The following is a 53,103-nucleotide window of genomic DNA, read 5'->3' as shown; positions in this document are numbered from 1 at the left end:
ATCCGGCGGTTCGCGTAGCTGACGTACCACATGGTGATGCCGAAGGTGGTGACGAACTGCAGCAGGCCCAGGATCAGGCCAATGTTGATGTTTCCCCAGACCGGGGTGGACATGAAGCCGTGGGCGTAGTCAGCCAGCAGGACGTACGCGAAGTACCAGAGCAGGAAAACTACGGCCATCGGGAAAATGAAACTGCGCTGCCGCTTGCGCAGCTCCTGCAGTTCGGGAGATTTTTGAACCTCCGTGAAGTCAACCGGCGCCGCATGGGCGCCCGATTGCTGGGGTTGCTTTCTTGCCATCGCTCCTCCTTGAGTTGGGCACGTCAGCACGGCAAGCCGCCCAAGGGGCAGCACGGTTCCGGACAGCACGCACATAAAACTGTGATCGCCACCACTTTCCTATGGCTGGCACGTCCGCACCAGTTTCACCGCGGCCGCCTCGCCGAGCGGTCATTTCCCTGCGGTGAACGGTGCAGCGAATCGTGCGGCTAGGGTAGGGGCATGTTCAGCCCTGCCGTCGACATCGCCGTGGTCTGCGCCGTCGCACTCCTGACCGTGGCCGTGATCGCCGCGCTGGGGTACCGGCTCAGCCGCTCCCAGCGGGACCTCGGGTCGGACACGGAGCGGGCCGCCTACGCCGCACTGCACACCGCCACCCTCGCCTCCCGTCATCTGCGTACCGGGCTCACCGCCTCCGGCGCCGGCAAGGCCGCCCGTCACCTGCGCGCGTTGCTTGGCTGCGACACACTGATCCTTGCCGACGCGGCTGCCGTCCTGGCCTGGGAAGGCACGATGCCGGACACCCCCGAGTCACGCGCCCGGCTGCTGGCGGCCTCCGGTACGGTGCTGGAGAACGGCCGGACCCGGGTGTTCCGCGGCGCCTCGCTGCGCGCCCTCGGGTTCGACGACGACGGCGGCGGCCGGCAGCTGCTGGTGTGCCCCCTGCAGGTGAACCGCAAAACCGTTGGTGCGCTCGCTGTCTTTGCACCTTCCGTCAGCGCAGGACTGGTCCGGGCCGCCAACGATGTGGCCGGCTGGGTGGCCGCCCAAATGGAGCTGGCTGAGCTGGACACCTCCCGGACCCTGCTGATGGAAGCCGAGGTCCGTGCCCTGCGCGCCCAGATCAGCCCGCACTTCATCTATAACTCGCTCAACGCCATTGCCTCCTACATCACCACGGATCCGGTACGGGCACGCGAGCTGGTGGTGGAGTTCGCCGACTTCACCCGGTATTCCTTCCGGCGCAGCGGAAATTTCACCACCGTGGCAGAGGAGCTTGAGTCGATTGACCGCTACCTGCTCCTGGAGCGCGCCCGGTTTGGCGAGCGGCTGAAGATCAGCCTGCAGATCGGGCCGGAGATTCTGGGAACCGTGATCCCGTTCCTGTCACTCCAGCCGCTGGTGGAAAACTCCGTGCGGCACGGGCTGGAAGCGGCCGACGGCGAGGGGCACATTACAATCACGGCCTCCGACGCGGGTTCCTCCGCGGTGATCACCGTCGAGGACAACGGTGTGGGAATGGATCCCGAGTACCTACGCGCTGTTCTGGCCGGGCACGCGGACGGCGACCATGTGGGGCTGCGCAACGTGGATGTGAGGCTGCGCCAGGTCTACGGCGAGGACCACGGCCTGGTCATCGATACCGCCCCGGGCGCCGGAACCCTGATTACCATGCGTATTCCCAAGTCGCAGCCCGATCACCGGACCTGAGTCTTGTAACCTGATTCACATGTCCGCTCCCGTAAAGCCCAGCACACGGCAGATCTGCGTGGTGGTGGCCGACGACGAGCTGCCCGCCGTCAACGAGCTGGCGTTCCTGCTCGGCAGGGATTCCCGCGTGGGCGAAATCCACCGGGCCTCCAGCGGCGCCCAGGCGCTGAATCTGGTGGAACACCATGCGGTGGACGCGGTGTTCCTGGACATCCACATGCCGGCGCTGTCCGGATTGGACATTGCCCGGGTGCTGGGCGCCAAGGTCCGCCCTCCAGCCCTGGTGTTTGTGACCGCGGACGAGGAACAGGCTCTGGCGGCCTTCGACCTCGCGGCCGTGGACTACCTGCTCAAACCGGTCCGCCCCGAGCGCCTCGCCGAATCCGTGCGCCGGATCTGTGATCTGGTGGCCGAAGCGGCGGCCGGGGACAGCGACGTCGTCACCGTGGTCCAGGGCGGCACCACCCGCATCATCCGGCGCGAGGACATCCGGTATGTCCAGGCCCAGGGTGACTACGCCCGGCTGCATACTGATGCTGCCTCCTATCTGATCAGGGTTCCGCTGGCTGAGCTCGAAGACCAGTGGGCGGAGGCCGGTTTTGTGCGCATCCACCGTTCCTACCTTGTGTCCCGCGCACACATCCGGCAGGTGCGGGTGGCCGGCGGGCGGGCAAGTATCAGCGTTGGGTCGGCGGAGTTACCGGTCAGCCGGCGCCACCTGCCCGGAGTGCGCAGCACGCTCGCGGCCAGCCGGGTGCGGCCCCGCTCATGACTCGGGAGCCCGCTGCAGGTAGGCCTGCTTCAACGGCTCCGAACGGGCAGCCGCCGCGTGTTCGGGTTACCGCTCCGCGCACCGCGGCCGTGCCGGCGGACTCCTACACAGTGTCCCGGGAACTGGATGAGCAGACCGAAGTGGGTGAGCTGTTCATCGGCTCGCTGATCCGTTCCCAGCTACGGCTGGCCCTGGTGGTTGCCGGGGGCTTCATGTTGATCCTGCTGGGTGTTCCGGTGCTCCTGGCGTTTCTGCCCGTGATTGCCGACCTGACATTGTTTACGGTTCCGATGCCCTGGTTCCTGCTGGGTGCCGGCGTTTATCCCCTGGTCATTGTCTGCGGCGCACTCTATGTACGCAGCGCGGCCCGCAATGAAGAGCGGTTCCTGGACCTGGTCGATGATGTCTAGACCCGCCGGGATACGGACGTGAACCCGGCAGCCGGTTACGTTGCGCTGGCTGCGGTTACCGCGGTCACGCTACTCATCGGTGTGTACGGGCTGCGCATTTCGCGGACCACCGGAGATTTCTACGTGGCGTCCCGGACCGTGCGGCCATGGTGGAACGCCTCGGCCATCGGCGGAGAGTACCTCTCCGCCGCGAGTTTCCTCGGAGTGGCCGGACTGATCCTGGTCTCCGGGGTGGATGCCCTGTGGTTTCCGATCGGCTACACGGCCGGCTACCTGATGCTCCTGCTGTTCGTCGCGGCTCCGCTGCGCCGGTCCGGGGCCTACACCATTCCCGATTTTGCCCAGGCCCGGTTGGAGTCGCTGCCCGCACGCCGGATCACCAGCCTGCTGGTCATCGCCGTCGGCTGGCTGTATATCGTGCCGCAGCTGCACGGCGCCGCACTGACCATCCGGATCACCACCGGACTGCCCGGCTGGGTCGGTTCAGTGGCCGTGGTGGTGGTGGTCTGCCTGAGCGTGATGACGGGCGGGATGCGCTCCATCACCTTTGTGCAGGCGTTCCAATACTGGCTCAAGCTGGCGGCTATTGCGGTGCCTGTGCTCTTTGTCCTCTTCCGGCTCTCCAGCGATGGCCTGCCCTGGACCGACGGTGGCTCAGCCTTTGCGGCCGCCCTGGATCCCCAGGCGCATGCTTCCCTGTACCGGAACATTTCGCTGAGCATTGCGCTGCTCTGCGGCACCCTGGGCCTGCCGCATGTGCTGGTGCGCTTCTACACCAATCCTGATGGAACCTCCGCCCGGCGGACCACCCTGATTGTGCTGGGCCTGCTCTCGCTGTTCTATGTTTTCCCCATTATTTACGGGGTGCTGGGCCGCGTTTACACCCCGGAGCTGGCCGCCGGAGGGGCAGACTCAACGGTGCTGCTGCTACCGGGGCGGGTGTTCGACGGCGCCGTGGGAGATCTGCTGTCGGCGCTTGTGGCGGCCGGAGCCTTTGCTGCTTTTCTGTCCACCACCAGCGGCCTGGTGGTGTCCCTGGCGGGAGTCCTCAGCCAGGAGCTCTTCCGCGGCAGTGTGGGCGGGTTCCGGCTGGCAGCCGTTCTGGCCGCCGTCGTGCCCCTGGGGCTGGCGCTGCTCACCAGTTCGCAGGCCCTGGCGGGCAGCGTGGGCATGGTGTTTGCCTTCACGGCCTCAACCCTCTGCCCGCTGCTGGTCCTGGGAATCTGGTGGCGCGGGCTCACCTCGCCCGGCGCTGTGGCCGGGATGGTGACGGGCGCGGTGCTCTGCGGAGGTGCCATGGTGGCCGGCGGCGTGCTGGCCACAGCGGGCCGGGGAGCGCCGGTCTGGCTGGAACAGCCGGCGGCATGGACGGTGCCGGCGGCGTTTGCCGTGACCATGGTGGTCTCGCGGCTGCGGCCCGGAGCGGCTCCCGCGGGCGCCGCCAAGATCCTGGCCCGGCTGCACACGCCCGAACGGCGGCGCTAGACAGGATATCCGGATAGGCCCAGTTAACCCGAACCTGTGGAACGGCTAACTAATCGATCGAAGCCATCAGTTCCACAACCCGGTCCAGGAACGCGTCAACCTGCGTTTCCTCGTATCCCTGCGGGCCCTTAGCCTCACGGAAGACCGCACGGCGCACCACATCCACGCTCAGCGGCTTGTCATTCTCAAAGTATCCGAGCAGCTCATTGCAGAGCGCGTCAACATCTTCGACGTTGTAGCTGGGCACGTTCCGCTTGCTGGGACGGCGGAACCGCTCCCCGGGTTTGCGGTGGAGCCTGCCCCGAAGAACCGCCGATGTGCGGCCGATCTGCAGCAGCCAGGCTTCTTCACCCTTGTCCTGAATCAGCTGATCTCTTTCACGCTGTGCAAAAACGTCTTCGAGCCGGTCCAGCGCTGCATCCACGGCCTGCGGCTCATACCCGGCCTTGGCCGGATCAAATGCCATGGAGCGGACGCTGCGGCTGGTAATGGCCTTCGCTTCCGGGCTGTCGCCGTTGTAATAGCTCCGGGCCTTCGCCAGGAATTCGTCAACCTGACGGGTGTTGTACCCGTATTCCCGACGCCCCACACGCTCGAAAGGGGCGCTGGCCTGCCGCGCTTCGTCCATGTCTTAACTGTTCCTCTGTGGTCATGCCGCTTGCCGAGACTGTTGGAAAACCTGTAACTATCCTACGTTGCCGCTCCTGCGAGGCCGGCAAGGCAGAACTGCGGCCCGCCGCCGGAGCACCGGCCCGTGTGCGTGACTGCCGCTACGCCCCGGGCACCAGGAGTACCGAGAGCATGAAAACCACGGGTGAGGCAAAGACTATCGAGTCCAGCCGATCCATAATTCCTCCGTGCCCGGGCAGCAGGTTGGACATGTCCTTGACGCCAAGTTCGCGCTTGATCATGGACTCCGAGAAGTCTCCGGCCGTGGCAGCGGCAACCGTCGCCACTGCCAGCACCAGGCCAAACCACCACGGCTGGTCCAGGAAGTACAGGGCCGCCACGATTCCGACCACCGTGGCGCCGGCCGCCGAGCCGGCGAAACCTTCCCAGGACTTCTTGGGGCTGATCTTGGGCGCCATGGGGTGCTTTCCAAAGATCGCCCCCACCAGGTACCCGAAGGTGTCATTGGAAACGACCAGCAGAAGCAGCACCGCTACGCGGAGCTGGCCGCCGGGCTCCCCCAACAGCAACATTGCAAAGCTCAGCAGGAACGGAACCCACAACACCACGAAGATGCCGGCGAGGATACTCCGCACTGCATCTTCAGCCGTATCGATGGTGCGCCAGAGCAGGATCGCAACAACCGTACCCACGAGGGCAAAGGCAAGCGCCTCGCTGCCGCCAAAATAGGCGGCAAAAGGCAACGCCACAGTTCCCACAAGCACCGGCACCATGGGCACCTTGATGTTGCGGACCTCAAGCGCCCGGCTGACTTCCCAGACGCCGACGGCGGCAAAAACCGTGGCGATGGCCACTACGGCAAAGGGGAAGAACAGCAGCCCGGACAACAGTGCGCCCACGAGCACCACGCCGACGGCGATGGCGGCCGGCAGGTTGCGCCCGGCTTTCGAAGGCTTGGCTGGCGCCTTGGGCGCCCTCCCCGCTCCGCGTTTGGGTGCCTTCGCCCGTTCGGGGGAACCGGTTCCATCGGTAGCGCTCATGTCCGTGGCCTTTGCTGCCGGATCAGTCTCAAGGGACGTACCGCCAGCCTTGTTCGGAGGCTGGTCGTTACTCATCAGACCTCGAGCAGCTCGGCTTCCTTGCGCTTGAGCAGCTCATCAATGGCCTCTGTGTGGGCCTTGGTCTGCGCGTCGAGGTCCTTCTCGGCACGGGCGCCGTCGTCCTCACCAATCTCGCCGTCCTTGACCAGGCGGTCCAGTGCATCCTTGGCCTTGCGGCGGATGTTGCGGACCGAGACCTTGGCATCTTCGCCCTTGGTCTTGACGATCTTGACGTATTCTTTGCGACGATCCTGGGTCAGCTCCGGCATGATGACCCGGATGACCTTGCCGTCGTTCGAGGGGTTGGCGCCAACCTCGGAATCGCTCAGCGCACGCTCAATGGCGCGAAGTGCGGAAACGTCGTACGGGGTGATCAGCAGGGTGCGGGCATCCGGCGTTCCAAAGGAGGCAAGCTGCTGCAGCTGCGTGGGAGAACCGTAGTAATCCACCAGGACCTTGGAGAACAATGCGGGGGTGGCGCGGCCGGTGCGGATCGTCGAGAAATCCTCCTTGGCTACTTCCACCGCCTTGTCCATTTTGTCGGTGGCCTCTTTCAAGGTTTCGTCGATCATGGTGTCTCCTAACATCCAAAAAAATGTCCACGCGGTGGTGGCTGGGCTCTCTTATTCATCCTAAGCCACAAGGCTCAGGGTTCCCTGCACCGAGCTCCCCTACCCCAAGCCGGTGGGCGAGCAGGATGCCCGTCCGGCCGGTCCGGAAGGGACACACACCGGACACGGCAGGCTAGTTCGAAACGACGGTGCCGATCTTCTCGCCGCGGATGGCGCGGGTGACGTTGCCCTCACCTTCCATGCCAAAGACCACCATGTTCAGGTCATTGTCCTTGCACATGGTCATGGCTGTCTGATCCATCACGCGGATATCCTGGCGCAGGGCGTCGTCATACGTCAGCGTTTCCAGGCGGGTGGCGCTGGGGTCCTTATTGGGATCTGCGGTGTAGACGCCGTCAACGCCGCTCTTGGCCATCAGGACCTCGTCCGCGTGCACCTCAAGCGCCCGCTGCGCGGCCACGGTGTCGGTGGAGAAGTACGGCAGGCCGGCGCCGGCTCCGAAGATCACCACGCGGCCCTTTTCCAGGTGCCGGATGGCGCGCCGCGGAATGTAGGCTTCAGCCACCTGTCCCATGGTGATGGCGCTCTGCACACGGGTCTCAACGCCGGCCTGCTCCAGGAAGTCCTGCAGCGCCAGGCAGTTCATGACGGTGCCGAGCATGCCCATGTAGTCCGCACGGGATCGGTCCATGCCGCTCTGCGAAAGCTCCGCGCCCCGGAAGAAGTTCCCCCCGCCCACCACAATGGCAACTTCCACTTCGCCTACCGTTGCCGCGATCTGCTTGGCGACGGCACGCACAGTGTCAGGATCTACGCCGAGCTTTCCGCCACCGAAAACTTCGCCGGAGAGCTTGAGCAGTACGCGGCGTCGCGTCGAATCGATGTCTTTCAGGACGTGGGCCATGGTGCCTCCCGGGCATAGGAAATGTTCTTGGTTCTTAGGTTAGAGAGCAGTTTTGGGCAAACAAAAGGGGCCGCCACCAAGGTGGCCGCCCCTTTTGTTCATGATGACGTGTCCGTCAGGTCCAGTGCCTTGTGGGCTAGGCGCCTACGCGGAAACGGGCGAAACCGGTCGGTGCGGTGCCGGCCTCTTCGAGAACCTTCGCCACGGTCTTCTTGGCGTCCTTCGCGAACGGCTGGTCCAGCAGAACGATTTCCTTGAAGAAACCGGTCAGACGGCCTTCGACGATCTTGGTCAGCGCGGCTTCGGGCTTGCCCTCGGCGCGAGCCGTCTCGTCAGCGATGCGGCGTTCGTTCTCCACGGTTTCGGCGGGAACTTCTTCACGCGTCAGGTACGTGGGAGCGTAAGCGGCAGTGTGCACGGCGATGTCGTGTGCAGCCGTCTTGGCCTCGTCGCTGTCGCCATCAACGGCGAACAGGACACCAACCTGCGCAGGCAGGTCCTTGGAGGTCTTGTGCAGGTAAGCATCAACGGTCTTGCCTTCGATGCGTGCAACACGGCGAACAACAATCTTCTCGCCCAGGATTGCGCCTTCTTCGACGACAACCTCGGAGAGCGGCTTGCCGTCTACGTTGTAGGCCAGCAGCGTCTCGGCGTCAGCAGCAGCGGACTCCACGGCAGCGGCCAGGACCTTGTCGGCCAGTTCGATGAACTTAGGCGACTTGGCAACGAAGTCGGTTTCGCAGTTGAGCTCAACCATGACGCCCACGGTGCCGTCGATGACCTTGGCAGCAACCAGGCCTTCAGCGGTGGAGCGGCCTTCGCGCTTGGTAGCGCCCTTCAGGCCCTTGATGCGAATGAGCTCCATGGCCTTGTCGGCATCGCCGTTGGCCTCGTCGAGAGCCTTCTTCACATCCATCATGCCGGCGCCTGTGCGCTCGCGCAGAGCCTTGATATCAGCAGCGGTGTAGTTCGCCATTTGGACTCCAGTCCTCCCGTTATAAGTTTTGGTCAGATTCCGCCAGAGCGGCTGGCCGGATAATTCCGGCCAGCCGCGCCAGCAGATACCCCGGATCACCGCCGGCTGGCAGTGGTGATCCAGGGAACTTCTATTTACTTCTCTGTTGCGTCCGCGGCGGGGGCTTCAGCAGCGGCTTCGGCCGGAGCCTCGGCAGCCGGAGCTGCTTCAGCGGCGGGAGCTGCTTCTTCAGCCGGAGCTGCATCAGCGGCGGGGGCAGCTGCGCCCTCGAGGAGCTCGCGCTCCCACTCTGCCAGCGGCTCAGCCGGAGCTTCCGTGTTACCGGACTTGTTGTGGCGGACGATGAGGCCCTCAGCAACGGCGTCGGCGATAACGCGGGTCAGCAGGTTGACGGAGCGGATGGCGTCGTCGTTACCCGGGATCGGGAAGTCAACGTCATCGGGATCGCAGTTGCTGTCCAGGATGGCAACAACGGGGATGTTCAGCTTCTTGGCCTCGTCAATGGCGAGGTGTTCCTTCTGGGTATCAACGATCCAGACCACGGACGGAGCCTTGGTCAGGTTGCGGATGCCGCCGAGGTTGGTCTGCAGCTTGGTGAGCTCGCGCTTGAGCAGCAGCAGTTCCTTCTTGGTGTGGCCGGAACCGGCAACATCGTCGAAGTCGATTTCTTCGAGTTCCTTCAGACGCTGGATGCGCTTGGCAACGGTCTGGAAGTTGGTGAGCATACCGCCGAGCCAGCGCTGGTTCACGTACGGCTGGCCAACACGGGTGGCCTGCTCGGCGATGGCTTCCTGAGCCTGCTTCTTGGTACCGACGAAGAGAACGGTTCCGCCGTGGGCAACGGTGGCCTTGACGAACTCGTAGGCACGGTCGATGTAGGACAGCGACTGCTGCAGGTCGATGATGTAGATGCCGTTGCGCTCGGTGAAGATGAATCGCTTCATCTTCGGGTTCCAGCGACGGGTCTGGTGTCCAAAGTGGACGCCGCTGTCGAGCAGCTGGCGCATTGTAACGACGGGCATGTCGTCACTCCTTCCGGCAGCAGTAGGCGTGCCGAAGCACGGAAACCCTGCTGCCAATTGACGGTTGATAGCTGTACGCCCGGGCGGGCGAAGCTCCTGGCGCCCATCAGCTGAATCAGCATGCCTTCCCTGCCGGCTTACCGGACCGATGGAAAGGCACCCGTGTTTTCCAGAAGGAAAGTCACGGATAATTGGGGCACGCGTAGTCAGTCTCCTGAGCCGAAAACCGCTTGCGTATCGGTGAAACGCGGGACGGCCTCCTCCCTGCAGGCAGGGAACATGGCACAGCAAACTGCTTCGTCAACTATACACCAGCCTGTGGGCACTTCCGTCCTCCCCCAGTGCATAAACCGGGCGGGTGCAGGCAAAGTTATCCACCAGTGCCGGTGAAGGCCCGACGACGGCGGCCGGCTACCGCACGATGGCTCCATGGACACTTCCCCGCTCCGGCACAGATTCCGCTGGACAGCCGCTGCCGGCAGACGGATCGCCCCTCCGCCGAGCAGGCTAGCCGCCCTGTTGCTGGTTGGACTGCTGGCCGGAGGCGGCCTTCCAGCTGCCGGAGAAGTTGGGGCCGGCCCGTTTTCCCCACAGCCCGCGGCTGCGTATGAGCCGGCATGGAGCTGGCCGCTCTCCCCCGAGCCAAAGGTTATGCGGCCTTTCAAAGCGCCGCCGAAGCGGTGGCTTGCCGGCCACCGGGGAGTGGATTTGTCTGCGCCTCCCGGAGCGCCTGTCCTCAGTCCCGCGGCCGGAACCGTGGTTTTTGCCGGATGGGTGGTAAACCGTCCGGTCATGACCGTGGATCTGGGCGGTGGCCTGCTCGCAAGCTTTGAACCGGTGGACGCGTCGAGAGGAACCGGGGACACGGTAGCCGAAGGGGAAGCGATCGGCACCGTTTCCGGCTCGCCATCGTCGGCCCACTGCCCGGCCTCCTGCCTGCATTGGGGAGTCCGGCTCAACGGCGAGTACGTTAATCCGCTGAACTTCGTGACGGACCGTCGGCCGTCCGTCCTCCTGCCCCTGCAGTTTTGAGACAGCGCCGCTTAAGGAACGCCGTTTTCTGGCAGTGCGGTTTTCAAGCAGTGCGGTTCTCAGGCAGTGCGGTTCTCAGGCAGTGCATTTATTGTGCGAGTGCAGTTTTGTGCAAGTGCTTAAAAGCAGTGCGGCCGGGCCCCGAAGGGACCGGCCGCGCTGCATGCCAGAAGGGTCCTAAACGAACGCCGCCACACCGGTGATCGCGCGGCCCGTGACCAGGGTGTTGATCTCGTACGTTCCTTCGTAGGAGTAGATGGCTTCGGCATCGGCGAAGATCTTGGCCATACCGTAGTCCGTGACAATGCCGTTGCCGCCGAGGATGCTGCGGCCCATGGCCACTGATTCGCGCATGCGGGCGGTGGTGAAGGCCTTCGCCAGCGCCGACTGTTCGTCCTTGGCCTGACCGAGGTCTTCCAGCTGTGCCAGACGCACCATCATCCCCAGAGAGCTGACGGTATTGCCCAGGATCTTGACGAGCTGTTCCTGCACCAGCTGGAAGGAGGCCAGCGGCTTGCCAAACTGATGGCGCTCCACGGCATACTTGCGGGCCACGTCGAAGGCGGCCATCTGCTGGCCCACTGCCTGCCAGGCAACAGCCAGCCGGGTGACCTTGAGGACCTTGTTGGTGTCCCGGAAGCTGTTGGCGCCCTTGAGGTGGAAGTCATCGCTGACCACTACGTTGTCCAGGACAATGTCAGCATTCTGGACCGTGCGCAGAGCAATCTTGTTTTCGATCTTCGTGGCGGTGTAGCCCTCGGTCTTGGTATCCACCAGGAAGCCCTTGACCTGATTGTCGGCCAGGTCCCGGGCATAGATGACTACCCAGTCGGAGAAGGTGGCGTTGCCAATCCAGCGCTTTTCGCCGTTGAGGATCCAGTTGTCACCGTCGCGGCGCGCGGTGGTACGGGTTCCGCCGGCCACATCGGATCCGCCCAGCGGCTCGGTCAGGCCGAAGGCGCCGATCTTTTTCATCGAATAGATGTCCGGCAGCCAGGCCGCCTTCTGCTCCTCCGACGCCAGTGCCTCGATGGAGCCGGTGAAGAGTCCGTCGTGCACACCCATGAAGGTGGCAAACGAAGTGTCGGCGCGGGTGAACTCAGCGTGGCAGAGGCCGGCGAAGAGATTGGAGTGACCCTGGCGGTAGACCGGGCTCATGACATCCAGTTCAGCAATCTTGGGGATCATGTGGTGCGGGAATTCCCCGGCGTTCCACCAGTCGGCCGCATGCGGGGTTACCTCGGCCTTCAGCCACGCCCGGACTTCATGGAGGCGGTCCCGCTCCTTGTCCGAGAGCAGGTCCTCAAATGCATAGAAGTCGCCGTCCGCGTAGGGGAGGTTGTCGACGTCGAGAGTTGCCATGGAGAATTATCCTTCGCTGCTGATCATCAGTGATCCGGGGCCGTGAAGCCGGTCCTCCCCATGTTACCCGCGAGTAACATGATGTACAACACGTTGGATCCGGCGGTCCGGACAGCAAAAAACCGCGGCACCAATTTCTTGTGCCGCGGCTTTCCTGCGCGTAGGGCTGGTGGGGCTTGAACCCACGACCCACGGATTATGCGCCTCGTTTCCACGCATAACCCCAGCAGTCCCCGCAAGGCCACAAGCGCGGACCGCTGGGCCACTGAAGACTCCACACAAAACCACGCGAGTTCACAGGCATCCACGGACTTTGTGAAGACTTTGTGATGACCAAATGAAGACTAGCCAAGCCGCTTCGGGAGCGGCGCGAACTGGTCCAGGACGTGCGTCGAATCCGGCGCCAGCTGGTTCCGCTCGATGTAATAGCGGCGCGTGATCGCATCCGAGGAGTGCCCCAGCTGCTTCGACGCCACCACGGAGCCCGACTCGCGCTCTAGCAGGGTTGCCACAGCCTTCCGGAAGGACGACGGCTTTACCCACTCAAACTCCTCCCCGCGGGCCGACCGCCACTGCCGGCGGAAATTGGCTGGGTCCACCACACCGCCGCGCTGCGAAGGGAAAACAAGCCCAGTCGGATTCTTGACGGGATCATCGGCCAGCTTGCGACCGGCCAGCATCGTCGCCGCAAACGTCGGCAAGGTCAGCACCCGGACACCATGCTCAGACTTCGGGAAGGGCTGCCGGTACAGCCCTGTGCTCGTTGTCCGGCGGACTGTACCCGTGACATATATCGTCGGAGGCATGGCGCGCAGGTCCACGTCCTCCCACCGGAGCGCCAATAACTCCCCCGGGCGCAGGCCCGTCGCGACAAAGAGGTCAACCTTGTCGGACAGGTCCTGAGACTTATGCCCGTCCGACTTCTGCCATTTGATGACATTCACGCGCAGTAGATTCACCTCGTCCAGGGTGAGCGCCCGGATCGTAGTTTCCGGCAGCTCCGGACGGGTTGATTCGCGCACAGGATTCGACGGAAGTGCGTCGTAACGCACCGCCAGGGAAAACATCAAGGACAGGACCACGCGGCAAGCCTTCGCCGCGTGCGGGCCGCCGCGCTGCACCGCCATCGGCCGGCCGTTACTGCGAACCATCTTCACCATCCGGGGGACGCTGACGTCAGTAATGAAGTCTTCAATCCTGCCCGTCGTGATCTCATGCAAGCGGATGTCTCCAAGGAGAGGAATGATGTGGGCATCCAGTGCCTGCCTGTACACATCCATGGTTCCGGGTGCGCGCTTCAACCGCTTCAACGTCGGGTACCACTTCTCTGCCAGATCCTCTACCCGGGAGGACGCATTGAGGGTGCGGTCGCCGCCGCCGTTGGCGGCTTTCAGCTTGTCATTGAGGGCCGATATTGCCAGCGTCTTCGTTCGCCCCTGGGCGGTGATGAGCTTGCGCTTCCCGTCCCGGCCCCGGGCCCAGGCCTGCGCACGCCAGACGGCCGGCGTCGTCTTGGTCTTCTCCTTGATCTCCTTCGCGGAGATATTCCCATGAGACCCAATCGCCAGCGTTGGACGCCCGGTGCGTGGCATGACTTGCTCCTAACAGGATTTGATGGTGCTCATTACTTCCATGAGTTGTTCGAATATTCGGTCATCCATTGAGCCGAGATATGTCTCGACGTCGGCCGGCATGACCTCCAGGATTGCTGCGATACCGATGTGGGTGTCCGCACCGAATGCTGCCTCGAGGAACGCAGGAGTGTCGATGAGTTGATGGGCTGCCCAGATCGAGGCCTGCTCCTCCATCCTGTGCGAGGTGCCGACATGCCTATAGAAGGCATGCCCGAGTTCGTGGGCGAATACGTGTTTGTACTGGATGGGCGCCAGCCCTGGGACGAGGGTGATGGAGTGGTCTCGCCAGTCATAGGCTCCCCACCACCCGGTGGGCACGGGACCCTCCCGGACGCTGACCCCCAAGTCAGCTGCAATTTTGTCTAGCTTCATGGGCATTAACGGTAGGTGACTCCGGTGACACTCGAGTAATAGTTCAGCTTGCGACGATTTCCGAGTGCTGGTTGAGTTCCTGCATCTCCTCGGACATCGCCAGTAGGAGCTCCTGAGAGGATGCAGGCAGGGTGCGGGCGCCGGGCAGTTCTAGGCTTGTGCGCTCCTCGCCCGCGACCTCGATACCCATGGACTCGGCGCAGGCGTGGAGCACTTCCTTGTTGGTGGAGTGCAGGGCCTTTGCCAGTCCTTTGATGGTGCTGGGGTCCGGGAAGTTGCGCATGGGCGTGGTGGCCAGTTGCTGCAGGCGCTTACTGGATAGTGCGCCGCCGGTGTCACGGGCGAGCCGGTCGTAGCTGCGGTCCCCCTTGCGGTTCAGCAGCAGGTTCTGGATTCCCTGGGCGGGGAAGGACTCGAGCATCTTTTTCCTATTCGTAAGGCAGTTCGTCAGGGCTGATATTCCGGTCGCCCTTGTGGGCGGCCAGGCCGAGCATGTCTTTCGTGAGGTCTTCGTGTGCTGCTGGTTCGGCCGCTGACGCCTCGGCGGCCAGCTGGGCAACTTCCCGGCCCAGGTCTCTGAGCAGGTTGACTACCTTCTCCGGCGCTTGTGAGATGCCATAAATGCGGAGCGTGTCTGGGTCATCATCCGTTACCGGGAGCCCGAGGGAGCGACCGGCGGCCATGATGATTTCCGTGATGCTGAATCCGGTTCCTCGCGCCAGAGCACGGAGAGTTTCCGGGTCCGGAAAATTCTTTAGCTCACCATTCTCGAACTGATGGAGACGCTTGGCGGTGGGCGTTCCCCCGCATGCCTTCGACAGTCGCTCATAGGAAACCTCGCCGCCGCGGCGGGCCAGGTTGATGAGGCGACTGAGCGTCAATTCGTTCTGCATATCCACAGCTTCCATGAAGTTCGGGGGTTTGGCGAGGAGTAAAAGTTAGGCAATGCCTAAGGGTAGTTAACCATCCAGCGCCGCTTGATGCCTAAGTAAATTGTTGAAGATTCTTCCCCGTCCTTACTGGGCCCTAAAAGGAACTTGTAATTGGGACTTGTCAGACTGCCTAACCTTAGGTACTGTTTCATTACCTAGTACTTGACGACACCGCCTAAGGAGTGGTTGAATTGACCATAAGGAAGCCCGCCCGCACCACCCGAAGGAGATGGCCCACAGGTATGCGAATGAAACTGGTAGCCAGAGACAGCCTGATCGAACGGATGGACCGAAAGGGATTCTCGAACCGCCGCTTGGCCAAGTATGCGGAGGTCTCGCCGGGCACCATCGACAACCTTGTTCTTGGCCGGACCCAGTCAGTGCAGAGTGGGCGGACTGCCGAGTTGATTTGCGAGGCACTCGACGTACCCCTGGATATTTATTTTGTGCCCGAAATATCCACCAGTGCTTCACGAAGTGTTACCCATAGGGAACCGATCGCCGCATGAAAACTATGGTCTCAGCCACACCCACCCAGGACTTGCGGAACCTGATCGAAGACTCTCGCTTCGGCCAGGCAAGCGCAGATGTCCTGCACAACGCACTACTCGAACTCGAGCGGACACTGAAACTCCCGCTCACCGAACCGGAAGAAGACTGACATGAGCACGATCCAAGCCTTCGACTATCAGGACCACCCGGTCCGCACCGTCACCGTCGATGGGGAACCCGGCTTCATCGCCAACGACCTCTGCGCCGTCCTTGACATCCGCAATCCCCGCGACACGCTCGCTGGACTTGATGATGACGAGAAGGGTGTCGCTAATACCGACACCCTTGGTGGCGCCCAGCAGATGGCCTACGTAACAGAGGCCGGCATGTACTCACTGGTCCTGCGGAGCCGGAAGCCGGAGGCGAAAGCCTTCAAGCGGTGGATCACTCACGACGTGCTCCCGCAGATCCGAAAGACCGGCGCATATGCGGTCAAGGAAATCTCTCGCCTCGAGCTGATTGACATGGCCCGCGAGGCGGAGGTGGCCCGAATCGCTGAGTACCAGGCGCGGAAGCTGGCCGAGTCGAAGGTGCAGGAGTTGGCCGGGCCGGCGACAGCGTGGGAGAAGCTCGCCAGTGCAAAGGGAGACCTCGACGTCCGAGACGCAGCCCAAGTCCTGTGCCGGGACCACAACATCCAGATCGGCCGGAACCGTCTGTTCGGATGGCTGAGGGCGAACCGTTGGGTCGACGCGAACAACCGGCCGTACCAGAACCGGGTTGACCAGGGCCTGCTGACGGAAAAGGTCGGCACGTTCGTCATTCAGCGCTCCGCCGGCGAGATGCTCGCTCCCCCGCAGCTCCGGATCACGGCCAAGGGTCTCCAGCGACTGCAAACCGAACTCTCACAGGCAGAGGCGGCTGCCTGATGGGAAAGCTCCTGACCACCGAGGAAGTCGCCCAGACGCTGGGCGTAGCACCCGGCACTGTCGAGAACTGGCGGTACAAGCAGGAAGGGCCGGCCTACGTGAAGCTCGGCAACAAACGCCACAGCCTGGTCCGTTACCGGGAATCAGATCTGGAGTCCTACATGGACTCCCTGCAGGCCGCAGCCTGACCCACCAAATAAAGAAGCCCCCGGGGTGCGACCCGAGGACTTCACAGCCATCAACCCTTTAGGAGTACTGATGACCACCACCCAGCATACCGAACCGCTCAACCGTGTTGAGGCTGACATTGTTGTCCGCCAGCTCACCGGGAAGTTCCACAACAAGCACGGCGTCGAGAACGGCGAGGTCGACCCCGAGAACAGCGTGTTCCGGGACTTCACCCGCAAACTCGCCTGGCAGATCGGTGGGAACGACACCCTCGACTTCCGCGACTACATCGTGGACGCACTCCACGCATTCGAAGGCCTCATGGACATCTATTGGGGAGACCAGCCGCACGACCGCCGGGACGCTTACGAGGGTTCTTTGAACGTGGCCGTGGATGGCGCACTCACCGCTGCCGGCCTCGAGTCCGCCCACATCAACCGCTACGGCGAGCAGTCCGAGGGCCTGCAGCTCCAGCCCAGCGGCCTCCACATCGACCGGAAGCGTTTCTCTGCTGCGGCTCACCAGATCAGCGCCGCAGCATGATCCCGGACAGCGTGATCCTCCTCGGCTTCGTCGCCAGCATCATGGGCGTCTGCCGACCCTGGCGGCGGGTATGACCGCCTGCACCTGCCGGATCGTCCACAGCCACGGCCCGGACGGCCCGCAAATCCAGACCATTCCTGACACCAATTGCACCCACCCAATCCACGAAGAATCGAGAAACAAATGAGCAAGATCATCAAGCTGGAAGCCAACAACTTCAAGCGTCTGCGCGCCGTTGAAATCAGCCCGGACGGCAACCTGGTCGTTATTGCCGGCCGCAATGGGCAGGGCAAGACCTCGGTCCTAGACGCCATCACCGCGGTGCTTGGTGGGAACAACACGAAGGCACTCCCCCGCCCAATCCGTGACGGCGAGGACGGAGCATTCATCGTGCTGGAAACGGAGGACCTGATCGCCACCCGCACGTTCTCCGGCGCGACGTCGAAACTGACTGTGAAGGGCAAGGACGGCGCGACCTTCTCCAAGGGGCAGGCCAAGCTGGACCAGCTGCTCGGCCGCCTGTCACTGGACCCGCTGGCCTTCACGCAGCTGTCTGAGAAGGAGCAGCTCAAGACCCTGCTCGACCTGGTCGAGCTACCGTTCGACCCGACCAAGCTCGAGGTGGAGCGTGCAAAGGTCTTCACGGAGCGCACCGATGTGAACCGCAGGGTCAAGGAGCTGCAGAGCCAGACCGCCGGATACACCATCCCCGAAGATGTGCCTGCCGAAGAGGTCAGCGTCTCCGCGCTGCTCACCCAGTACCGAGAAGCGCAGGCGACACTCACACAGGGCACCGAGGTCAACCGCGCCTACGACGCAGCATTCAACCAGGTGACGGCGCTGAAAGCCCAGCTTGCGGACGCAGAGAAGGTGTTGGCCGATGCACGCGACCGGTTCAACGCTTGGGCGGCCACTGAGGCTCCCGACCTCGAGGCAATCCAGTCGCAGATCGACAACGCCGAGAAGATCAACGCTGGCGTCCGGGCGGCGAAGGCTCACCGCGAACTGAGCGACCGGCTGTCCACACTGCAGGGTGACGCGGAGTTCCTGACTGCGCAGCTGGGCTCCATCGACAAGCGCAAGGCTGAGGGGCTGGCCACAGCCACGTTCCCGGTGGACGGCCTCGGCTTCGACACTGACGGCGTCACATACCAGGGTGTGCCGTTCAAGCAGGCGTCCGGCGCCGAGCAGCTGCGTGTCTCCCTCGCCATGGCCATCGCATTGAACCCCGGGCTGCGCGTCATCCGCATTGCTGACGGGTCCCTGCTGGACTCCACCAACCTGCAGCTCATCGAGGAAATGGCCGTCGACAACGACTACCAGGTGTGGATCGAGATGGTGGACGAGACCGGTGACTTCGGAATCACCATCGAAGACGGCGCGGTCGCGGCATGAGCCCGGACCCGTACCGGTGTGACTGCAAGGTCATAACCGAACAGGCAGAGAAGGACGGCGCGTTCTGCGGCGTACACAACAACACTGGCGGGTTCTTCTACACACCGGAGCCCAAAACAGATTGGTGGAACTGATCATGACAACTCAAATCTCCCGCCCCACCCCGCGCCCCGCGCCGGTTCCCGCCGGACTGGTCTTCACGCACAACGGCCACCGGTACAAGCTCTCCCAGAAGCCGGGCCCTATCGGCGCGGACAATAAGTTCCTGCCCGTCACCGGTGTCACCACCCTGATCGGCGGCGGCATCCCGAAGCCGGCACTCGTGCGCTGGGCACCCCGCGTCGTCGCCGAGTGGGTCACTGCTCCGGAGAACCGTGAGCAGCTGGACACCCTGCTGGCCGGAGATCCTGTCGCCGCCGTGCGCGAGCTCAAGGAACTGCCCACGAAGGCCCGCGACGAGGCCGGGGTCCGTGGCACCGCGGTCCACAATCTGGCCGAGACGCTGCACTCCACCGGTGAAGCTCCGGACGTCCCCGAGGAACTGCTCGGATTCGTGGAGGGCTACGTCAAGTTCCTGGACGACTGGCAGATCACGCCCGTCCTCGCGGAACGCCCGGTCGGAAACCGGAAGGACTGGTGGGCCGGAACGTTCGACCTGCTCTGCACCTCCCCGTTCCTCGCCGGCGGAAAGCTGATCCAGATCGACCTGAAGACGTCGAGGGGCGTCTACGGGGAGACCGCGCTGCAGACCGGCGCTTACTCCAAGGCCGAGTTCTACGTGGATGAGCACGGCAACGAGCAGCCCATGCCCGAAGTGCACGCCACCTACGTCGCTCACGTGACATCCGAAGGCACGCACCTCTACGAGCTGGGCGCCGACCGGGCCGCCATCGACCGGCATTACGCACTATTTCTCGCCGCGGCCTTCACGCACAAGACCACCAAGGAGCGGGACGCCATCATCAGCGAACCCCTCACCATCCCGCACACCGAAATGAGCGCAGCAGCATGACCGCCCCGTTCGAATTCGTCGATCACGAACACGAAAGGGGGCTCGCCCTCTACTACGAGGATGACCAGATCGCCGTGAATACGTGGATGCGGCGTGAAGGGATGACCACCTATCACGAGGTATTCCTCAACCAGGCAGCAGTCCAGCTGCTCATCGAAGCCCTGACCACCATGCAGGCCGACATCAGCACCCGATTCCAGAAAGCAATAGAGGCATGAGCGCCGACTACTACATCACCCTGAGTGGGTGCGACGACAAGACGGAAATCGTCCTGAACCTCGATGAGGCCCAGGCGGACGTCCTCCGTAAGTTCGCCTCTCGCATCAATGAACGCTCCGGATTCGAGTGCCAGCCCAAGATGAAGATCGCCGAGGCTACGCAGCGCCAGATCGAGGCAGACACCCAAGCCGTCGCAGCAGCAGCAAATGAAAAGGAAACCCAGTCATGACCGAAGTAGCAACACTCCCCCAGGCAGGCGGCCTCGCCGTCCCGTCCGCCGCCGGCGCCCCGGCTCTGAACCTGACTGCGACCACCGTGTCCCTGCTGGAATGGGCGCAGGAACTCGACGCCGCCCACCGTCTCGGAACCGCACTCTGCGGCACCGAGTTCGTCCCGGCGTCCTTCCGTGGAAAGCCGGACGCAGCTGCCGCCGCTATTCTGGCCGGCAAGTCCCTCGGACTGGACCCGATGAACTCCCTGTCCAACATTTTCGTGGTGCAGGGCCGCCCGGCCATGTACGCCCGGACCATGGTGGCGCTCGTACTTTCCGCCGGCCATGACATTCGGCGCACGTCCGCCACACCGGAAGCGGTCACTATCCTTGGCCGCCGCAAGGGACAGGCCGAGTGGCAGGAGTTCACCTGGACGATTGACCGCGCACGGCAGGCCGGATACCTCAGCAACAAGAAGTACAACACCGACCCCATCGCCATGCTCACGGCCAAGGCCCAGGCCGAGGCATGCCGGACCATCGCCCCGGATGTACTCACCGGTGTCGCCGCTTACTCGGTGGAGGACGTCGAGCTGGAGGACCTCGGCGAGACCCCCGCGACCCCGGCCGCCGCGCCAGCCATCGTGAAGCCGGCCCGCACGATCAAGCGGCGCGCCGCCGCCCCGGCACCCGAGGTTCCCGACGTCGTCGCGGATCCGCCGGCGCCCGAGGAGGAACCGGAGCCCGAAGCCGAACCTGTGGATGAGGAGACCGGAGAACTCGCGCCCGAGCGTGACTGGTTCGCCGAGATTGATCTAGCCGCCGGCGATGTGACCGCGCTGCGCGCTCTCTGGACGGCGGCATCCGCCGCACAAGAAGCACCCGACACCCTGGACGCCATCGCGGCCGCCGCAACCGCAGCAAAGGACCAGTAACCATGGCCGGCGAGACAACCATCACCGTAGTGGGAAACATGACCAACGATCCGGAGCTGCGCTTCACGCCGTCCGGCGCCGCAGTCGCTAACTTCACCATCGCATCCACCCCGCGCACCTTCGACCGGAACACGAACGAGTGGAAGGACGGGGAGACCCTGTTCCTGCGGGCTTCGGTCTGGCGGGAAGCGGCCGAGAATGTGGCCGAGTCCCTAACCAAGGGCACGCGTGTTGTCGCCCAGGGGCGCCTCATGTCCAGATCCTACGACACCAAGGAAGGCGAGAAGCGCACCGTCGCGGAGCTGGAAGTCGATGAGATCGGCCCGAGCCTGCGCTACGCGTCTGCGAAGGTCACGCGCACCCAGCGCGGATCCTCACCGGCAGGTGCCAGTAGCGGAGGGTTCGGCGGAGGCGGCTCCTCCAGCGCATGGGGAGCACCCGCCGGCGGCCAGCAGAACCCGAACGATCCCCCTTTCTAAACAACCAACCCCCGTCAGGTTGCCGTTCATCCCTCGTGGTGGGCGGCAACCTGCCAAGTCTCAGGAGATAAACCATGTCAGTTCCCACGCTCGCCCTTCGTCCGCCCGTCGCCATGCCGCCCAAGCGCCAGCGGCCCGCTGTCGAGAACCAGTGCACCAGCTGCAGCTACGCGCTCACCGAAACCGGGGAATGCAGGGGGTGCTCCGAATGAGCTACGTCCGCGGCGCGTCGAAGGTGCAACCCTTCCGCGTGCTCCGCTCCTTTGAGGTCCAGATCATCGAGGCACGGAACCACCTGATCGGCTTACAGAAGCAGATCGCCGAGTCCAAGGCCGAGGCATCGCACGTCCGGCACATCGCTCTCAGGGCCCGACTCCGGAACGCCGTCCCATACCGGCCCATGACGCCCGAACAGTTCCAAGCCGAAGCGCGGCGCTCCTACGACCAGGCAATGAGGCTCCACCCCGACAACGCCACGCTTGGCCCTCTCCGGCTCGCGGAAGCAGCAGCCGAAGCCTACGAAACCGAAAGGGCAGTCGCATGAGCATCATGGCCACCCGCATCCAGCCCATCCGGGAACTCCGCAGCGAAGAGCACATCTGCCGGCGCTGCGGCATCGACTACAAAGGCCGGGCCAGCTCCGAGTACTGCACAGACTGCCGCGGGCACGCCAAGAAAGGAACATGATGAGGAACGCTGCGACTCTAGAAAGCTGCGGTCTGGCCCTTCACGTACAGATGGAAGGCTCGCCCGTTGTCAGCCCGCCATACGACGTCGATGTCATGGTCGCCCAGGAGTTCGAGCAGATCATCGTTCGGCTTCGCAGGGAGCAGGAGCCGGCACGGCCTGTCGCCAACGTAACGGCGGTAATCGAGCAGCTGTCCGAGCCCAATGCGAATACTGTTCCTTGTGGCATCAGCCTTGGCTTCGTAAAGGATGCCCTCCGTCTGGTCGTGGATGTCCGTAAACAACGGCATGGTGCTGCCCTTCGGGTACACCTTGAAACGGTTGAGTACGCGGCCGCGTCCAAGCAGCAACTCTTGGAAAGCGTTCACGAGATCCTGCTCGCGCTTCACACCGGTGCCTGCTTCCACCGCGGGCCGTTGGAACTCCTCAACCATGTGATTTTCCAGCGGAACTTCCGTAGCCGATCCAGAATCGGTGAGAGGTGCACTTACAGAGGACACATCCTCGTCGCGGCGGAGGACTTCACCGACGGGATGGAGGTGGAACACGAAAACCGTCCGCATGACGTCGTCGGCGCCCGGAGCGTCTTCGATGGAGAACGGAATTTCGTCGTCAATCTCGAATTCGCCGAGGTAGATGCGAGTCAGGCCGCTGCCGGATGGAGCCTTACCGCTCACGCCAAAGAGACGGACAGCTTTACCGTTCAGCTTATGGTCGCGGAGGGCGCGGTTGCCCTTGTGCATCTTCTGCGGGCCCACCTGATCCATGCCCGTGTAGGAGAAGATGTCGCCGGCCGCCGACCAACCGTCAAACTCGTAACCGTTCTCGCGGCCGACCTTTGGATCGCTGAACAGAAGGACATTCGGGGTGGCCGTCGGGGTTTCCATCCCGCCGTATTTACTGCCGCCATACATTGCGGCGATTTCGTCACGCGTTCCGGTCCAGCCGACGGGCGTACTCCAAGCAGAAATCATGCCGCCGACCCTGCCGTCTTGTTGGCCTCAGTCCCTGACTCAGTCCGCAGACCCCACTTCCAGATCTGCCATATGAGAACTGCTGTGGCCGCTAAAAACACGAGTGCGAATGCCGTCATGGCAATTGGGAAGACTTCCTCTACGGCTTCCGCACCCTCCAGGAGGGCAAATGCGGAAGCAAAAAATGCAAGGAAACTGCCGATGCAGGTTCCTATCACTCCAATGTTCGCCAGCTTGCGCCGCTGCCTAGCACGATCGCTCAACTGTTCCGGCAGGACATCAGCGAATTCGTCAGCTTGTGACAAGAGCTGGAAAAAACTCCCCCACAACACCACAAGAGAAACAACAAGACCTACCCAATACTCGAACATGGTGCCCCCAGTGAGAAATAACAAACAAACCATAGGAGCCTAGCCGATGGCGTGGTTCAACGCTGACGACAGAATGCACTCCCACCCTAAGCCGCGCAAGGCCGGCCTGGAGGCTATGGGCCTGTGGCTGGTCTGCGGTACTTACTGCACGGATTACCTCACCGACGGCGTCGTGCCGGCCTGGTACGTGGACTCGTGGCCGAAGGGTAAGCAGCTGGCGCAGAAGCTCATCAAGGCCGGTTTCTGGGTGGATGACGAGGAGGGCTACCGGTTCCTGTCCTGGGACGAATACCAGCGCACGAAGAAGCAGGTCGAGATCGACAAGGCCAAGGCCAGGGAACGGAAAGCGGCATGGCGGCAGAACAGGAACGGAACGGAGGAGGAACGCTAATGTCCCGCATGTTGTCCCGTGGGACAGAACGCGTCAGGAACGCGTCAGGAACAATGCCCAAGACCAAGACCAAGACCAAGTACTTAATACTCACCTTTTGGGGGTTGTTGGCTTTTAGAGAATCTGGGGAGAGAAAAGCGGCGATCGTCACTTACTTAACGCGGGGAGCCCGCGACGCACGCCGCCTTGAATTCCATTCGAGGTTGGCATGAAGCTCACTGATCAGGAGGGGCAACGGCTGGTCTCGGTAATGCTGGCCATGCGCCCGGACTGGATCCCCAACAAGCCCGGACGGATGCTCCTCGAAGCCAACCAGGCTGGAGGACTCGTCTTCGCTCAGGACTTCGGCCACGCACTCCGCGCCCTTGCCGCCTACGCCACCGAGACCGGCCCCGACGGCAGGCCAGCGAAGCGCACACCGAACCTGTACACCGCAGACGGCAAACACTGGACCAGCACCGCCACCGAACCAACCGCACTCCCCCAGCAACCAGCCTGCGAAGACCACCCGGAACAGGAAGCCCACAACTGCCGGTGCTGCTGGGCAGACCACAAAGTCGGCCAACGACCACAAAGCCACATCGGCAAACACTTCAACGAAAGCGAGACAGCAGCATGAGCGACTACCAACTGGGTCAGCGCGTGGCCTACACCGAACACCTGATCCGCAAAACCCGTGTCGGTGAAGGATTTCACGCCGAGACCATCAAGGTCTGGACATCCGACAGGTACTCCTTCCCCGAAGGAGGAAAAACCGATGGCGGTGAAGGCATCATCATCGGCAAGCGAATCCTGGCCAACGGCGAGAACCACTACAACGGATACGACGAACCGATCGCATTCAAAGCCAAGGAACGCTTCACGGCGTACCTCGTGGCCTATGACCTGCGCCGCAAGCCCGTGTACGTCCGCCCTGAGCACATCCAGACCCTCCCCGTAGGGGCGAACGCAACCGGTCTAGACCACACCCCAAGCACCACCACCGAGGGGGTAGCGTGAACCCCACCCACAGACCCATGCCCGGCACACCTCGTGACACTTGCCAGATGACCGCCTGAGACTTCCTGACTGCTCGGCTGGGGTGATTCCCCACCCCAGCCCAAACCAAGCCCGCACAGAGGCGCACAGCGTTCCGCGGGAACACACCGAACTCACCAAACTCACACGAAAGCAGGACCGCATGAGTGACTTCTTCGGCAAGGTCGAAACCATCAAGGCGCGCAAACCCCACCAGTGCGCCACCTGCAGCCGCCGGATTGACCCGGGCGAGCACTACACCTCTCAGTTCGTCGTCTACTACGACGTCGCCCAGCGCTTCAAGCAGTGCTCCCACTGTCTGGCCGTCTGGAAGATTTGGTGCCCGGAGGACGGTGACGGCAACATCTCCGAGGGTGGCTACGATTGCTGGGCCTCGGACGCAGAGGCTCGCGACGTCGCCGAGCTGCGCGCCATGGTTCATTTCCGCCAGCAGTGGCGCCGGAAGGACGGCACCTTTCACCCGCTGCCGGCTACCACCAAGGCCGCGGCGTGACCCGCTCCTGGAGCATCATCCTCCCGTGGGCGACACCTCCGGTGAAGCCGAACGGCGGGCACGGGAACGTGTACGCGCACGCCGCAAAGGTGAAGCGGACCCGGCAGACCATGGGGCTGCTCGCCCGGCAGGCCGGTATCCCGCCGCTGGCCGCGTGCCGGGTGGAGTTGACCTGGTTCGTTCCGGACAGGATCAAGCGCGACGTCGACAACCTCACCTGGACGCTCAAGCCGCTCTGCGATGCGCTGGCCGGCACGAAAGCATGGGATCACAAGATCGTTCCGGACGACACCCCGGAGTTCATGGTCAAGCCCATGCCGGCCATCATCTACCGGCCCGGGGAACCCAAGGAAATGATCCTCACCATCACTGAAATACCCTGCACTACTTGATGCTTTGGCAAGCAACACAGGGTAGACTTGAGGGATACGTAAGAGGCCCCGCGACGCTGTCACGTCCGGGGCCGGGCCGAACGCAACAAGAAGGAAGTTCGACATGACAAGCATAGACACAACCCAGCGCGACGAGCTGGCCCTCGACATCTTCCTGGCCGACAACGCCCGGCAGTCCGAAGCCGAGGCGCTGGTGGACTGGGAGGCCGCTCTCAGCATCACCGCCGGCACAACCTACGCCCACGGCATCGCGGACGGACTCATCGCCAAGGACTACCGCAAGCCCCGCATCATCACGACGGTCGAGGAACTGGACGCGCTGCCTTTCGAGACAGTGATCAGGGACGCCATCGGGGGTGTATTCGAGCGATGGAATCTCGCCGGCTGGCAGAAGGCTGGCCCATCACTTGGCGCCCACGACCCACGGCTCCCCGCAAGTGTCTTATCTGAGCCCGAAGCTGAGGTAACCCCATGAACACGGACATGATTAGCGTTATCGCCCTGCACCGGATGGATGTCCGGATCACTCCCGGCTACGAGTTCCATTGCTCCTGCGGGGAACCGATCACCGACCACCCCGCGCACCTCGCCGAGAAGCTGGCGAAGGCCGGGTACGGGAACGTGCAGGAAGCCAAGGCGGAAGCCCTCACCGACGCTGCCGACTGGCTGGTCAACGGCGAAGCGGCCGGGATCATCGCCTACGACGGGCCGAGCAACCGCGGTGAAGTCACAGCCTCCTACGACGCCGCGCTGGAAGACCCCGAGGCGTGGCTGCGGGAGCGCGCCGAGGCCACACTGGCAGTCGACCCGACGGACCTGTACCGCGAGGCGCAGGACGGCTTGGCGGAAGCCTGGGCCGAAGGGCGCGCCGCCAGCCCTGACACGCTCAACCCCTACGAAGACTGGCCTTCCACGAACGGAGCCACCGATTGAGCCGGACTGCTGCCCCTCGCACCTGCTGCCCCACCCATCGAGACACCTGCCAGTTTGGGCGGGAACACGAGTGGAGCGGCCCCTTCCTCCTGGATGACGGGCGCCCCACGGAGGACGGCGTGTGGTCGAAGCCTGACGATGTGAAGTGCCGAAACTGCGGCGGCGTCTGCACTGCCGAGACCCCGGACCCGCTTGCTGCCGCTATGGCAGACCCGGAAGGCCGCGCACTCGTCCAAGCCATCCACAACCGGAAGGCGGAAGCGTGAGCGCGGCGAAATGCAACGTCTGCGGACGATTCCGGAGCTGGGCCGACGTCGTCAGCATCGACTACGGCGACGAGTACGGCAGCGACGTCGTTGAGGAGTGCATAACCTGCACCGCCCCGGCGAATCTGAAGCACGAGAGAGCAGCCTAATGGGCCAGTTGGTCACGGTCATGGTGTCATCGCACCTGGTGGACGGGTGCGACGTCGCCAAGGACGCCATGGCTGCGCTGGTGGCCGGCGGGTGGACACCGCCCGAACGGCTACCGGGATTCGAGGATCCCGAGCGCCCGACGGCGGAGGCCGGCCACGAGCAGCACGAAACCGACCAGAACCATGCCGCCAGCAAAGGCGCTCACCGAGTCGCCGGAGCCGATAGCCAGAACCGCACCCCCGGCGCCAGCAAGCATCATCAGCAGACCGGCAGCGATGAAGCCCCAGCCACGGCGGTTGGGTCCCGTTGTCCCCAAGTTATTCATGGGCCGAGCCTAGCGCAGGAGGAGGACGCGTGACCGACGCCAAGGAGATCGTCCGGCGGATCGAGCGCGGCCAGGAATGGGACTGGCAGGCCGCTTACGCCCGCCTCCTCCCGCCCGTCCCGGCGCCCACGCGCACGCCGGGCTGCACCTGCGACTGGATCGAGGAGAAGGTTTTATGCGCCGCCGAACCCGAGTACCACCACACCCGCTACGGGGCCGACTGCCCAGACCACCAGGAACCGGAGAGAGTGCCGTGACTACGATGAGCACCATGAGCAGCAATAGTGAACGACCGAAGACAGAGACGCTTATGCATGACTTGACCCTCTATGCGGAACCGGCTGTGGTTGTTATCTCAACACCCGACAAGGCCAAGCTGAAACTCTTCACCAACGCCGAGGGGAAACTCGACGCCGAATACGATCCAGCCGACCTGACGGAAGCGGCACAGATGTTCGTTGAGGAAATGCGCCGAGTGCAGGGGTTTCACGCATGACCATCACAGAGTTCCTGCTGGCCCGCATCGCCGAGGATGAGGCTGTAGCGATGCACGCCGGGAAGCCGGGCAGGAGTTGGCGAGCGGCTACTCGTGAGGCAGGGGACAGCTACATGCCCGGCGTGGAAGTTGTCGGCAGGGATTACCCCATGATTGATGTTTGGGATGACGATCAGGGCGCTAGTGTCTACCAGACCTCACACATCGCACGCCATGACCCCGCACGCGTCCAGGCAGAGTGCACCTTCAAGCGCTGGCTCATCGGCACCTATAGCGGCACCCGCGAGGCCTACGTGATGTTCAGGGCTATCGCCAGCGTGTACTCCGAGCATCCGGACTACCGCGAGGAGTGGGCTGCATGAAGCACCTCCTCTGCTGGCTGGGCTTCCATCAGGTCCATTACACCTGGAAGACGAAGTACCCCTACTGCGCCCGGCGGGAGGGTTGCGATTACCAACCCGAGTGGCGGCCATGACTGGCCCCAAATACGCCCCCGGCCAAGTCGTCAACGGGCGGACGATCTGCGGGGCGAAGAAGAAGGACCTCAACCCCTGCGGCGCACCCCCAGCCAAAGGTGGCGTGAGGTGTAAGAAGCACGGCGGCGGGAGCCCCCAGGCGAAGAAGGCAGCGGAGCGCCGGCTGGCCGAACAGGAAGCGACCAGGAACATGGAGAAAGCCGTCAGAACGCTTGGAATCACCGATAAATACCAGGACGTGGACCCGGGCAAAGCGCTGCTCGAGGAAATATCTGTCACCTACGCTCATGTTCAGTGGCTGCGGGAGAAGGTCGCTGAGCTGGACGGCGACGACCTGGCGTGGGGCAAGGTCTCCCACGAGGAAGGCGTCGGCCCGGAGGGCCCCATCGACAAGACCACGGAGAAGGCCGAGCCGTCCGTCTGGTACCAGCTGTACCTGCGGGAGCGGGAGCACCTCGTCAAGGTCACCACCGCGGCACTCAAAGCCGGGATCGAGGAGCGTAAGGTGCGACTCGCAGAGTCCCAGGGTGAGCTCGTGGCCCGTGTCATCCGCGGCATCCTCGAAGCCCTCAACCTGTCCGCGGACCAGTGGCAGCTGGTGCAGACCGTGGTCCCCCAACAATTGCGGGCTTTGTCGGCCGAATAATGCCCGGAATACCTTGTATCGCTTGGTAGAATAGGAAGTGACGGGCGACAGACTTAGGGGAAGCATGACTGAGCAGCATTTGTGGGAAGTCGAGCACGACTACTACGGGCCGGAAGGATCCTTCTGGGCAACCCAAGCACAGCAAGGCTCCTACAACGAGGCGCACGAATCCTGGTCCGACTTCGAGCAGGGGCAGGGCATGCATGATTCCATGGAGGGCCTCAACTTGCTCTACCGCTGGGACTGGCACGCGTGGCATCTCAAATACCCCGAGGATTACGCAGGCGGCGAAGAGAGCCACGTTCTCGAACTGTTCTGGATGATGCCGCGCAAGGGAATCATGGCGCGCACCATCATCAAGGTCACGCCCGCCGACGAGACCGCCGTCCGTGCATGGCTCACAAAGCACGCGCTCTACATGCAAAAGCTGTGGGCCCCGCTCCTCCCGCTGGCGGCGTCCGCATGAGCGGGTGCACGGCGGCCAGCTGCAAGGTGGAACTATCCGGCGGGATCATGCTCTGCCATGAGCACACCACCCGTCTCGAGGCAGCACTGCGTGAGGTTCCCGGCGCCTGGCAGAACATTCAGGTCAGTGCATGCAAGCTCGACGTCGGCGCGGGCAGTGTTGGCGGCATGGGCGGGGAAGCGTCCGGCAGTGAGCCCGCGAACCTGAATGCGCTCGACAAGGGCCAGCAGTTGCTCACCGTCCTGCGCGGCTGGGTGGCACTCATGCCCGGCCCCACACCGCACGGCACCGCGGCGGCACTGGCAGGTTGGCTCGTCGCCAACCTCCGAACCCTCCGCCGTCAGGACTGGGCAGCCGACCTCCTGCAGGAACTCAGGGACGCACTCAACGCCTGCAACCACGCAACCGACCGCGCCGGAGAGAAGGTATTCGCCGGCATGTGCCCCACCGAGACCGACGGCACGGTGTGCGAGCAGCCGCTCTACGCCCTCGCCGGACGACCAATAGCCCGGTGCCGCACCTGCGGGCAGGAATGGGACGTAAGCGACTGGCGGGAACGCGCACTCACCGCCGCCGAATACCAGCACGGCACCGCAGCCCAGATCAGCCGCATGCTGTCCGACCCCGTCACGAGGGAAGCGCTCCCCCAGGCCACCATCCGGTCATGGGTGAACCGGAAGAAACTGGATCCCGTCGCCTGCGATGTCGCCACCCGGCGCATGATCTACCTCGTGTCCGACGTGCGGGACCTATGGGCAGCAACCAAGGCGGCCAGCTACAGGCGCACCCAGCTTGCCGCGTAACGCTTGCCTTCACGCCTTGCAATACTTGACAGGCTGAAAACTGCAACGTAGCCTTTAGGCATAGTGCGAGTACTGGCCCTGAGACCACCAGACACGCACACACGAGGCCCCGCCGGTTACCCCCATGACCGCGGGGCCTCACCCAATTCTTGACGGTGAAAACCCCCGACCCACCCACACTCCCGCGGGATGAGTGAGTAACCGTCAACCAAACCCAAAAGAAAGCTCCCGCGATGCGTCAACATCCGGGAGCGTGACCGACTTTCAAGGAGTCGATATGGAAAAGACTACACGCCGCCGCTTCAGTGATCCCGTCGAGGGGTTCCGCTACCGCACCGAGCGCAAGGGCGAATGCCTGGAATACACGGGCCACCGCGACCGGCTCGGCTACGGCAAGCTGAACAACAAGGGCCGAGGCATGCTGGCCCACCGCTTCGCATGGGAACTCGAAAACGGCCCCATCCCCGAAGGCCTGTACTTAGACCACATCTGCCACAATCCCTCCTGCTGCGACGTCGCACACCTGCGCCTCGCCACCCAGAAGCAGAACATGGAACATCAGCGCGCCGCACACAACGGCAGCAGCTCCGGTGTTCGCGGCGTCTACTGGAACAAAGACCGGCAGCGGTGGGTAGTTCAGGTCCGCCACAACAAGAAGTCCCACTACTTCGGGCTCTACGAAGACCTGGCAGAAGCCGAGCGGGTAGCCATTGCCAAGCGCAACGAGCTGTTCACCCGGAACGATGCCGACAGGACGCCCACCATGTAGGAGTCGCTGTGAGTTTGTCGTGGGCCGAAGCTGCGGCACGGATGTTCGAAGCGCCGCAGCACGACTGGGCAACCCCCGGCGACCTCGCCAAGGCCATCGAGCCCACCACTCTGCAAACCCCCGCACTCGACCTCATCGACGCCGCCTTGGTGAAAGTGGAATCAGGGGAAATCGACCGGCTCATCATCAACCTTCCTCCCCAGGAAGGAAAGTCGACCCGGGTGACGACCATTGGCCCGCTCTGGTTCCTCACCCGGAACCCGGACCGCCGTATCGCCATCATCTCCTACGCTTCTGAGCTTGCCGACGAGTTCGGACGCAACATCCGCAACCACATCACGAGCAACGACGGCGACGACGAATCCCTAGACCTCGGCCTCCGGATCGCCCGCGACAACGGGGCGGCTCGTCGGTGGAAACTCGACGGGCACCGCGGCGGCGTAGTCGCCCGAGGCATACGTGCCGGCCTGACTGGCCGCCCCGTGGATGCGCTCTTTATCGATGACCCCATCAGCAACCTCGAACAGGCGAACTCGAAGACCTACCGCGACCAAGCATGGGGATTCTGGCAGTCTGTCGCCAACACCCGCCTCGCGCCGGGCGCCCCAGTCATTCTGGTACTAACCAGATGGCACGCGGACGACTTGGCAGGACGCCTCCTGGCTGCCGAAGACGCAGGGCGATGGACGGTCCTGAACATCCCCGCCGAAGCGGTCGAGAACGACCCGCTGGGCCGCAAGCCCGGCCAATGGCTGGATTCAGCGCGTAAGCGCACGGCCAAGCAGTGGGAACAGATCAAGGTCGCAGTCGGTCCCAAAGTCTGGCAGTCCCTCTACCAAGGCAATCCCACCCTCGACGAAGGCGGGGTATTCCCCACCGAGTGGACGCACTACGAGGTGCCACTCTGGGTGGAGAATGACGACGGCTCCCGAACCGTCCCTGGCATCGGCAGGGACGACCACGAACTCGTGCAGTCCTGGGACCTTGCATTCAAAGGCGAAGATTCCAGCGACTACGTCGTGGGGCAGGTATGGCTCCGGGTCGGCAACACGGCCTATCTGCTGGATCAGGTCCGCCGGCGCATGAACTTCAACGAGACCATCGAAGCCATCAAGAGCATGACGGCCAGATGGCCGCAAGCCATCGCCAAGTTCATCGAAGACCGCGCCAACGGCCCGGCGGTCATCAATGCACTCCATGGGCAGGTCATGGGGCTCATCCCCATCGAGCCTGAGGGCAGTAAGTACGCCCGGGCCTCTGCTGTCTCTCCGCTGGTTTGGTCCGGCAACGTGCAGCTGCCGACGGTGAAGCTATGCCCCTGGATTGAGACCTTCCTGCAGGAGGCGCTGTCGTTCCCCGCGGGCGCCAACGATGACCAGATCGACACGTTCACCCAGGCTGTGAACCGGCTCCTGCTCATGCCGCTCACCGCGGCGATGAACGACGTCGTTGAACCGGACGTCTACGACTTCCAGAACGCTACCGGGTGGAGCATTTCGCCGTACTGACCAGAGGAGGCCCGCATGGGTAAGATCGCCCAGTTCTTCGGACTCCAAGAATCCGCCATCACCAGCACCGTGGATGAGGGTGCGCTGGCCACGGCTGAGTACCGTGCTGAGAAGCTCGCCGAGTCCATGGTGCAGATGCAGTTGGCCATGGAGGATATGGGCTGGGAGAAGCTCACCGGCCAGTTCGCGCAGGAGTTCACCCGCGACGGTCTCAAGCGAGCCGCCGAGCTGTCCCGCATGATGGCCGTAGCGAACCCGCTCATCAAGCGCGGCCTCGCCATCCGTGCCTCCTACGTGCACGGGCAGGGCGTGGGCATCACGGCCCGCGGCGACGGCAACCACGGCACACAGAAGGTCAACGACGTCGTGCAGGAGTTCCTGGACGACGACACCAACCGGGCCGCACTCACCGGCCACCAGGCCAAGCTGCGGCTGGAAACTTCCCTCGGCACCGACGGCAACGTCTTCATCACCCTGTTCACCAACCCGCTCACCGGCAAGGTGCAGGCGCGAACCCTTCCGTTCGACGAGATTACGGAAAAGGTCACCGTCCCCGGAGACCGCATGGTCACCATGTTCTACCGGCGCGACTGGGTCGAGAACAACATGCAGCACACCGCCTACTACCCGGACATCCGGTGGCGGCCACTCACCCGCACCAAGTGGTACACCGACGGGCAGAACCGCTACGAAATCAAATGGGACTCCCCCGTCTACCACCTGCAGGATAACGGCCTCGACGGCTGGAAGTTCGGCATCGGCGACGCCTACGCCGCACTCCCCTGGGCGCGTGCCTACAAGGAGTTCCTCGAGGACTGGGTCCTGCTCGTCAAAGCCCTCTCCCGCATCGCGTTCCAGATGTCGAAGTCCAAGACCCCAATCTCCCAGCAGCAGCGGGCTGGACTGCAGAACATGGGTGCCGGGTCCACGGTCCAGATGGGCGGGGAGCAGAAGATCGAGGCCGTACCCAAGACGGGTGCGACCATCGACTCCGAGTCTGGACGCCCGGTTGCCACCATGGTTGCCGCCGCGCTGGGCTTGCCCGTCACCACCCTGCTCGCGGATCCCGGCCAGACTGGGGCGCGTGCCACCGCCGAGACGCTGAACCAGCCCACCATGCTGGAATTCAAGGGCCGGCAGGAACTGTGGACCGAAGCACTCCGGGCCATCCTCGGCTACGTCATCGACCAGGCCGTCATCGCACCGCGTGGCCCACTCAAGGGCACCGTGTCCCGGGAGCAGAACACGCTCAGTGTGCAGCTGGCCGGCAACACCGACCGCACCTTGGACATCATCTGGCCGGACATCAACGAGATGCCCGTCGAGACGATCATGAAGGCACTCGTGGACGCTGACGGCACCGGCAAGATGCCGCCGCTCGTCACCCTGCGCCTCATGCTCCGTGCCCTCGGCGTGCGGGACGTGGACGAAATCCTGGACGAGATGACCGACGACGACGGCAACTGGATCGACCCCGAAGCCAGCGCCGGGGACGCAGCAGTGCAGGCGTTCCGCCGCGGCGAGAACAAGGAGGCGGCACGATGATGGCCTTTGCCATGGGCTTGGCAGGATTTCTGATCTCGTATCTGAGTGGTCAGGCGGTTCTGAACGCCATGCAGCACCGGAACCAGTCGACGGTCTGGAAGACGCCCGGGTCACCGCCGCCTCCGCCCCACCGGCCAGGCCCCGTCCGTAGGGTCTGGAAGTGAGCCGGCCCCGCTTCACCATTCAAGGCAAGTGGGGCCGGCACGCGGCCGCCGAGTACGAACTCATCGAGGATCTGGAGGACGAGGATGGCGATCACCGAGACGACCCTCGCCCTCGCAGCCAGCCGCCGCGCCGAACTGGACCAGATCCTCGCGGACATTGACCTCGAACTCATCAGTGCCTGGGCTATGGCGTGGGATGAGCTGTCCACAGAGTTTGATGCAGCCCTCACGGAGTTGATGGCGGCCGCGAAGAACGGGCGCGTCACCGGCTCCCAGGCGGCCAAGAACGTCCGGCTCCGCAAAGCCTTGGCGCAGGCCGCTGACCGGCTGGACGAGCTGGCACAGATGGCGGGCGTGACCGCCCAGGCTGACGTCATGCGCGCCGCGCTGGCCGCCGCCCAGTCACAGATCAACCTGGCCATATCCCAGCTGCCGCCCGATCACCTGATCAGCGTGGCACCAACATGGACGCGGGTCTCGGACACCGCACTGGATGCCATTGTCGCCCGGACCACGCAGAACATTGTGACCGGCCTCCTGCCGCTCTCCGATCACGCCATCGACGTGATGAAGCGGAACCTCATCCGAGGCATGGCCGTCGGCGAGAACCCCCGCGCAGTGGCCCGGAGCATGGTCCGGCAGGCGGAGAAGGGCTTCAACGGCGGACTCACTCGGGCACTCACCATTGCCCGCACCGAGATGCTCGACGCCCACCGGGCCGCCACCAAGGCAGCCGACGAAGCCAACACCGACCTGATGGCCGGCTGGCTCTGGGGTGCCTCACTGGATGCTCGCACCTGTCCCTCCTGCCTCGCCCAGCACGGACAGCTCCACCCTGTGAGCGAAGAAGGGCCCATCGACCACCACCAAGGCCGCTGCGACCGCATCCCGAAAACGAAGAGCTGGCGGGAACTGGGCTTCGACATCGACGAACCCGAGGACCTCATGCAGGACTCCCGGGAATGGTTCGACGGGCTCACCGAGGACACCCAGGCACGCATCATGGGCCGGGAACGCCTCGAGCTGCTCAACAGCGGCACCATCGGCTGGGACGACCTGTCCACGAAGATCAGCACGGACGGATGGCGCGACGCCATGCACGTCACTCCTGTGCGGGACCTGCGGTCATTGGCCGGTTAGTCGTTCTTCGACGGCGCGTAGGCCAACGCCCCGCACCACCGGCACTGCCGGGACATGCGGGCGCCCGTGAGGTCGAACTGCAGACTGTGCAGCACCCACACATGGCCGGGACACTCACCCGGCCCGTCGTTCCGATCATCCAGTCCCACACTTCCACCCTAGACACCTTGTGGCGCTTGCCGCCCTAACGCTCAACAGGAGGCCGCATGTCCAAGCTCATCACCGAATCGACCGTCGCCCCCACGAAGACCGGGCCCGGCCGGGTCCTCCTGGAACTCATCACCCCCGGGCAGGGCTCCAGCGGCTACTACTCGCCCGAGGTGCTGGAGCAGGCCGCCAAGGACAAGGTGTTCCCCCGCGGCACGCAGTCCCACATCAACCACGACACCGAGCCGGAGCGCCACGACCGGCCCGCCGGTGACCTCCGAAACCTCGTCGGTGTCACGCTCGAGGACGCCTACATCAAGGACGGCAAGCTCGTCGCGGAGACGCGGATCAGCAGTGCATGGAAGGACTTCGTCGAGGAGTTCCACGAGTTCATCGGCGCATCCATCAACGCCCAGGCCGAGGTGTCCGAGGACGGACTGACCATTGAACGGATCCTCCCCTCCCCTTTCAACCGGGTGGACTTCGTGACCGTTGCCGGCCGCGGCGGCCGTGTAGCCGAGGTGCTGGAGTCGGCGAAGGTCATCGAGAACCGCTCCATCAGAGCCACCGAGACCACAGCCAACGACGTCGAGTCCTACCTGCGCGCCGCCGTCCGCGACGCGCACCGGACCGAGGACGACTACGCGTGGATGCAGGACTACGACGACGCCGCCGTGTACTTCGACAAGCAGGGCCGCACCTTCAAGCAGGCCTACTCCATTGCCGGCGTGAACGTGACACTGCAGGGCGAACCGCTGGAGGTCCGCCGCCGTGTCGAGTACGACCCGGTCAGCGTGCCGGCCGCCGAGTCCGCCCCCAAAGATTCCCCTCCGAACCCGGCTGGGGTAACCGAAAACAGGAAGGAGCCCATCGTGGCTACTACCAACATCGAGGAGTCCGAGCTGTCGGCTCTCCGTGCAGACGCCAGCCGGGCCGCCGCGCTGGAAGCCGACAACAAGGCCCTGCGCGAAGCTGCCGTGAAAGCTGAGGCCGCGAAGATCGTCGCCGAAGCTTTCGATGGCGTCGAAGCACCCAAGACCGCCGCCCGTCTGGCCGAGTCCTTCAAGCTCACCGCCGACGGTCAGCTGGACGCTGCAGCCCTCAAGGCTGAGGCCGAAGAGTCCGCCGCAGAGTGGAAGGTCGCCCACGGCGCCGGAAGCGTCACCGGCGTCGGCGACACCACCAGCGTCACCGAGTCCAAGACCCGGACCGACGACGACATCATCAACGCCCTCGGAGGTAACTGACCATGGCAAAGAACCAGCGGTACACCAACGCCCTGCACATCAGCGTTCCCGTCCCGGAAGGCACCAAGTCCGGCGCTCCGGTGAAGGTCGGCCAGATCTGCGGCGTCACCGTCATCGACCGACAGTCCGACGGGCAGGCCACGGTCTGGCTCGACGGCAGCTACGACGTCCCCGTCGCCGGCGCCGTCAACACCTTCGGCGCCCCGGTCTTCATCAAGGCCGACAACACCCTCACCGCCACGGCGGCCGGCAACTTCCTCTTCGGCACCGCGCTGGGGACGAAGGGCACCGGCACCGGCCCACTCGAAGTAGCCCCGATCGGCTACACCACCCAGACCGCCGCTGGCGCGTAAGGAGAACCACCAATGGACCTCGTAAACGAAGGGTTCCGCAAGGCACCCACCCATCAGGAACGCGTCTTCGAAGCCGCGCAGCTGTTCGCCAAGGGCAAGTCCGGCGCGAGCCCCCTCGCCCAGGCCGTGCTCCTCGAAGCGTTCTCCACTTCCGACTTCCCCGTCCTCCTCGGAGCGGCGTTCTCGAAGCAGGCCGTGCAGACGCAGAAGGACGCTGTCAAGGAGTTCGAACCCCTGCTGGTCGACATCACCGTCGACGATTTCAACCGCCACAAGCTGGTGGACCTGTGGTCCGGCGACGCGTTCGAGACGGTCAAGCAGGGCGAAGAGTACAAGCAGGGCGACCTGAGCGAGACCGAACTCGACCACGGCGCTGCCAAGCACGGCAAGTCGTACGGCCTGACGTGGGAGCTGCGCCGCAGCCGCCAGTTCTCCGCCCTGGCGAACTTCCCGAAGTTCCTGGCCAACGGCTCCATCAAGGGCCAGAACAACGCCGTCGCCGACCTGCTGGTCAAGGACAACGGCTGGAACGCTGGCCTGTTCAAGGACGTCAAGACCGTCAAGTTCAGCCCTGACGCACTGGATGCTGCGATCAAGGAACTGGCGGTCCGCGAGAACCACCGCGGAGAGCTCGTCGACGTCTCGGATCTGGTCCTCGTGCACGGCCCCGCGCTGCGCACCGAGGTCAATCGTGTGCTGCTGGCCGCAGAGATCGAGCTGCAGGTCACGGACGGCAACAAGGTCACCAAGACCCGCCAGACGAACCCGTTCCGGAACGTCGTGACGCCGCTGGAATCCCGCACCATCGGCCAGCGCCTCGGCGCAGGTCAGGCCACGGCATGGGCACTGGTTCAGGGCAAGACCTCGGACCTGCCCTCCATCATCCGCACCCTGCTCTCGGGCGAGGAGAACGTGGACATCCGCGTCAAGTCCGACCAGGGCCAGCGCGTTGGCGGCGGCGCCTTGTCCGTGGAAGACGGTTCGTTCAACGACGACACCATCTGGTTCCGCGGCCGTGATGTCTATGGCATCGACCCGGGCTTCACCCCCGGCGTTTGGGCGTCCGCCGGCGCCTAGCACCACCCCGGTCCCCGCGCTGATCAAAAGGGCGAATCAATCCCAGCGCGGGGGCCACCCCCAACTTCATAGCGACCGGAGGCACTCATGGCCATCGACTTCACCACGCCCATCGGGCAGGTCCGCCTCCAGATCGCTGACCTTGATGAGGCAGCCTTCCTGCTCAGCGACGAGCACCTGACCGGCTACCTCGCCATGAACGCGGAGAGCGTCCTGCGCGCCGCCGCCGATGCACTCGATGCCATCGCCACCTCGGAAACCCTGCTGGGTAAGAAGATCCGCACGCAGGACCTGTCCACGGACGGCCCGGCGGTCGCGACCGACCTGCGCAAGAAGGCAGCCGAGCTGCGTGCCCGTGCAGCCGCCGAGGAAGCCAAGGCCTCGGACACCGACGACGTGTTCGAGGTAATCCCCTTCCACCCGTACGGCAAGCCCGAGGGCGCGGAGTGGCGCCTGTGAGCCCCCTGCCTGGCTATCCCGTGATCCCGCCCAACTGGGCCGAGCACCACCGGCCCACCGCTGAGGCGACGATGACCGCGGACGCCGTCTTCCAACGCATCAGCGAAGGCCCCGCCCCGTTCCCCGTCCCTGACGACTGGGGCCCGGCAGAGGTCATCTGGAACACCAAGGTCCGCGTGCAGGGCCTGAACCGGGAAGGCTCCGGCGTCGCCGCCGAGCAGCCCGTCTACACCCGCGAGTACCTCGTCACCGCACCCATGCGCGGCCCGGCCATTATCTCCGGCGAACGCGGCGACATCATCGTCGTCCTTGGCCGGGCCCTGCGCATCACCAACGAACAGTTCAGCTCCCTCCCCTGGGAGCGGGACTTCACCTGCGTGGACAACCTCACCCAGCAAAACCCGTAGGAGGCAGCCGTGGGAATCGAGAACTCACAACTGCGGCGCTTCTCCGCCGATATCGCCCGCGCAAAGGCCACGACCGGGAAGCTCGCCCAGACCGTCGTGCGTAAGACGGCCCGGGACATTGTGCGGGACGCGAAGATCCTGGCGCCGGTGGACACCGGGAACCTCAAGGCCTCCATCGGCCACTCCGACCTGCGCTCAGTCGGCCAGTCCGGTGACCTGTCCGTGGAGATAGGTCCAACCGCCAACTACGGCGTGTTCCTCGAAATGGGAACCTCCCGCGCACCAGCCCAGCCCTTCATGGGGCCGGCCGCCGACCGCAACACTGGCCCGTTCGAGCAGGCCTTGGCCCAGATCGCTGAGGAGGGCCTGCGTGGCTGACGCCCTGCCGCTCCGCGCCGCTGTGCTGGCTGCGCTCCGCTCCATCCGTGGCATCACCGTCTACGACGGCTACGTGCCCGACAAGGTCCCGGTGGACGCGGCGCAGTACATCCTGCCCTACGTCGTGTTCTTCGGCGGCGTCGGCGACGAGATACCCGAGCGTGACCTGTCTGCCCGCGTGGACCTCGGCGGCCTCCGCTGGGACATCCAGACCACCTCAGTGGGCGCCAACCCCGACATCTGCGCCAGCGTCGCCCAAACCGTCCGCCGGACGCTCACCAACCTGCCGCTCGGCACCCACTACCTCCTGCCCAACCCCGACGGCTTCAAGCAGGAGACCCCGATCAGGGACACCACCATCACCCCGGCCCGCTTCATGCTGCCCGCACCATGGCGGCTCGACACCACCTAGGAGGCCCGCATGGCCAACGACTGGATCCGCGTCCGAGACACCCGCACCAACGAAATCCTCCCCCACCGCGTGCCCCGCGCCCACCTGGACAGCTTCGACCACCTCAAAGAGGTCCCGTCCAGCCGCAAACGCGCCGACCGCGTCACCGTGACCGAGCCCGTGCAGCCCGCCGCCGGCGTGCCCGTCACGGAACCCCACACTCCCGCCAAGCGCGGGCAGGCCGCTCCGGCCACCACCATCCAGGAACCGGCCAAGCCGGAGAAACCCAAGGAGGCATAAATGCCCAAGTCACTCGCAGACGGCCGCGTCAAAGTCGTAGCCCTTTCCACCAAGCCTGCCAACCCGTACGCCCCGACCATCGCGGAACTGACCGCGGGGGTGGACATCAGCTGCCGCATCCTGTCCAGCGACTACGCGCTGGGCCCGACGACGTCGGACCGGATCGCGGAGAAGGAGCTGTGCAAGGAAGGCAACGCCAACGCAATCGGCGCTTCCAACTACGCCGGATCCGTCACTCCGTTCCGGTACTTCGACGAGACCACCAACCAGGCGCACAAGACCGAGGATGAGGTCTACCAGCTGCTCAAGGAAAAGGGCACCACCCTCTACCTGTACGAGCGGCAGACGTCGAAGAAGTCCACCGCGGACTTCGCTGCCGGGGATGAGGTGGACGGGTACGAGGTCGTCACCGACAACCCGCAGAAGCCCTCCGACATGGGCGGCTACATTAAAAGAGTGGTACCCCTCGAAATTCAGGACGCATGGCTCGGCGGAGTCGTCGGCGGCACCAACTAATTCGCTACTGGATAGCGGGCGGAATTAACTCGAATTCGCCCGCTATCCAGTAGAATTAGAATTAGCAAAAGCCCCGCGATTGCGCTAACAATCCGGGGCGGCGACCAACACTCTTAGGAAGTGCTGATATGCCCAATTCTACATGCTCAGTTGATGCCTGCGAGAGGCAAGTCATCGCCCGTAGTTGGTGCGAAACGCACTACCGGCGATGGCAGCGAACAGGGTCCCTGGAAACTACCCGATTCGTCACTCGCTACTGCTCAGTAGCCGACTGCGAAAATATCGCGGAAAAGCGCGGCTGGTGCCCCGCCCACTACCGCCGCTGGCGCACCACTGGCGACCTTCGCCCTGACGTCCCCCTCCGTAAAGTCAACGTGCCAGTGATCGACGGACACAAACAGTGCTCGTCATGCGGTTCACTGACACCAGTCGCGGAGTTCGCTGAGCACAATGTTTGCCGACCCTGCAAAGGGAAACGGCAAGCCAGTTGGGCGACACAAAATCCTGACTACTGGCCGACCTGGCAGCGCGCCAACCCTGACAAGCTGAGCGCCACAGCTCACCGCCGTCGGGCCCAGAAGCTTGGCCGCGATAGTGAACAAGTGGACCGCAGTCTCGTGTTTGAACGCGACGGATTCACCTGCCAGCTCTGCAACCTGCCGATCCTGATGGCAGAAAAGTTCCCGCACCCATTCAGCCCTTCGCTGGACCACATCATTCCGCTCAACAAGGGCGGGCACCATTTGTACTCCAATATTCAGGCGGCGCACTTCGTGTGTAATTCCGCCAAAGGCGACCGCCTCACCTAAATCCACGAGCTAAACAGTTAGGCCCCCGTGATTCCACACCGGGGGCCTATTCGTTTAACCCACCAACTCTGGAGCCTGAAACCCCATGACCAAGAAACTCGATCCCAACGCCTTCAACTTCGCTGACTGGTTCGGCGATGCCAACCGGCCCGAGGAATCCGCCGACGTCTTCACGCGCAACGGGCTGGTTGGCGAGATCAATGCCCTGCAGCGCCAGATCGAAGAGGATGACCGCGCTGCCGATCCCGAGGGATCCCTCGGTGACGAAGCCGTGAGCGCCAATGAGGAGAAGCTCGCGGAGCTGCTTCAGGAGTTCCTCGACTCCAAGGTGACCGTCTACGTCAAGGCGCTCACGCCCGGCGAACGTACCTCAGTCCGCAAAGCGCACGAGGCGTCCAAGCAGCCGGACGAGGACTTCGTCATCCGCATCCTGGCGGCGTCCATTACCGCCCTGCGCAAGCCCGGCAAGGAACGGACCCCGGTCAGCATGTCCTACGGCGACATCCTCAAGCTGGCCGAGCAGATCGGTGACGCGCAGATCGAGGTGCTGTTCAACGCCTACCGGCAGGCCACCTCCGGGCTACCCACTGTGGACGCAGATTTTTTGCTCAAGCGCTCTGGTCCCGCCAACACCCCGGAATAGTCGCAGCACTCAAGACGGCGGAACGACACGGCCGCTCCCCCTCCGAGTACCTCGGCTTCGACGACGAGCACAAAGACCGGCTCCTCGAGGTGGCTTACACCATCTACCTCGACGGCATGTGCTCGTGCGGGTGGCCCATGGTCATCTGCCGCGACCCGGACAACGACGGCTGGTTCGAACTCCCGGAGAAGGTGTCTGTCTGCCAAGTGCAGGCGGTCATCGACCGTGAGGCCAAAGAGCGCCGCGGCAACGCGAACTACGAGCCCGAAGCGGGCGAAATTCTCAACGTGATCTACACCCGGGGCGCCGAGTCGGAGGACCCCGACGACTAAGGCCATGGGTTCCCCACAGCACCTTTGGAGGTACACATGACCGCTCGTTCCGTCATCGTCGAACTGCAGGCCCGGGTCGGCTCCTACGTCTCCAGCATGGGGAAAGCGAAGCAGTCCACCGACCAGCTGACCCAGTCCCAGGCCAAGGCCGGAGCCGCTACTGACAGAGCGGCAGCGTCCACCGAGAAGGCTGGCGCGAGTGCCGGGAAAGCGGCGGGCGGATTCAGCAAACTGGCAGAGTCTGCTGAGAAGAACCGGGACGCGTGGGACAAAGCCGGCGGCGCGCTTACGGTCTTCGGCGTCTCCACCGTTGCCGTTCTCGGTGCGACCGCCAAGGCCGCCATGGACTGGCAGTCCGCCTGGGCTGGCGTCACCAAGACAGTCGATGGCTCCCCCGAGCAGATGGCAGAGCTTGAGGACGGGCTCCGCGGGCTGGCCAAGACTCTGCCCATCACACACACCGAGATCGCAGGCGTGGCCGAGGCCGCCGGCCAGCTCGGCGTGGCCCGCCAGGACGTCCTCGGCTTCACCAAGACCATGATCGACCTCGGCGTCTCCACCAACCTGACGGCCGAAGAAGCCGCCACCGATATCGCCCAGATCAGCAACGTCATGGGCACACTCAAGCGGGAAGGTGCGGAAGGCGTCTCGCGGTTTGCTGCGACACTGGTCGCGCTCGGTAACGATGGCGCGTCCACGGAGAAGGAAATCCTCTCCATGGCGCAGCGCATCGCCGGCGCCGGCGCGACCGTGGGCGCCACCGAGGTCGAAGTGCTGGCCCTGGCCAACACTCTGGCTTCCATGGGTATCCGCGCCGAGCTCGGTGGTGGTGTGACCACCCGTGTGCTGCTGAAAATGTTCACCGCTGTGAAAGAAGGCGGCAGTACTCTCGACAGCTTCGCTAAGACGGCCGGAGTCAGCGCGGAGGAGTTCTCCAAGGCCTTCGGGGATTCCCCCGTCAAAGCCATGGACCTCGTCGCCCAGGGCCTGAACCGGATCAATCAGGATGGCGGCAACGTCGTCGAAGTGATGAAAGACCTTGGCATCAAGGGCACCGAAGAAGTGCAGGTCATGCTGGCCCTTGCTAACTCGGGCACCCTGATGGCCGATGGACTGGAGGTAGGTTCCAAAGCTTGGCAAGAGAACATTGCCCACATTGTGGAGGCAACCAAGCGCTACGACACCGCTGACTCGCGAATCAAGATCGCATGGAACAACATCAAGGACTCCGCTATCAGCGCCGGCGCAGTGCTACTCCCGGTCATTTCCACCATGGCCGACGGCGTCGCTTCCCTTGCGAGCATGTTCGGTGACCTCCCCGCCCCGGTGCAGGGCGTACTCACCGTACTTGGCGGCCTGGTGGGTGTCTCCGCACTGCTCGCTGGTGGCTTCCTGGTTCTCTTCCCGCGGGCCATGGACCTGGTGGGCGCTTTCAAGACCCTCGGCGTTTCCGGCGGGGAGCTTGGCGGGAAGATGAAGTTCCTTGGTAAGGCCATGGGTATCGCGGCAGTTGTGATGGCTGCTGTCGGTGCCGTTACGGCGTTGCATAACGCTTCCCAGCCAGCCGCGGTATCTACCGGCGAACTCTCACAAGCCCTGCTTGGGTTGAAGAAGAACTCAGCCTCCCTGGATGGTGTGTTCGCTGGGCTGAAAACTGAGGACACCGGCCGCATTCTGGCAGACGTCAACAGTGTTGGTGAAGCACTGGCCAAGCTGGAGAACCCTGGTGTCTACGGGTCGATCTCTTCATTCGGCGCGACCGTTATGAAAGTGGACAACGACACAGCGAAGCTGACGACGACCCTGTCCACCATGGACCAGACGTTGGCCGGCGCTGTCAGCTCCGGTAACTTCGATCAGGCTTCTGCCGGATTCAAATCCATCGCGGACAGCGCTGCAGCGCAGGGGCTCACCCTTGAAGACGTCAAGGCACGGTTTCCCACCTACCTTGAATCTCTCCGGCAGCTGGCCAGCGACGCTAAGGTCACCGTCGGGGAACAGGACCTCCTCAACTGGGCGCTGGGGGAAACTCCGCAGGCGATGCTGGATGCTGCTGCGGCTTCCGAGGAAACCGCAGCTGCCCTCGAGGGCGTCGGCGGGGCGGCGGAAGAGGTAGCGGTCCCGCTGGAGGACATTGTGGCCGCCCTTTTTGCGTTGGGCATGATCACCATGTCCTCTCGCGACTCAACGGCAGCCTTCCATGATGCTCTCCGGGAGATGCAGACAGCCACCGAAGCAGCCCATGCGGGCACACTGGGTTTGGGTGCGGTACTCAATGAGACCGCAACCGATTTCGACCTCACCACCGAGGCTGGCGCCGCAGCAAATGCTGCGTTCCAGAACATCGCCTCGGCCGGCATGGCAGATGTGGAAGCCAAGGCGCGGGAAGGAATGGGGCAGCCTGAACTCCAAGCCAACCTGCAAGCAACCTACGACGGCCTCGTAGACGCAGCGAACGGGATGGGCATTGAGGGCTCTGCCGCTGACGATTTGGCGCGCAAGGTGCTTGGCATCCCCGAAGGTGCGGACACGACGGCGTTCTTCCATGATGCGGCAGCCAAGCTGGGTATCGAGGAGTTGGATACGAAGCTGACCAACTTGGACGGCAAGACCGTCAATACGTACGCCAATACATGGATCACGGAGACTCTGCATACCCTGCGCACCGGAGACACGAGCGCCCCCACGGGTGATCCTCGCGGTCCCGGACCGTGGGCGCCGCCGGGTGGTGCTACGGGTGGCCGTGTCGCCGACATCATGGGGCTCGCTGGTGGTGGCCGTGTGCCGGGCAGCCGCTCGGCGAACGTGCGCAAGGACAACGTCCTGGGCATGGTGAACGGGAAACCGTTGGGTTTGCAGGGTACCGAGTGGGTCATCAACCCGAACTCATCGGATCATTACGACGAAGAGCTGGCAGCCATCAACGCCGGCTCCTTCCCTAAGGGGTCGGCCGTCAGCTCCTACGGGCGGGATTTCGCCGCCCCTTCGGGAGGCGGAACAGGCTACGGCGGCAGCGGTGGCGGCCTCGTCATCGACATGCCCATCGAAATCAACGGGGCCACGGACGTCAACGCTGTCCGCCAAGCAGTTATCGCGGACATCAAGTTCCTGATGCAGAAGAACGGGGTGCGCCTTGGCGACTGAGAGCATCATTTTGGACGGGCAGCCGTTGAGCGGGGAGGACCGCTACGGCGTATGGACTACCTCAGTTCTTGACGGCTGGTGGTACTCCCCGGAACCCAAGGGCAGCACTGAGGAACGCGAGAACGCGGACGGCGATTATGACTTGCCGGTTTACTACGGCGCCCGCTACGTCACCATCGGCGGCAGTATCCGGACCAAGGGGCACGCCCAGCAGCATCAGGCCATAAACCGTTTCGTGGGGCTCTTGCGAAATAAGGGCAGGCTGCAGGTGTCCGGGCATGGCCCGACTCAATGGGCCGATGTGAAGCGGGCGTCGGGCTTCAAGATGGAGCCAATCACGGACACTTACGCGCAGTGGCAGGCACGGGTGAAGGCGCCCGACCCTCTAAAGTTTGGCGACGCGAACGTTTTCACGATCAGCCCGAACCAGACGGTGCCGCTGTTCCATTACGGCAACGCGGAGGCTTCCCCGATTTTCGACATCACCGGGAATATGCCGGCGGGTTACACACTCTGGGGGCCGGGCGGTAAGACGTTCGTTTCGCCGTCGGTTGTCAGCTCCACTTATCCGCACCACCTGGATATGAGCGAGGGGTTACTCAAGGTCAACGGTTACTACTGGACCGGGCAGACCGGCAACGCGGACCTCTGGACGATACCGCCAGGCCAGCAGGTTCTCACCGGGCTAACAACAACGGGTACGGGCACCGCGAAGGTCACCGTCTACGACACTTACATCTAGGAGCAATATGGCTTGGAACGTATGGGTCGTCAACACTCACAACGGTGTCCGCCGACAGAAGCTGCCTGTGTCGGCTTTCCCGTGGGATCGGGTGCTGAATGTGTCCGGTTCGGGTTCGGTGACGATCCAGTTGCGGGACAAGGTCGTGTCTCAGCTTCAGTACATGGACCTGACAACACCCCTCAAGCGCACGGTCGTCCTCTCGTGGGACAAGAAAGCGGTCTATGGCGGCATCATCTGGGCGCGGGAGTATGACCGGGACGCGGGCACGATGACGCTGACCGTGGCAGATATCTGGTCGATGCTGGCTGCGAGGCTGGCACTTGACCGGGGTGCCACGAACATTGCGGCGAGCCTGCTGACGTGGTCCGGACTCACTCTCGCGTCACTGTGCGCGAAGGTTGTGCAGGCGGGGTTCACTCTCCCGTCCAATGACTGGCTGCTCCCCATTGTGTACCCCGCGACAGCGACGGCTGGGGCTTCCCGCACGCTTTACGGCTATGACTTCCCGGTTGTGGCTGATGTGTTGGACGAAATCATGTCAACCCAGGGCGGCCCGGACGTTGATTTCGTGCCGCAGTGGTCTGAGGGGAACGATCCAACCTTCCAGTGGGTGATGCGTGCCGGTGCTCTCAAGGATGGTGCGTGGGAGTGGAACCTTGCCGCGGAGAAGTCGGGTGTGACCGGGCTGAAATGGAAGCAGGACGCTTCCAAGGTCACCACCTCTGCAGTTGGCCGCGGTGAGGGTTCTGAGAAGAACGTCATCCACAAGCGGGTGCAGGCTGACGGCCTCGGATATGCGCTTGAACGCGTGGTGTCTTCCAATCTCAAAAAGGTGGCCGAAGTTGAGGCGCACACCCGTGGGCATCTCGCCACTTATCAGACCCCGACCGAGCAGTGGGGGTTCGGCATTCAGGCGAACGGCCACGTGCCGGTCACGGACTTGCGACTGGGCGGCAGTGTCCGCCTTTGGTCTTCCGCTGATCCGGTGATTCCTGACGGGCTGCACGTGCACCGTCTTATTCAATACTCCGGTGACCTCGGGTTGTCCGTGAAGCTCGGCATACAACCAGTGGGAGGTGCCTGATGGGCGTCATCGACAACCTGAATCAGGGAGAGTTGGGTGACTGGCGGCGCGAGGGGCGGATGCAAAAGAACCGCACCACCGGGAACAATACGGCTGTCGGTCGAGACGGAATGGAGTTCTACGACGGCGGTGTCCTGGACATCTCTAACGGCAGTTTTTACCTGAATGGCTACGGGTCCGTTACGGGTACACTCGCCGTCTCCGGCACACTCCCGGTCACGGGCGGGCTCATCGTCTCGGGAACGGAGCGCATCACCGGCTCATGGTTCCTTGACGGTGTCGGTGAAGTCGCGGGCACGATGACCGTCACGGGCGGTCTAATCGTGGACGGCAAGCAGCGCGTCTCCGGCACGCTCGAAATTACGGGTGAGCTGACCGTCACCGGCCCGACGAAGCTTGACGGCAAGACGGACATCGGCGGCGACACAACGGTGGACGGAACGCTGGACATCAAGGGCAGATCCACCCTGCAGAACGACCTTGACGTCCGCAACGGCGGCAAGGTCAAAGTCGGCGGCATGACACTGGATCCGTCTGTCGCATCTGGCGCCATCACCTTCTCGAATAGCTCTCAGATATTCACCAACGGAGACAGTATCCAAATGTTCCGAGGAAATGGCGTCCTGCAGGTTGATGGCAACAGCGCGGCCGTCCAGTGGGGCGGCAACTCGTTCACCGTAGATGGCGGCGGGCGGCGAATCTCCAACCTCCCCGTGACGGACAAGCAGCCGAATCTTTATGTAGATGCCAGCGGCTACCTGCACCGCTCAAATTGGGAGCCCCCCAAGTAGCCCTCCGACACCCCTTCTCTCGGCCTCCATTGTGGGGCTTTTTTCTTGCCCTTTTAGGAGGCACCGTATGGCTAAAGTGACAGGCGCTCTCAGCGACTTCGGCATTCAGGCGTTCCCTGAGTTGCAGCCCCGCATCATTTTCACTGCATCCGGCCCAGGCGTTTCGGGGGCGCGGCTGTTCGCTACGAAGCCGATCATCGTGAAGCCTGCCAATTCCGGCTCGTTCACGGTGGAGCTGATGCCCACCGCGAACATCCGGCCCGTCGTTTGGTACACGGTCACCATTGAATGGCTGGACCCTTCCGGGAACTACATCAGCAGCGACGAGCTCGTCTGGAAGCTGTTCGTCCCGTCGGCCGGCGGCGAACTGTCCGACTTGCTTGAAACCCCGGCCAACCCGTCCCTGATTTGGGTGGGCCCAACACCGCCGCCCAACCCGCAGCCCGGCCACAAATGGATGAACTCGACAACGGGTGTCCTCTCGGAATGGAGATAGCAAAATGACATGGGTACCTATTGCAGAACTCCGTGGACCTGAGGGCAAGCCCGGCGATGCTGCGGCACTGGGGCGGTTCGACCGGATTGAAAACGGTATCGAACTAGGCCGGAGTGCCGATGCGAATCTCCTCACAGAGAATGGCGACTACTACTCCCGCTACGGAGACGTGTCTGCCAGCCTCATCAACTTCCCCAAGGGGCCGGCGGGGACCACAGCCTCCGGGCACTTGAAAGTCCGCACCACCAAGAATGGCGTCACCACGCAGACATGGCAGGACATCGGCCAGACATTCCAAGTATGGGCGCGCTCCACCGCGTCGGTGAGCGCCGGAACCTGGTCCGAGTGGCTGCCTATGGTGAACCGCATTGACGGCATACAGGACAACACTCGCTCAGCGTTCTCCCGGGACATCAAAGTCCAGCGGTACGAGATGCGCCGAGGCGGTGTGATTGGCACCGGCGGCCTGCCGGCGATTGCCCTGCGCTATGACCATGGGCTCGCAAACTTCAAGGCGAAGATCCTCCCGCTCCTGCGGAAGTACAACCTCCCGTCCGGTCAGATGATCAACCCGGCTGGGTTGGCCGAACCGGGCAACGTTTCATCCTTCGCTGAGCTGCAGTCGTGGGCGCTCAATGATGGGGTCGAGATGGCGTTCCATGGGCGCACCCATGGCGAAGCAGACAACTCGATCACATTGCGTCGAGAAATCCTTACCGGCCTGGAGGAAATGAAGGCTGGGCTACCGAAACTCGAAATCGAGATGTGGGCGCCGCCCGGTGTTGGCGGGTCTGCGTTCATGGGCTTCGATACCGGCAAGACCCCGGAGTCGTTCTACGACACTGAGGCCGGCCAGCTGATCATGGCGAATCATGCGGTGGGTGACGGGCACTCATTCGGCTCCTACCGGAACCTGGACGGCAAGGTCTACTTCGGTGGCGGCCGACCCACCATTGATGGACAGACACCCTCATGGGTGGCCTCCATTATTCGCGGTGCCATGAACGAGGGCATGGGTCTGGAGCTGATGCTCCACCCGGTCTACCTCGACCAGCCCGGGTACATCACAACATCCCAGCTGGATGAAGTGCTAGCCAACATTGCCACGCTGCGGGATCAGGGCAAGCTCACCGTCCTAACACCATCCAGCCTGTATCTTGCGGATGCCAAAACGGATGTGCGGCATAACCTGCTGCGTAACTCCTGCTTCCGCGACGGGCTCACCGGATGGGCTGCCACCGGCGCTTTCGATGTTGTCACCGAACGCGGCATCACCTTCGCCCGTACCACCTCCGGCACATCGCTAGTCCAAAATGCAGGCTTTGGGCGGCAGAAGCAGTTCGTTGGAGGCCCCCGCGAACTGGTGTGCAAGGTCCGCACCAACGGCACCGCCGTGGTCCGCACCCGCGCTGTCGCCTCAGGTGCCGGCCTGTACGCCACGAGCGACCACACCATCACCGCTGCTCAGGGCTGGATCGAAGTCCGGCAGCCCCTCGTCATCCCCACCAACATTGACGAGGAATCACTCATCACCACGAGCGGGCGCGTCTCGGGCAGCCGTGTGGACATCACCGACATTCGCCTTCAGGCCATTTAAGGAGTTCCCATGAAGCGCACCAACACTTGGCAGGACGCCTACAACACCGGCACAGCGATTGTGGACCTGGGTGACGGAATACATGTTCCGCTGCCCCTTGATGGAATTTTCCCCGGCGAGCCTGGCCCTCCCGGCGCCGGGGTTCCTGAGGGTGGGGCGGCGGGGCAGGTCGTCCGAAAGAACAGCTCCGGAACGGCCACCTATTGGGAGACTCCCAACCGGCAGATGGTGGGGCTCGGGGATGTCGACAACACCCCGGACAGTGACAAGCCGGTATCAGATCCGCAGCGTCGGGCCCTTGCTGCGAAGGCGGATCTAGTGGAGGGCAAGCTTGTCCTCGGCCAAGTGCCGACGCTGCCGAAGTCCCGTGTGGGGCTCGGGGATGTCGACAACACCCCCGACACGGAGAAGCCCGTCTCGACTGCGCAAGCAAAGGCGCTGGCGGCTAAGGCTGACCTTGTGTACGGGAAGATTCCGGCCGCACAGCTTCCTGAGACTGTGGTCATTGGAGACTCGACGGTTGCGCCGGTAATCGACGCTCCTGTGACCGGGGCGGCTATAGACGCTCGGATCAACACGCAGGTGGCCCCGCAGGTCCAGAAGATCACGGCAGACTTCATTGCCGGGGACCGGGCCGTGGCTGATGCTGCCGCGGCTGCTGTGGATGCGAACCCGAGGATTGTGGAACTCTCAGCCACTGATGTGAAGCAGGCGAAGCGCCTCACGGAGGTTGAGTCACTCACCCCGGCGCTCAAGAACACTGACGAGCAGTGGGCGCAGGTAATCACCGAAGACAGGGCGGGGCGGGTCTCGCTTGCCGTCCGCCCCGATGGAACGGTGTACGCGGCTATCCCTGAGGTACAGGCAATGGCTGGCGTGATTGCTCAGGCATCAAGCAACACAGCCCGCTTGGCAAGCGTTGAAAGTTCCGCACCCCAGCTAAAGGCAACCGACGAAACCTGGAGCCAAATCCTCGCGGAAGACAAAGCCGGGAACGTCGCATTGGGCATTCGACCAAATGGAACTATCGCCGGCGGAGGACTCCCCGAGGTGACCGGCTACGACATCATCGTCCTGGGTGGACAGTCGGATATGTCAGGGTCAGCCAAACCGTTCGGGACAGACGTGTTCCCGCCGCACCCCCGTGTCCTCCAGTTCCCTGCAGCTCGCTGGCCGGAGTCAGGTCGGATTATCCCTGCAGTGGAGCCACTGCTTGGGCAGGGACCGCTCACCTCGGCCAAGGGTGGCGGGCCCGGTCTCATGTTCGCCCGTCTCTGGGCGGAGACTCACCCTGACCGCATCGTCGTACTGGTTCCTGCGGCCTGCACGGCGACGGGGTTCAATACGACGGCGAAGCTCACGCCCGACCCGGGGATGGCGGCTTCAGTTGGCTGCTGGCAGCTCAACAAGACTGACGAGCCGGTGAACCTCGGGCGCGGCATGGTGGATCAGGCAATGGCAGCGAAAGCCGCGGCAGTAGTTGCTGCCGGCGCCGGCAAGACGGCGAATGTGGTGGCCTTCCTTTGGAGCCAGGGACTATCCGACGGCTCCCTTACTCAGGAGCAGTACGGCACCTATTTTGACGACCTGGCTTCCGGCCTGCGCTCGGCACTTTCGCAGCCTGATCTGCCGGTCATTGTTGGTCAGATGTCCCCTCAGGGCATTGCAGGTTCAATATCTGCCCACAAGATCGACAAGGCGCATATGGACACACCTCGGCGCCTCACCCGTGCGGCCTTTGCCTACTCGTTCAAAAACCTCACGAACAGTCCGACCGACGATCACCTGTCGCCGCGGGGGCAGCACAAATACGCGGAATCCATGTTCGCCGCTTACGGGCGCGCAGTCCTCAATGTCCCCGGTTTTTCACCCATCGGGGTGGAAGACTTGAGCGCCAAACGCGTGGGCTCGAACGTGCACGTCAAGTGGACAGCCTCAGCCTCACGCGTTACCGCTTACGTCGTGGACTACTCAGTAGATGGCGGCGAGTACGTCACCACTGGAGTGACGCGCTACTACGACATGGACACTTCTGCGACCCTGCCGTGGACCGGCACCACAATGACCATCAGGGTCACTGCAAGCAATGAGCTCGGCCAATCCTCCGCAGCCACCATCGAACTGTAAGGAATTTATTTACATGGGAACAATCCCGATCTTCACGCTCCCCATCTTCTTCAATAACCCAACGCTGCCAACTCGAACCATTTACGGTTTCATGGACGACTTCGGCCGGGCATCAGCCAGTAATCTTGGGTTCACCTCTCGTGAAGCGAAGCCTTGGGTTAGCAGTCTCGCTGCGGGCATCACTTCCGGTATTGACGCGTCCGGGGCCGCATATTTTGCTCGTGATTCAGGGGGCGCCGCGCAGGTTGTTGTGGATTCCAAGGCGCCCAACGGGACGCTGCTGGCCACAATGAAGGTCAAGACTGCCCCGGGGCAGGCCGGTGTTGCCTTTCGCTGGTCCAATGCACAAAATTACTTCACCTTTAGCACCCTTGCATCAGGGGCGGGGTCCTATCGAATCAATAAGGTCGTGGCCAATGTCACCACCGTAATGGCAACCACAACCGACGTAATCCCCGCAAATGGTGACGTTCTAAAGGTTGTCCTGGCTGGGGACCTCATCACCTGCTATGTCAACGGCGTGCAAATTCTCCAGCTCACCGATACCCACAACCGCACAGCAACAAGCCATGGCCTTTATAACACCGAGGCGACCACCGTCGCCCGCTGGGACGACGTTAGCTTCACCGCCGCATAGTGAACCGTCCCGGGAATCATGCCGCCTGTTTGTTGGCGGCGTCGTCGGGTAACAAGCCGGTTTGTAGATCATAATATGTCTGCTCGTATTCCTCT

72 protein-coding genes and 1 pseudogene (1 of these 73 only partly in view) are annotated in these 53,103 nt (G+C 63.6%); 57 read left to right on the top strand and 16 right to left on the bottom strand.

What is annotated here, in order from left to right:
* Positions 1-299: the 5' portion of a DUF485 domain-containing protein gene (locus ABIB35_RS07715; protein WP_354180283.1), read on the bottom strand. Its footprint begins 73 nt before the window's first position; 299 of the gene's 372 nt are visible here — the first part of the coding sequence; the start codon lies at positions 297-299; its stop codon lies beyond the left edge, outside the window.
* 201 nt (positions 300-500) lie between these two features.
* Here ABIB35_RS07715 and ABIB35_RS07710 point away from each other — a divergent pair, with 201 nt between their 5' ends.
* The 4 genes from ABIB35_RS07710 to ABIB35_RS07695 are packed head-to-tail and all read left to right on the top strand — an operon-like array spanning position 501 to position 4,376.
* Complete coding sequence (locus ABIB35_RS07710; RefSeq protein ID WP_354180282.1) at positions 501-1,709, top strand: sensor histidine kinase; 1,209 nt, start codon at positions 501-503, stop codon at positions 1,707-1,709.
* Positions 1,710-1,728: 19 nt separating this feature from the next.
* On the top strand, positions 1,729-2,481 hold the full coding sequence (locus tag ABIB35_RS07705) for a LytR/AlgR family response regulator transcription factor (RefSeq protein WP_354180280.1): 753 nt from the start codon (positions 1,729-1,731) through the stop codon (positions 2,479-2,481).
* Complete coding sequence (locus tag ABIB35_RS07700; protein ID WP_354180278.1) at positions 2,478-2,891, top strand: DUF485 domain-containing protein; 414 nt, start codon at positions 2,478-2,480, stop codon at positions 2,889-2,891. Before ABIB35_RS07705 ends, ABIB35_RS07700 begins: the two co-directional genes overlap by 4 nt.
* An 18-nt stretch (positions 2,892-2,909) precedes the next feature.
* On the top strand, positions 2,910-4,376 hold the full coding sequence (locus tag ABIB35_RS07695; RefSeq protein WP_354180277.1) for a sodium/solute symporter: 1,467 nt from the start codon (positions 2,910-2,912) through the stop codon (positions 4,374-4,376).
* Between the two features lie 49 nt (positions 4,377-4,425).
* On the opposite strand, the gene ABIB35_RS07690 is transcribed toward ABIB35_RS07695, so the two are convergent.
* The 6 genes from ABIB35_RS07690 to rpsB all read right to left on the bottom strand — a co-directional run bounded on the left by ABIB35_RS07690 (position 4,426) and on the right by rpsB (position 9,580).
* Positions 4,426-5,004: a DivIVA domain-containing protein gene (locus tag ABIB35_RS07690; RefSeq protein ID WP_354180275.1), complete on the bottom strand. Its 579-nt coding sequence runs from the start codon at positions 5,002-5,004 to the stop codon at positions 4,426-4,428.
* A gap of 142 nt (positions 5,005-5,146) precedes the next feature.
* Positions 5,147-6,046: a phosphatidate cytidylyltransferase gene (locus ABIB35_RS07685; protein WP_354180273.1), complete on the bottom strand. Its 900-nt coding sequence runs from the start codon at positions 6,044-6,046 to the stop codon at positions 5,147-5,149.
* A 74-nt stretch (positions 6,047-6,120) separates the two neighbouring features.
* Positions 6,121-6,678, bottom strand: a complete 558-nt coding sequence (frr, locus tag ABIB35_RS07680) for a ribosome recycling factor (RefSeq protein WP_354180272.1) — start codon at positions 6,676-6,678, stop codon at positions 6,121-6,123.
* Between the two features lie 172 nt (positions 6,679-6,850).
* Entirely contained in the window at positions 6,851-7,582 is a 732-nt protein-coding gene (gene pyrH, locus ABIB35_RS07675; protein ID WP_354180271.1) for a UMP kinase, read from the bottom strand.
* 136 nt (positions 7,583-7,718) lie between these two features.
* Positions 7,719-8,558 (bottom strand): translation elongation factor Ts, encoded by an 840-nt coding sequence (tsf, locus tag ABIB35_RS07670; protein WP_354180270.1) that lies wholly within the window; start codon positions 8,556-8,558, stop codon positions 7,719-7,721.
* A gap of 134 nt (positions 8,559-8,692) precedes the next feature.
* Complete coding sequence (gene rpsB / locus ABIB35_RS07665; protein WP_354180268.1) at positions 8,693-9,580, bottom strand: 30S ribosomal protein S2; 888 nt, start codon at positions 9,578-9,580, stop codon at positions 8,693-8,695.
* A gap of 429 nt (positions 9,581-10,009) precedes the next feature.
* Between rpsB and ABIB35_RS07660 the strand changes: the two genes are divergently transcribed.
* On the top strand, positions 10,010-10,612 hold the full coding sequence (locus ABIB35_RS07660; protein ID WP_354180267.1) for a M23 family metallopeptidase: 603 nt from the start codon (positions 10,010-10,012) through the stop codon (positions 10,610-10,612).
* Positions 10,613-10,789: 177 nt separating this feature from the next.
* On the opposite strand, the gene ABIB35_RS07655 is transcribed toward ABIB35_RS07660, so the two are convergent.
* From ABIB35_RS07655 to ABIB35_RS07635, 5 genes are all read right to left on the bottom strand, one after another.
* Positions 10,790-11,974 carry an acyl-CoA dehydrogenase family protein gene (locus tag ABIB35_RS07655; protein WP_354180265.1) on the bottom strand — a complete coding sequence of 395 codons (1,185 nt, stop codon included), beginning with the start codon at positions 11,972-11,974 and terminating at the stop codon, positions 10,790-10,792.
* Positions 11,975-12,318: 344 nt separating this feature from the next.
* Positions 12,319-13,566: a tyrosine-type recombinase/integrase gene (locus ABIB35_RS07650; protein ID WP_354180263.1), complete on the bottom strand. Its 1,248-nt coding sequence runs from the start codon at positions 13,564-13,566 to the stop codon at positions 12,319-12,321.
* Positions 13,567-13,575: 9 nt separating this feature from the next.
* Complete coding sequence (locus tag ABIB35_RS07645; protein ID WP_354180262.1) at positions 13,576-13,980, bottom strand: ImmA/IrrE family metallo-endopeptidase; 405 nt, start codon at positions 13,978-13,980, stop codon at positions 13,576-13,578.
* 43 nt (positions 13,981-14,023) lie between these two features.
* Positions 14,024-14,401: a hypothetical protein gene (locus ABIB35_RS07640; RefSeq protein WP_354180260.1), complete on the bottom strand. Its 378-nt coding sequence runs from the start codon at positions 14,399-14,401 to the stop codon at positions 14,024-14,026.
* 7 nt (positions 14,402-14,408) lie between these two features.
* On the bottom strand, positions 14,409-14,873 hold the full coding sequence (locus ABIB35_RS07635; protein ID WP_354180259.1) for a hypothetical protein: 465 nt from the start codon (positions 14,871-14,873) through the stop codon (positions 14,409-14,411).
* A 287-nt stretch (positions 14,874-15,160) separates the two neighbouring features.
* Between ABIB35_RS07635 and ABIB35_RS07630 the strand changes: the two genes are divergently transcribed.
* From ABIB35_RS07630 to ABIB35_RS07565, 14 genes and pseudogenes are all read left to right on the top strand, one after another.
* Positions 15,161-15,421, top strand: coding sequence for a helix-turn-helix domain-containing protein (locus tag ABIB35_RS07630; protein WP_354180257.1), 261 nt, complete (start codon positions 15,161-15,163; stop codon positions 15,419-15,421).
* Complete coding sequence (locus tag ABIB35_RS07625) at positions 15,418-15,573, top strand: hypothetical protein (RefSeq protein WP_354180256.1); 156 nt, start codon at positions 15,418-15,420, stop codon at positions 15,571-15,573. Before ABIB35_RS07630 ends, ABIB35_RS07625 begins: the two co-directional genes overlap by 4 nt.
* A 1-nt stretch (position 15,574) precedes the next feature.
* The gene (locus ABIB35_RS07620) at positions 15,575-16,333 is read left to right on the top strand and encodes a BRO family protein (protein WP_354180254.1); all 759 of its coding nucleotides are present in this window, start codon (positions 15,575-15,577) and stop codon (positions 16,331-16,333) included.
* The gene (locus ABIB35_RS07615) at positions 16,333-16,521 is read left to right on the top strand and encodes a helix-turn-helix transcriptional regulator (protein ID WP_354180252.1); all 189 of its coding nucleotides are present in this window, start codon (positions 16,333-16,335) and stop codon (positions 16,519-16,521) included. Before ABIB35_RS07620 ends, ABIB35_RS07615 begins: the two co-directional genes overlap by 1 nt.
* A gap of 70 nt (positions 16,522-16,591) precedes the next feature.
* Positions 16,592-17,044: a hypothetical protein gene (locus ABIB35_RS07610; RefSeq protein ID WP_354180250.1), complete on the top strand. Its 453-nt coding sequence runs from the start codon at positions 16,592-16,594 to the stop codon at positions 17,042-17,044.
* 183 nt (positions 17,045-17,227) lie between these two features.
* Positions 17,228-18,439, top strand: a complete 1,212-nt coding sequence (locus ABIB35_RS07605; RefSeq protein WP_354180248.1) for an AAA family ATPase — start codon at positions 17,228-17,230, stop codon at positions 18,437-18,439.
* A gap of 136 nt (positions 18,440-18,575) precedes the next feature.
* Positions 18,576-19,451: a hypothetical protein gene (locus ABIB35_RS07600; RefSeq protein ID WP_354180246.1), complete on the top strand. Its 876-nt coding sequence runs from the start codon at positions 18,576-18,578 to the stop codon at positions 19,449-19,451.
* Entirely contained in the window at positions 19,448-19,669 is a 222-nt protein-coding gene (locus tag ABIB35_RS07595) for a hypothetical protein (protein WP_354180244.1), read from the top strand. Before ABIB35_RS07600 ends, ABIB35_RS07595 begins: the two co-directional genes overlap by 4 nt.
* Positions 19,666-19,899 carry a hypothetical protein gene (locus tag ABIB35_RS07590; protein WP_354180242.1) on the top strand — a complete coding sequence of 78 codons (234 nt, stop codon included), beginning with the start codon at positions 19,666-19,668 and terminating at the stop codon, positions 19,897-19,899. Before ABIB35_RS07595 ends, ABIB35_RS07590 begins: the two co-directional genes overlap by 4 nt.
* Entirely contained in the window at positions 19,896-20,816 is a 921-nt protein-coding gene (locus ABIB35_RS07585; RefSeq protein ID WP_354180240.1) for a hypothetical protein, read from the top strand. Before ABIB35_RS07590 ends, ABIB35_RS07585 begins: the two co-directional genes overlap by 4 nt.
* Positions 20,817-20,818: 2 nt before the next feature.
* A pseudogene (locus ABIB35_RS07580) lies at positions 20,819-21,292 on the top strand (single-stranded DNA-binding protein); the annotation flags it as partial.
* A 77-nt stretch (positions 21,293-21,369) separates the two neighbouring features.
* Positions 21,370-21,507 (top strand): hypothetical protein, encoded by a 138-nt coding sequence (locus ABIB35_RS07575; protein ID WP_354180237.1) that lies wholly within the window; start codon positions 21,370-21,372, stop codon positions 21,505-21,507.
* Positions 21,504-21,839, top strand: coding sequence for a hypothetical protein (locus ABIB35_RS07570; protein ID WP_354180235.1), 336 nt, complete (start codon positions 21,504-21,506; stop codon positions 21,837-21,839). Before ABIB35_RS07575 ends, ABIB35_RS07570 begins: the two co-directional genes overlap by 4 nt.
* Positions 21,836-21,982: a hypothetical protein gene (locus ABIB35_RS07565; protein ID WP_354180233.1), complete on the top strand. Its 147-nt coding sequence runs from the start codon at positions 21,836-21,838 to the stop codon at positions 21,980-21,982. The genes ABIB35_RS07570 and ABIB35_RS07565 overlap by 4 nt, the downstream gene beginning before the upstream one ends.
* A 17-nt stretch (positions 21,983-21,999) precedes the next feature.
* On the opposite strand, the gene ABIB35_RS07560 is transcribed toward ABIB35_RS07565, so the two are convergent.
* Together ABIB35_RS07560 and ABIB35_RS07555 are read right to left on the bottom strand one after the other, a co-directional pair.
* On the bottom strand, positions 22,000-22,956 hold the full coding sequence (locus tag ABIB35_RS07560) for an SRA domain-containing endonuclease (protein ID WP_354180231.1): 957 nt from the start codon (positions 22,954-22,956) through the stop codon (positions 22,000-22,002).
* On the bottom strand, positions 22,953-23,327 hold the full coding sequence (locus ABIB35_RS07555) for a hypothetical protein (protein WP_354180229.1): 375 nt from the start codon (positions 23,325-23,327) through the stop codon (positions 22,953-22,955). Before ABIB35_RS07555 ends, ABIB35_RS07560 begins: the two co-directional genes overlap by 4 nt.
* Before the next feature lie 73 nt (positions 23,328-23,400).
* Between ABIB35_RS07555 and ABIB35_RS07550 the strand changes: the two genes are divergently transcribed.
* From ABIB35_RS07550 to ABIB35_RS07515, 8 genes are all read left to right on the top strand, one after another.
* The gene (locus ABIB35_RS07550; RefSeq protein WP_354180227.1) at positions 23,401-23,718 is read left to right on the top strand and encodes a hypothetical protein; all 318 of its coding nucleotides are present in this window, start codon (positions 23,401-23,403) and stop codon (positions 23,716-23,718) included.
* Positions 23,719-23,926: 208 nt separating this feature from the next.
* Entirely contained in the window at positions 23,927-24,337 is a 411-nt protein-coding gene (locus ABIB35_RS07545) for a hypothetical protein (RefSeq protein ID WP_354180225.1), read from the top strand.
* Positions 24,334-24,717 (top strand): hypothetical protein, encoded by a 384-nt coding sequence (locus ABIB35_RS07540; protein WP_354180223.1) that lies wholly within the window; start codon positions 24,334-24,336, stop codon positions 24,715-24,717. Before ABIB35_RS07545 ends, ABIB35_RS07540 begins: the two co-directional genes overlap by 4 nt.
* Before the next feature lie 181 nt (positions 24,718-24,898).
* A complete protein-coding gene (locus ABIB35_RS07535; RefSeq protein ID WP_354180222.1) occupies positions 24,899-25,249 on the top strand; it encodes a hypothetical protein in 351 nt (116 codons plus the stop codon).
* Entirely contained in the window at positions 25,246-25,641 is a 396-nt protein-coding gene (locus ABIB35_RS07530) for a RusA family crossover junction endodeoxyribonuclease (protein ID WP_354180221.1), read from the top strand. The genes ABIB35_RS07535 and ABIB35_RS07530 overlap by 4 nt, the downstream gene beginning before the upstream one ends.
* A gap of 103 nt (positions 25,642-25,744) precedes the next feature.
* Positions 25,745-26,116 (top strand): hypothetical protein, encoded by a 372-nt coding sequence (locus ABIB35_RS07525; RefSeq protein WP_354180220.1) that lies wholly within the window; start codon positions 25,745-25,747, stop codon positions 26,114-26,116.
* A complete protein-coding gene (locus ABIB35_RS07520; protein WP_354180218.1) occupies positions 26,113-26,574 on the top strand; it encodes a hypothetical protein in 462 nt (153 codons plus the stop codon). Before ABIB35_RS07525 ends, ABIB35_RS07520 begins: the two co-directional genes overlap by 4 nt.
* Positions 26,575-26,836: 262 nt before the next feature.
* On the top strand, positions 26,837-26,989 hold the full coding sequence (locus ABIB35_RS07515) for a hypothetical protein (RefSeq protein WP_354180216.1): 153 nt from the start codon (positions 26,837-26,839) through the stop codon (positions 26,987-26,989).
* A 110-nt stretch (positions 26,990-27,099) separates the two neighbouring features.
* Here ABIB35_RS07515 and ABIB35_RS07510 read toward each other — a convergent pair whose 3' ends face one another.
* Positions 27,100-27,315, bottom strand: a complete 216-nt coding sequence (locus tag ABIB35_RS07510; RefSeq protein ID WP_354180214.1) for a hypothetical protein — start codon at positions 27,313-27,315, stop codon at positions 27,100-27,102.
* Positions 27,316-27,344: 29 nt separating this feature from the next.
* On the opposite strand from ABIB35_RS07510, the gene ABIB35_RS07505 reads away from it, so the two are divergent.
* From ABIB35_RS07505 to ABIB35_RS07460, 10 genes are all read left to right on the top strand, one after another.
* On the top strand, positions 27,345-27,572 hold the full coding sequence (locus ABIB35_RS07505; RefSeq protein WP_354180213.1) for a hypothetical protein: 228 nt from the start codon (positions 27,345-27,347) through the stop codon (positions 27,570-27,572).
* Positions 27,573-27,586: 14 nt separating this feature from the next.
* Positions 27,587-27,811 (top strand): hypothetical protein, encoded by a 225-nt coding sequence (locus ABIB35_RS07500; protein WP_354180212.1) that lies wholly within the window; start codon positions 27,587-27,589, stop codon positions 27,809-27,811.
* A complete protein-coding gene (locus ABIB35_RS07495; protein WP_354180210.1) occupies positions 27,808-28,173 on the top strand; it encodes a DUF6221 family protein in 366 nt (121 codons plus the stop codon). Before ABIB35_RS07500 ends, ABIB35_RS07495 begins: the two co-directional genes overlap by 4 nt.
* 217 nt (positions 28,174-28,390) lie before the next feature.
* Positions 28,391-28,933 carry a hypothetical protein gene (locus tag ABIB35_RS07490; RefSeq protein ID WP_354180209.1) on the top strand — a complete coding sequence of 181 codons (543 nt, stop codon included), beginning with the start codon at positions 28,391-28,393 and terminating at the stop codon, positions 28,931-28,933.
* Positions 28,934-28,997: 64 nt separating this feature from the next.
* On the top strand, positions 28,998-29,399 hold the full coding sequence (locus ABIB35_RS07485; RefSeq protein ID WP_354180207.1) for a hypothetical protein: 402 nt from the start codon (positions 28,998-29,000) through the stop codon (positions 29,397-29,399).
* Positions 29,396-30,202: a hypothetical protein gene (locus ABIB35_RS07480; RefSeq protein WP_354180205.1), complete on the top strand. Its 807-nt coding sequence runs from the start codon at positions 29,396-29,398 to the stop codon at positions 30,200-30,202. Before ABIB35_RS07485 ends, ABIB35_RS07480 begins: the two co-directional genes overlap by 4 nt.
* Positions 30,203-30,479: 277 nt before the next feature.
* Positions 30,480-30,971 (top strand): HNH endonuclease, encoded by a 492-nt coding sequence (locus tag ABIB35_RS07475; RefSeq protein ID WP_354180204.1) that lies wholly within the window; start codon positions 30,480-30,482, stop codon positions 30,969-30,971.
* An 8-nt stretch (positions 30,972-30,979) separates the two neighbouring features.
* Positions 30,980-32,479, top strand: a complete 1,500-nt coding sequence (terL, locus tag ABIB35_RS07470; protein ID WP_354180202.1) for a phage terminase large subunit — start codon at positions 30,980-30,982, stop codon at positions 32,477-32,479.
* 15 nt (positions 32,480-32,494) lie between these two features.
* On the top strand, positions 32,495-34,024 hold the full coding sequence (locus tag ABIB35_RS07465; RefSeq protein WP_354180200.1) for a hypothetical protein: 1,530 nt from the start codon (positions 32,495-32,497) through the stop codon (positions 34,022-34,024).
* Positions 34,025-34,272: 248 nt separating this feature from the next.
* On the top strand, positions 34,273-35,328 hold the full coding sequence (locus ABIB35_RS07460; protein ID WP_354180198.1) for a phage minor head protein: 1,056 nt from the start codon (positions 34,273-34,275) through the stop codon (positions 35,326-35,328).
* On the opposite strand, the gene ABIB35_RS07455 is transcribed toward ABIB35_RS07460, so the two are convergent.
* On the bottom strand, positions 35,325-35,477 hold the full coding sequence (locus ABIB35_RS07455; RefSeq protein ID WP_354180196.1) for a hypothetical protein: 153 nt from the start codon (positions 35,475-35,477) through the stop codon (positions 35,325-35,327). The two genes, ABIB35_RS07460 and ABIB35_RS07455, sit on opposite strands and share 4 nt — an antisense overlap.
* A 57-nt stretch (positions 35,478-35,534) precedes the next feature.
* Here ABIB35_RS07455 and ABIB35_RS07450 point away from each other — a divergent pair, with 57 nt between their 5' ends.
* The 20 genes from ABIB35_RS07450 to ABIB35_RS07355 all read left to right on the top strand — a co-directional run bounded on the left by ABIB35_RS07450 (position 35,535) and on the right by ABIB35_RS07355 (position 53,008).
* Positions 35,535-36,722 carry a hypothetical protein gene (locus ABIB35_RS07450; protein ID WP_354180195.1) on the top strand — a complete coding sequence of 396 codons (1,188 nt, stop codon included), beginning with the start codon at positions 35,535-35,537 and terminating at the stop codon, positions 36,720-36,722.
* A 2-nt stretch (positions 36,723-36,724) separates the two neighbouring features.
* A complete protein-coding gene (locus ABIB35_RS07445; protein WP_354180193.1) occupies positions 36,725-37,075 on the top strand; it encodes a DUF2190 family protein in 351 nt (116 codons plus the stop codon).
* Between the two features lie 12 nt (positions 37,076-37,087).
* The gene (locus ABIB35_RS07440; protein ID WP_354180192.1) at positions 37,088-38,152 is read left to right on the top strand and encodes a phage major capsid protein; all 1,065 of its coding nucleotides are present in this window, start codon (positions 37,088-37,090) and stop codon (positions 38,150-38,152) included.
* A gap of 87 nt (positions 38,153-38,239) precedes the next feature.
* Entirely contained in the window at positions 38,240-38,611 is a 372-nt protein-coding gene (locus ABIB35_RS07435) for a hypothetical protein (protein ID WP_354180190.1), read from the top strand.
* Positions 38,608-39,018, top strand: coding sequence for a DUF6093 family protein (locus ABIB35_RS07430; protein WP_354180188.1), 411 nt, complete (start codon positions 38,608-38,610; stop codon positions 39,016-39,018). Before ABIB35_RS07435 ends, ABIB35_RS07430 begins: the two co-directional genes overlap by 4 nt.
* A 9-nt stretch (positions 39,019-39,027) precedes the next feature.
* On the top strand, positions 39,028-39,396 hold the full coding sequence (locus ABIB35_RS07425) for an HK97-gp10 family putative phage morphogenesis protein (protein WP_354180186.1): 369 nt from the start codon (positions 39,028-39,030) through the stop codon (positions 39,394-39,396).
* Positions 39,389-39,808, top strand: coding sequence for a hypothetical protein (locus ABIB35_RS07420; protein ID WP_354180185.1), 420 nt, complete (start codon positions 39,389-39,391; stop codon positions 39,806-39,808). Before ABIB35_RS07425 ends, ABIB35_RS07420 begins: the two co-directional genes overlap by 8 nt.
* A gap of 9 nt (positions 39,809-39,817) precedes the next feature.
* A complete protein-coding gene (locus tag ABIB35_RS07415; protein WP_354180184.1) occupies positions 39,818-40,087 on the top strand; it encodes a hypothetical protein in 270 nt (89 codons plus the stop codon).
* Positions 40,088-40,603 (top strand): phage tail tube protein, encoded by a 516-nt coding sequence (locus ABIB35_RS07410; protein ID WP_354180182.1) that lies wholly within the window; start codon positions 40,088-40,090, stop codon positions 40,601-40,603. It begins immediately after the preceding gene.
* Positions 40,604-40,983: 380 nt separating this feature from the next.
* Complete coding sequence (locus ABIB35_RS07405; RefSeq protein WP_354180180.1) at positions 40,984-41,412, top strand: HNH endonuclease; 429 nt, start codon at positions 40,984-40,986, stop codon at positions 41,410-41,412.
* 85 nt (positions 41,413-41,497) lie between these two features.
* The gene (locus ABIB35_RS07400; RefSeq protein WP_354180179.1) at positions 41,498-42,055 is read left to right on the top strand and encodes a hypothetical protein; all 558 of its coding nucleotides are present in this window, start codon (positions 41,498-41,500) and stop codon (positions 42,053-42,055) included.
* A gap of 89 nt (positions 42,056-42,144) precedes the next feature.
* Positions 42,145-42,387: a hypothetical protein gene (locus ABIB35_RS07395; RefSeq protein ID WP_354180178.1), complete on the top strand. Its 243-nt coding sequence runs from the start codon at positions 42,145-42,147 to the stop codon at positions 42,385-42,387.
* 36 nt (positions 42,388-42,423) lie between these two features.
* Positions 42,424-45,531: a phage tail tape measure protein gene (locus ABIB35_RS07390; RefSeq protein ID WP_354180177.1), complete on the top strand. Its 3,108-nt coding sequence runs from the start codon at positions 42,424-42,426 to the stop codon at positions 45,529-45,531.
* The gene (locus tag ABIB35_RS07385; RefSeq protein WP_354180176.1) at positions 45,521-46,273 is read left to right on the top strand and encodes a hypothetical protein; all 753 of its coding nucleotides are present in this window, start codon (positions 45,521-45,523) and stop codon (positions 46,271-46,273) included. Before ABIB35_RS07390 ends, ABIB35_RS07385 begins: the two co-directional genes overlap by 11 nt.
* A 7-nt stretch (positions 46,274-46,280) precedes the next feature.
* Positions 46,281-47,360 carry a hypothetical protein gene (locus ABIB35_RS07380; RefSeq protein ID WP_354180175.1) on the top strand — a complete coding sequence of 360 codons (1,080 nt, stop codon included), beginning with the start codon at positions 46,281-46,283 and terminating at the stop codon, positions 47,358-47,360.
* Positions 47,360-48,151, top strand: coding sequence for a hypothetical protein (locus ABIB35_RS07375; protein ID WP_354180173.1), 792 nt, complete (start codon positions 47,360-47,362; stop codon positions 48,149-48,151). Before ABIB35_RS07380 ends, ABIB35_RS07375 begins: the two co-directional genes overlap by 1 nt.
* A gap of 67 nt (positions 48,152-48,218) precedes the next feature.
* Entirely contained in the window at positions 48,219-48,647 is a 429-nt protein-coding gene (locus ABIB35_RS07370; protein WP_354180172.1) for a hypothetical protein, read from the top strand.
* A 4-nt stretch (positions 48,648-48,651) separates the two neighbouring features.
* The gene (locus ABIB35_RS07365) at positions 48,652-50,244 is read left to right on the top strand and encodes a hypothetical protein (RefSeq protein ID WP_354180170.1); all 1,593 of its coding nucleotides are present in this window, start codon (positions 48,652-48,654) and stop codon (positions 50,242-50,244) included.
* Positions 50,245-50,253: 9 nt separating this feature from the next.
* Positions 50,254-52,371, top strand: coding sequence for a sialate O-acetylesterase (locus ABIB35_RS07360; protein WP_354180169.1), 2,118 nt, complete (start codon positions 50,254-50,256; stop codon positions 52,369-52,371).
* A 13-nt stretch (positions 52,372-52,384) separates the two neighbouring features.
* Entirely contained in the window at positions 52,385-53,008 is a 624-nt protein-coding gene (locus ABIB35_RS07355) for a hypothetical protein (protein WP_354180168.1), read from the top strand.
* Positions 53,009-53,103 lie beyond the last annotated feature (95 nt).

This window comes from Arthrobacter sp. UYP6 (genome assembly GCF_040547315.1).
In the GTDB taxonomy this organism is placed as follows: Bacteria; Actinomycetota; Actinomycetes; order Actinomycetales; family Micrococcaceae; genus Arthrobacter_B.
The sequence above is the reverse complement of the archived record's forward strand: the minus strand, read 5'-3'. Positions and strand labels throughout refer to the sequence as shown.

Bases quoted from the DNA above. Each gene is read 5' to 3' on its own strand.
- ABIB35_RS07710 (WP_354180282.1), top strand. From the start codon at position 501: ATGTTCAGCCCTGCCGTCGACATCGCCGTGGTCTGCGCCGTCGCACTC.
- ABIB35_RS07705 (WP_354180280.1), top strand. From the start codon at position 1,729: ATGTCCGCTCCCGTAAAGCCCAGCACACGGCAGATCTGCGTGGTGGTG.
- ABIB35_RS07700 (WP_354180278.1), top strand. From the start codon at position 2,478: ATGACTCGGGAGCCCGCTGCAGGTAGGCCTGCTTCAACGGCTCCGAAC.
- ABIB35_RS07690 (WP_354180275.1), bottom strand. From the start codon at position 5,004: ATGGACGAAGCGCGGCAGGCCAGCGCCCCTTTCGAGCGTGTGGGGCGT.
- ABIB35_RS07685 (WP_354180273.1), bottom strand. From the start codon at position 6,046: ATGAGCGCTACCGATGGAACCGGTTCCCCCGAACGGGCGAAGGCACCC.
- frr (WP_354180272.1), bottom strand. From the start codon at position 6,678: ATGATCGACGAAACCTTGAAAGAGGCCACCGACAAAATGGACAAGGCG.
- pyrH (WP_354180271.1), bottom strand. From the start codon at position 7,582: ATGGCCCACGTCCTGAAAGACATCGATTCGACGCGACGCCGCGTACTG.
- tsf (WP_354180270.1), bottom strand. From the start codon at position 8,558: ATGGCGAACTACACCGCTGCTGATATCAAGGCTCTGCGCGAGCGCACA.
- rpsB (WP_354180268.1), bottom strand. From the start codon at position 9,580: ATGCCCGTCGTTACAATGCGCCAGCTGCTCGACAGCGGCGTCCACTTT.
- ABIB35_RS07660 (WP_354180267.1), top strand. From the start codon at position 10,010: ATGGACACTTCCCCGCTCCGGCACAGATTCCGCTGGACAGCCGCTGCC.
- ABIB35_RS07655 (WP_354180265.1), bottom strand. From the start codon at position 11,974: ATGGCAACTCTCGACGTCGACAACCTCCCCTACGCGGACGGCGACTTC.
- ABIB35_RS07650 (WP_354180263.1), bottom strand. From the start codon at position 13,566: ATGCCACGCACCGGGCGTCCAACGCTGGCGATTGGGTCTCATGGGAAT.
- ABIB35_RS07645 (WP_354180262.1), bottom strand. From the start codon at position 13,980: ATGAAGCTAGACAAAATTGCAGCTGACTTGGGGGTCAGCGTCCGGGAG.
- ABIB35_RS07640 (WP_354180260.1), bottom strand. From the start codon at position 14,401: ATGCTCGAGTCCTTCCCCGCCCAGGGAATCCAGAACCTGCTGCTGAAC.
- ABIB35_RS07635 (WP_354180259.1), bottom strand. From the start codon at position 14,873: ATGCAGAACGAATTGACGCTCAGTCGCCTCATCAACCTGGCCCGCCGC.
- ABIB35_RS07630 (WP_354180257.1), top strand. From the start codon at position 15,161: ATGAAACTGGTAGCCAGAGACAGCCTGATCGAACGGATGGACCGAAAG.
- ABIB35_RS07625 (WP_354180256.1), top strand. From the start codon at position 15,418: ATGAAAACTATGGTCTCAGCCACACCCACCCAGGACTTGCGGAACCTG.
- ABIB35_RS07620 (WP_354180254.1), top strand. From the start codon at position 15,575: ATGAGCACGATCCAAGCCTTCGACTATCAGGACCACCCGGTCCGCACC.
- ABIB35_RS07615 (WP_354180252.1), top strand. From the start codon at position 16,333: ATGGGAAAGCTCCTGACCACCGAGGAAGTCGCCCAGACGCTGGGCGTA.
- ABIB35_RS07610 (WP_354180250.1), top strand. From the start codon at position 16,592: ATGACCACCACCCAGCATACCGAACCGCTCAACCGTGTTGAGGCTGAC.
- ABIB35_RS07605 (WP_354180248.1), top strand. From the start codon at position 17,228: ATGAGCAAGATCATCAAGCTGGAAGCCAACAACTTCAAGCGTCTGCGC.
- ABIB35_RS07600 (WP_354180246.1), top strand. From the start codon at position 18,576: ATGACAACTCAAATCTCCCGCCCCACCCCGCGCCCCGCGCCGGTTCCC.
- ABIB35_RS07595 (WP_354180244.1), top strand. From the start codon at position 19,448: ATGACCGCCCCGTTCGAATTCGTCGATCACGAACACGAAAGGGGGCTC.
- ABIB35_RS07590 (WP_354180242.1), top strand. From the start codon at position 19,666: ATGAGCGCCGACTACTACATCACCCTGAGTGGGTGCGACGACAAGACG.
- ABIB35_RS07585 (WP_354180240.1), top strand. From the start codon at position 19,896: ATGACCGAAGTAGCAACACTCCCCCAGGCAGGCGGCCTCGCCGTCCCG.
- ABIB35_RS07575 (WP_354180237.1), top strand. From the start codon at position 21,370: ATGTCAGTTCCCACGCTCGCCCTTCGTCCGCCCGTCGCCATGCCGCCC.
- ABIB35_RS07570 (WP_354180235.1), top strand. From the start codon at position 21,504: ATGAGCTACGTCCGCGGCGCGTCGAAGGTGCAACCCTTCCGCGTGCTC.
- ABIB35_RS07565 (WP_354180233.1), top strand. From the start codon at position 21,836: ATGAGCATCATGGCCACCCGCATCCAGCCCATCCGGGAACTCCGCAGC.
- ABIB35_RS07560 (WP_354180231.1), bottom strand. From the start codon at position 22,956: ATGATTTCTGCTTGGAGTACGCCCGTCGGCTGGACCGGAACGCGTGAC.
- ABIB35_RS07555 (WP_354180229.1), bottom strand. From the start codon at position 23,327: ATGTTCGAGTATTGGGTAGGTCTTGTTGTTTCTCTTGTGGTGTTGTGG.
- ABIB35_RS07550 (WP_354180227.1), top strand. From the start codon at position 23,401: ATGCACTCCCACCCTAAGCCGCGCAAGGCCGGCCTGGAGGCTATGGGC.
- ABIB35_RS07545 (WP_354180225.1), top strand. From the start codon at position 23,927: ATGAAGCTCACTGATCAGGAGGGGCAACGGCTGGTCTCGGTAATGCTG.
- ABIB35_RS07540 (WP_354180223.1), top strand. From the start codon at position 24,334: ATGAGCGACTACCAACTGGGTCAGCGCGTGGCCTACACCGAACACCTG.
- ABIB35_RS07535 (WP_354180222.1), top strand. From the start codon at position 24,899: ATGAGTGACTTCTTCGGCAAGGTCGAAACCATCAAGGCGCGCAAACCC.
- ABIB35_RS07525 (WP_354180220.1), top strand. From the start codon at position 25,745: ATGACAAGCATAGACACAACCCAGCGCGACGAGCTGGCCCTCGACATC.
- ABIB35_RS07520 (WP_354180218.1), top strand. From the start codon at position 26,113: ATGAACACGGACATGATTAGCGTTATCGCCCTGCACCGGATGGATGTC.
- ABIB35_RS07510 (WP_354180214.1), bottom strand. From the start codon at position 27,315: ATGAATAACTTGGGGACAACGGGACCCAACCGCCGTGGCTGGGGCTTC.
- ABIB35_RS07500 (WP_354180212.1), top strand. From the start codon at position 27,587: ATGAGCAGCAATAGTGAACGACCGAAGACAGAGACGCTTATGCATGAC.
- ABIB35_RS07495 (WP_354180210.1), top strand. From the start codon at position 27,808: ATGACCATCACAGAGTTCCTGCTGGCCCGCATCGCCGAGGATGAGGCT.
- ABIB35_RS07485 (WP_354180207.1), top strand. From the start codon at position 28,998: ATGACTGAGCAGCATTTGTGGGAAGTCGAGCACGACTACTACGGGCCG.
- ABIB35_RS07480 (WP_354180205.1), top strand. From the start codon at position 29,396: ATGAGCGGGTGCACGGCGGCCAGCTGCAAGGTGGAACTATCCGGCGGG.
- ABIB35_RS07475 (WP_354180204.1), top strand. From the start codon at position 30,480: ATGGAAAAGACTACACGCCGCCGCTTCAGTGATCCCGTCGAGGGGTTC.
- ABIB35_RS07465 (WP_354180200.1), top strand. From the start codon at position 32,495: ATGGGTAAGATCGCCCAGTTCTTCGGACTCCAAGAATCCGCCATCACC.
- ABIB35_RS07460 (WP_354180198.1), top strand. From the start codon at position 34,273: ATGGCGATCACCGAGACGACCCTCGCCCTCGCAGCCAGCCGCCGCGCC.
- ABIB35_RS07450 (WP_354180195.1), top strand. From the start codon at position 35,535: ATGTCCAAGCTCATCACCGAATCGACCGTCGCCCCCACGAAGACCGGG.
- ABIB35_RS07445 (WP_354180193.1), top strand. From the start codon at position 36,725: ATGGCAAAGAACCAGCGGTACACCAACGCCCTGCACATCAGCGTTCCC.
- ABIB35_RS07440 (WP_354180192.1), top strand. From the start codon at position 37,088: ATGGACCTCGTAAACGAAGGGTTCCGCAAGGCACCCACCCATCAGGAA.
- ABIB35_RS07435 (WP_354180190.1), top strand. From the start codon at position 38,240: ATGGCCATCGACTTCACCACGCCCATCGGGCAGGTCCGCCTCCAGATC.
- ABIB35_RS07415 (WP_354180184.1), top strand. From the start codon at position 39,818: ATGGCCAACGACTGGATCCGCGTCCGAGACACCCGCACCAACGAAATC.
- ABIB35_RS07410 (WP_354180182.1), top strand. From the start codon at position 40,088: ATGCCCAAGTCACTCGCAGACGGCCGCGTCAAAGTCGTAGCCCTTTCC.
- ABIB35_RS07400 (WP_354180179.1), top strand. From the start codon at position 41,498: ATGACCAAGAAACTCGATCCCAACGCCTTCAACTTCGCTGACTGGTTC.
- ABIB35_RS07390 (WP_354180177.1), top strand. From the start codon at position 42,424: ATGACCGCTCGTTCCGTCATCGTCGAACTGCAGGCCCGGGTCGGCTCC.
- ABIB35_RS07380 (WP_354180175.1), top strand. From the start codon at position 46,281: ATGGCTTGGAACGTATGGGTCGTCAACACTCACAACGGTGTCCGCCGA.
- ABIB35_RS07375 (WP_354180173.1), top strand. From the start codon at position 47,360: ATGGGCGTCATCGACAACCTGAATCAGGGAGAGTTGGGTGACTGGCGG.
- ABIB35_RS07370 (WP_354180172.1), top strand. From the start codon at position 48,219: ATGGCTAAAGTGACAGGCGCTCTCAGCGACTTCGGCATTCAGGCGTTC.
- ABIB35_RS07365 (WP_354180170.1), top strand. From the start codon at position 48,652: ATGACATGGGTACCTATTGCAGAACTCCGTGGACCTGAGGGCAAGCCC.
- ABIB35_RS07360 (WP_354180169.1), top strand. From the start codon at position 50,254: ATGAAGCGCACCAACACTTGGCAGGACGCCTACAACACCGGCACAGCG.
- ABIB35_RS07355 (WP_354180168.1), top strand. From the start codon at position 52,385: ATGGGAACAATCCCGATCTTCACGCTCCCCATCTTCTTCAATAACCCA.